The organism is Streptomyces sp. NPDC111744 (genome assembly GCF_055634995.1).
On record NZ_JBVKCG010000011.1, the window covers coordinates 113596 to 169378 of the forward strand.

Here is a 55783-nt window from a genome sequence, read left to right on the forward strand (position 1 = left end):
CCGGCCGCCATGTCCGCGTACCTTTCCGGGGCCGTCGGCTCAAGCGCTGGAAGCGACGGCACAACAGCACCCACGCCAAAATCCGATGCCTCGGCGAACAGGCCATGGCCGTCCTGAAGGGCTGGCGCCTGCTACGCAAGCTCCGCCGCAGCACCAACCGGATCACCAATAGAAAGTCGACTTCTGGTCCGCGGCTGGACCGGGACGAAGTCACCTGGAGGTCATACGGTGGCGCAAGGCGTTGAATTGGTTGCTGAGCGTGTTTGTCGTATTGGGTTGCCTGGAGGGCAATAGTGCCTCCAGGCAACCCATTTGAGCTCTAGAAGAAGCCAAGTTTCTGAGGGCTGTAAGAACAAAGAATGTTCTTGGTCTGCTGGTAGTGCTCCAGCATCATCTTGTGGTTCTCGCGGCCGATCCCGGACTGCTTGTAGCCGCCGAAAGCAGCGTGCGCCGGGTACGCGTGGTAGCAGTTCGTCCACACCCGGCCCGCTTGGATCGCGCGGCCCGCGCGGTACGCGGTGTTGGTGTCTCGGGTCCAGACGCCCGCGCCGAGGCCGTACAGCGTGTCGTTGGCGAGCTTGATCGCGTCGTCGAAGTCGTCGAACGACGTCACCGACACCACCGGGCCGAAGATCTCCTCCTGGAAGATCCTCATACGGTTGTCACCCTCGAAGACGGTCGGCTGGACGTAGTAGCCGCCCTTCAACTCGCCGTCGTACTCGACGCGTTCGCCGCCCGTGAGAACCTTCGCGCCCTCCTGCCGGCCGATGTCCAGATAGGAGAGGATCTTCTCCAGTTGGTCGTTGGAGGCCTGTGCGCCGATCATCGTGTCGGTGTCGAGAGGGTGGCCTGGTTTGATCTGCTGGGTGCGGGCGACCGCCGCCGCCATGAAATCGGCGTAGTGGCCGCGCTGGACGAGGGCCCGGGACGGGCAGGTGCAGACCTCGCCCTGGTTGAGCGCGAACATCGTGAAGCCTTCGAGGGCCTTGTCGCGGAAGTCGTCGTCGTGGGCCCAGACGTCGTCGAAGAAGATGTTCGGGGACTTGCCGCCCAGTTCCAGGGTGACCGGCTTGATGTTCTCCGAGGCGTACTGCATGATCAGCCGCCCGGTGGTGGTCTCCCCGGTGAACGCCACCTTTGCCACCCGCGGGCTGGACGCCAGCGGCTTGCCAGCCTCCACACCGAAGCCGTTGACGATGTTCACCACGCCCGGCGGCAGCAGGTCCGCGATCAGACTCATCCAGTAGTGGATTGAGGCGGGGGTCTGTTCGGCCGGCTTGATGACGACGGCGTTGCCGGCGGCCAGGGCGGGCGCGAGTTTCCACGTTGCCATGAGGATCGGGAAGTTCCACGGGATGATCTGGGCCACGACCCCGAGCGGCTCATGGAAGTGGTACGCCACTGTGTCGTCGTCGATCTCGCCCAGCGAACCCTCCTGCGCGCGGATCGCCCCCGCGAAGTAGCGGAAGTGGTCGATGGCGAGCGGGATGTCCGCGGCCAGCGTCTCCCGCACCGGCTTGCCGTTCTCCCAGCTCTCGGCGACCGCGAGCGGTTCGAGGTAGGCCTCCATCCGGTCGGCGATCTTGAGAAGGATGTCGGAACGCTCCGTCACCGACGTACGGCCCCACCCCGGCGCTGCCGCGTGCGCCGCGTCCAGTGCCCGCTCCACGTCCTCGGCGGTGCCCCGCGCGACCTCGGTGAAGGGCTGTCCGTTCACCGGCGACGGATTCTCGAAGTACTGCCCCCGGGCCGGTGGCACGTACTCGCCGCCGATGAAGTGGTCGTAGCGCGCCTGATAGGAGACGATCGCACCCTCGGTGCCGGGTGCCGCGTAACGGGTCATGTGGCCTGCCTCCTCGCAGATGCGCTGCCCGCCGTTGGGCAGCTCCGGCGCGCAGGCTAGAGAAGCGGACGTTGCCCCCACGTTGCACCGCAGGTCAGCGCGCGGGCACGGCCAACTCGGACTCCAGCGCGGTCAACCGGCTCCGCACGACCGCCGTCGGCCGCACCGCCGCGAGGGCCCGCCACACCTCGATGTCGTCCTCGCCCCACGGAGCGTGCGCCCAGTCCGCGAGCAGATCGGGGTCACGGTGTGCGATCAGCGCGGCCCGCAGACCGTCCGTCAGCCGCTGCCTGAGCAGTACGACCGCGGGCGCCTGCGAAGCGGGCAGCAACGGACCCGGGTACGCGGTCATGGCCGCCGCCACCGCCCCCGCCTCCAACCGCCGCTCGACGACGGTCGCGTCGGACTCGACCGGAGCGGTCAGCCGGTACGGCCGGGAGGCGAACAGCCCCGGGCCCAGCAGCCGCCGCAGCCGGGTCAGTTCGGCCCGCAGTGTCACCGGTGTCACCGACTCGTTCTCGTAGAGCGCGCACAGCAGCTCGTCGCCGGTGAGCCCCTCCGGGTGGCGCGACAGCAGCACCAGCAGCTCGCTGTGCCGGCGGCCGAGCCTGATCCGGCGGCCGCCCAGGCGGAGTTCGGCCTCGTCACGGCCGAGCGCCGTCAGCGCGGGCGCCGCGTCGGCGGGCGTCGGCGGATCCAGCAGCGCCAGCTGCGACTCGGCGGCCCGCGCCACCGCCTGGACGAAGCCCAGGCTGTGCGGATGCGCCAGCCGGTCGCCACCGGTGATGTCGACGGCGCCCAGCACCCGTCCGGTGCGTGGATCGTGCACCGGCGCAGCCGCGCACGTCCACGGCTGCACCCGGCGGATGAAGTGCTCCGCCGCGAACACCTGCACGGGCCGGTCCACGGCCACCGCCGTACCCGGCGCGTTGGTGCCGACCGCGGTCTCCGACCAGCGCGCGCCCGGCACGAAGTTCATCCGGTCCGCCCGGCGCCGGGTCGCCGGATCCCCCTCCACCCACAGCAGTCTGCCGTCCGCGTCGCACACCGCCAGCAGATGCTCGCCGTCCGCCGCGAACGTGCCCATCAGCTCACGTACCAGCGGCATCACGCTGGCCAGCGGATGCTCCGCCCGATAGGCCCCGAGATCGCCGTCCGTCAGCTCCACCCGCGCCGCACCGTCCGGTCCCACCCCGGCCCGTGACGAACGCCGCCACGACTCGGCCACCACCGACCGCACCGGGCGCGGCACGGTACCCACCGTGGTGAACGTCTCATGCGCCCGGCGCAGCACCCGGACGCGCTCGGCAGGGTCGGCCCCCGGCTCCAGGGCCACCCACGGATCGGTCAACTCGGCCTCCCCGGACGGCGATGCGGCTGGGGACATCGTCACTCGGGGTGTCCGCGCCGACAACCGTTTCGACCGCTCTCACTTGCCCTCACTCCGAGGACAGGCCGACCAGTCTCATGTAGCGGACCCAGTCCCAGTGCGTGCCCGGATCGGTGTGGTCGGTCCCCGGCACCTCGACATGGCCGATGATGTGGGCGCGGTCCTTCGGGATGCCGTATCTGTCGCAGATCGACGCCGTCAGCCGCGCCGACTCCGCATACAGGGCGTCGGTGAAGTACTCCGGCTTGTCCACCCAACCCTCGTGCTCGATGCCGATGCTGCGTGTGTTGTAGTCCCAGTTCCCCGCGTGCCAGGCGACATCCGACTCCCGGACGCACTGCGCCACATGGCCGTCGGCCGAACGCACCAGATAGTGCGCGGAAACCCGCTTCTTCGGGTTCTGGAAGATGGACAGCGTGCCGGTGTAAGACTGCTGTGTGACATGGATGATCACCCGGTCGATGTCGTACTCGTCGGGACGCTGGGCCGACGTGCGGTTCTCACCGCTCGCCGCCTGCCACTCGGCCTTCGGATAGTCGACGACTCCGGTCTGCGCGCCGGCGCGGCTCTCGGGGAGCAGCGCGTACGGGAGGGCGGCGAGGGCCGCACCCTTCAGGAGCAGTCGCCTGCTGGGGAGCGGTCGTGCCCGGTCCATGGATGAGGTGCCTTTCGGAAGCGTGCCTGAAGCATGGGGGAGGCGTGGTCAGCGGCGCAGGGCCGAGGCCGACTCGCGCAGCCGCGCGTGCAGTCCGCGGTAAGTCTCGCGCGCGGGCAACCACTCCTTGCGGAGCTTGGCCACACACGTGTAGTTGGTGTCGCACACGTTGGCCAACGGCGATTCCACCGTCTGAGTGGCGTACTGGTAGGCGTCCATTTCGGCGAACCCATAGTCGCGCACCAGCCACTGCACCAGGTCGAGCTGCGATATCCGGAAGGCGTCCTCCAGGGGGCGCGCCGACCCCGTCGAGACGATGTGCGTGTCCGACTCCAGCCGGGGCCACGGCGTCGCGAGCCCCTTCAGGAGTTCGACGATCACCACGGTGTTCATCGCGCACTCGACGGCCACGCCGCAGGTCTCGCCCTCGCCCTGCCGGGCGTGCCCGTCGCCGAGACTGAGCAGCGCGCCCTCGACGTTCACCCCGAGATAACAGGTGACGCCTGCCCGCATCTCGGGCGTGTCCATGTTCCCGCCGTGTGCGTCCGGCACCAGGGCCGAGCGGACTTCCAGGTTGGCGGGGGCCACGCCGACCGTTCCGTGCATCGGGTCCAGCGGCAGCTCCAGCTCGATGTCGCCCTCGTGGGCCCGGAACAGGGCCGTGCGCCGGAGCCGGTCCAGCTGCCAGATCCAGACCTTCTCCGGGAGCGGCGGCTGCAGGGCGGCCGTGGAGTGCGTCGAGGTGAGCGCGCCGAACAGGGGGACCGTCGTCGACGCCGCCCAGTCCCGCGCCGGTTCGATCGACACGAAGTGCACGGCGACGGTGTCCCCCGGCTCCGCGCCCTCGATGTGGAAGGGCCCGGTCTGCGGGTTGAGGAAAGGGAATTCGCACACCTCGGACACCAGGTCCTTCTCGGACCGCACACGCCCGGCGAAGCAGTCCTCCGTGTAAAGGTCGAGCACCGTGCCGGGCGCGATCCGCGCCACCGGCGGCGCTCCGCCGAAGGTCCACGCGTACTCGCCCGGTTCGGGCCGGACGGTCAGGACGAGGGGGTCGGTCATCGCAGGAGGTCTCCGTTCCGCCGGTCGACGGCGCCGGCTCGGCCGTCGCCCTCTTCGAGATGGACACGCGCTGTCTCGGCCATGCGCTCGGGATGACGGCGTATCAACACCAGGAGCACCACCACTCCGGCCGTCATCCAGACGCCGACCACCGAACCGGCGTACGACACCGGGGCGATCAGCTTCGTCACGAAGTAGCCCTCCGCCGTGTGCGAGGTACCGAACACGGAAAGGGTGTTGTGGGAACCGGCCTTGCCGATCAGCCACCCGGCGAAGACAAGGAAGACCGCGATCTCGAAGACCCCGAGGACCGTCCCGAAACACGCCGAGGCTCGCACCCCCAGATTCCCGGTGACGGCTATGACGGCGGCACCGGCGAGCGACCACGGCCACCACAGATCCGCCGGCCACGAGGCCCACTCGTCATGCAGGGTGCCCGCCGCGGTGAATCCGAGCTGGAGCAGCAGCAACGGCGGTACCAGCGCCTCCACGAACACATAGCCCCAGCCGACCAGGAACCCAACGGCCGGGTGCAGTCCCCGTGCCGCATACGTGGCCACGGAGCCCGCCACCGGTAGTTCCCGAGCCAGCTCGGCCACACACGACGCGGTGAACAGGCAGGCCACCAGAGCGATCACCACCGCCAGCGGCAGACTGCCCCCGGCGAAGGCCGCCCCTGACGGAATGGACGCGGCGACAGCGGCGGCAGGCGCCATCGCCGTGATGCTCTGGAACAGAACCTCCCGCAACCCGACCGCGTCCCGTCGCAGCTCCGCGGTCACCTCTCCGGCCATACACACCCCCCGACGTGCGTGAACTCATCGGTCCCACGGACCGCCTCGCGTGAATCACGGTACGGCGCTTGCGGGTTGGGCAGAAGGGCGCCGAGTGATCCGTGGACGGGGCGGCGGTTGTGGAAAACCTTGCCACCCGAACGGGCGAGGCAAGAAGCGCGGGCTCCCGGCCGATCGCGGACAGCCGCTGGTCGGACGGGCCTGGGACCGGTGGGGAAGCCAGCCCTCGGACCGGTTGGTCAGTCGGCCGTCAGACCCGTTCCGCCACCGTCGCCGGATCGTCCAGTACGGCACGGACCACCGAGTGGGCGGCGCCCAGCAGGGGGCCCTGAGGGCCGAGCCGGGAGACGGTGACCGGGCAGGCCGGGCCGGTGGTGCGGTCCGCCAGTTCGGTCATCAGGGACGGGAGGAGCCACGGGGCGAGGCCGGCCAGGGCGCCGCCGAGGACCACCGACTCGGGGTCGAGGAGGTTGACGGCGCCGGTCAGCGCGATGCCCAGGGCCGTACCGGCGTCGTGCAGGGCGCGCCGTACCCCCTTGTGGTCCTCGCCCGCCTGCTGCGCGAGCAGGCCCACCGCGTCCTCGCGGGGTTCGAGACCGGCCGCGCGCAGCACCGCCTCCTCACCGGCGTACTGCTCCAGGCACCCGCGTCCGCCGCAGGCGCAGCGCGGCCCGTCGGGGTGGACCGGCACATGGCCGAGCTCGCCCGCGAAACCCCGCTTCCCGCGCAGCAGCTGGCCGTCCACGACGACCGCGGCGCCGATACCGATCTCCGCGGAGACATGCAGGAAATCCGGTGGGGTGGCGTCACCGAGCCACAGCTCCGCCAGGGCACCGAAGTTGGCCTCGTTGTCGACCGTCAGCGGGAGGTCCGCGGGCAGCAGCGCGCCGAGGTCGGTGTCGTGCCAGTCGAGGTTCGGAGCGTGGACGACCGTGTGCCCGTCACGGGCCACCAAACCGGGGACGGCGACCGCGAGACCGGCAGGCCACAGACCGTCCTGTTCCGCCTCGGCCACCACCCGCCGGACCAGCGCGGTCAGGTCCTCGAGCACCGGCCGTGGATCCCGGCCCCGGTTCGTGCCGTGCCGTACGGCGCGTGTGCGTATCTCGCCGCGCAGGTCCACCGCGCACACGGCGAGATGGTCGACACCGACCTCCGCGCCGATACCGGCCGGCCCGCGCCCGCTCACCGCGAGCGCGGAACCCGGCCGTCCGACGCGGCTGGGCCGCTCGGGACCCAGCTCCTCCAGGAGCCCCCAGCGGATCAGCTCGTCCACCAGGGTCGACACCGCCGCCCTGGTCAGACCGATGCGCGAGGCGACCGCGGCCCGCGACAGCGAACCCTCGTCACTGACCGCGTGCATCACGCGCGCGAGGTTGCGCCGGCGCATGCCCTGCTGGGTGTCCGGCAGGGCGCGGCCCGTCGCCGTAGGGCGGGCCTCGTGCAGCGGTGCGGTCATGCCTCCATCAATCCTCAGTCCCCTGGACAGTTCCCCGGGCGGTCGTGCGACCGGCGTCCCGCCGTGGTCAGCGGTCCTCCGGTGCCCGCTCCAGCAGCGGGGCCGCGTCGGAGAGTACCCCGGAGATCCTGTCCACCGTCGCCGCGTCCCGCTCCACCGCGTCCAGCACCGGCCCCGCGGCCGTGTTCCAGCGCCGTGCCACCGCCGCCGGGTCCTCGCCGGTCAGCAGCCCGGCCGCCTGCGCGGCGGCGCCGAGGGCGACCAGCTCCTTCGCCTCGGGCACCCGCACCGGGCGCCCCGACAGCCGCCGTACCGTCTCCTGCCAGGCCCGGCCCCGGGCGCCGCCGCCGATCAGCAGCAGCGGCGTGGTCCGGTCGGCGTCCTCGTCGAGCACCAGCTCCAGGGCGCCGAGCAGGGCGTGCACGGCGCCGTCGTAGGCGGCCTGCAGGAGCTGACCGCCGGTGGTGTCATGGCGCAGGCCGTGCAGCAGACCGGAGGCGTTCGGCAGGTTCGGGGTGCGCTCGCCGTCCAGGTACGGCAGCAGGGTGACCGAGGCGCCGGGCTCGACGGCCTCGCGGTCCAGGCCGAGCAGCGCCGCGACCCGGTCGACCGCCAGGGTGCAGTTCAGCGTGCAGGCGAGCGGCAGCCAGTCGCCGTGCGCGTCGGCGAAGCCCGCCACGGTACCGGTGGGGTCGGCGGGACGGTATTTCGAGACCGCGTACACCGTGCCCGACGTGCCGAGGCTCAGCACCGGGGTGCCCGGACGCAGCCCGAGCCCCAGCGCCGCCGCCGCGTTGTCGCCCGTACCTGGCGCGACCAGGGTGCCCTTGGAGAACGGCAGCTCGTGGCTGTCCCGCACGGTGCCGGCGACCTCGCCGGGGCGGACCACCCGGGGCAGGAACGCCGGGTCCAGGCCCACGTGCGCAAGGGTCTCCTCGTCGTACGCCTCGGTCACCGACGCCCACCAGCCGGTGCCGGAGGCGTCACCGCGGTCGGTCGTGCCCTGCCCGGTGAGGCGCTCGGTGAGGTAGTCGTGGGGGAGTCGTACGGCCCTGGTCGCGCGGACCGCCTCCGGCTCGTGCTCCGCCAGCCAGGCCCACTTGGTGACCGTGAACGAGGCGCCCGGAACACTGCCGGTGCGCTCCGCCCAGGCCTTCGGGCCGCCCAGCTCCTCGATCAGCCGCCGCGCCTGGGGCGCCGAACGGACGTCGTTCCACAGCATGGCCGGTCGCACCGGCTCGCCCCGCTCGTCCAGTGTGACCAGACCGTGCTGCTGCCCGCCGATCGACACGGCAGCCGCCTCGTGCGCCGCGTCCCCGCACTGGCGCAGCGCCTCGCACAGCGCGTCCCACCACTGACGCGGATCGCTCTCCCGGCCTGCGCCGGAGGACACGGTGTGCGGCGCCTGACCGCTCGCCACCACCTGGCCGGTGGACGCGTCGACCACCAGCGCCTTGGTGGACTGGGTGGACGTGTCCACGCCGACGACGAGCGGACCCTCGGCTGCTGACATCGGGCTCTCCCTTTTTCCGCGGCTCGCGGTTGACCTGACCTGCAGTTTTCCCGGTTCGTCGGGGTGTCGCGACCCGGATTTCGTCCCTCGGGGCCATGGTGACCCTTCCCAGGGATGCGTCGGCATACTAATTTGTAAACGGCCATGACGAAATAGTCGGCAGACAGCCAGCAGCACAATCACCAAGCAAGGAGCCGCGGCATGAGCTTCCAGCCCACCCCCGAGGACAGGTTCACCTTCGGCCTGTGGACCGTCGGCTGGCAGGGAAGGGACCCGTTCGGCGACGCCACCCGCCGCGCCCTCGACCCGGTCGAGACGGTGCAGCGCCTGTCCGAACTGGGCGCGTACGGTGTGACGTTCCATGACGACGACCTGATTCCCTTCGGGTCCTCCGACACCGAGCGCGAATCGCACATCAAGCGCTTCCGCCAGGCCCTCGACGCGACCGGCATGACCGTGCCGATGGCCACCACCAACCTCTTCACCCACCCGGTCTTCAAGGACGGCGCGTTCACCGCGAACGACCGTGACGTCCGCCGTTACGCCCTGCGCAAGACCATCCGCAACATCGACCTGGCCGCCGAGCTGGGCGCGAAGACGTACGTCGCCTGGGGCGGCCGCGAGGGCGCCGAGTCCGGCGCAGCCAAGGACGTGCGCGTCGCTCTCGACCGCATGAAGGAGGCCTTCGACCTCCTCGGTGAGTACGTCACCTCCCAGGGCTACGACCTGCGCTTCGCCATCGAGCCCAAGCCGAACGAGCCCCGCGGCGACATCCTGCTCCCCACCGTCGGCCACGCGCTCGCGTTCATCGAGCGCCTGGAGCGCCCCGAGCTGTACGGCGTCAACCCCGAGGTGGGCCACGAGCAGATGGCCGGCCTGAACTTCCCGCACGGCATCGCCCAGGCGCTGTGGGCGGGCAAGCTCTTCCACATCGACCTCAACGGCCAGTCCGGCATCAAGTACGACCAGGACCTGCGCTTCGGCGCCGGCGACCTGCGCGCCGCATTCTGGCTCGTCGACCTCCTGGAGAGCGCCGGCTACGAGGGGCCCAAGCACTTCGACTTCAAGCCGCCGCGGACCGAGGACCTCGACGGTGTGTGGGCCTCCGCCACCGGCTGCATGCGCAACTACCTGATCCTCAAGGAGCGCGCGGCCGCCTTCCGCGCGGACCCGGAGGTCCAGGAGGCCCTGCGCGCCTCCCGCCTGGACCAGTTGGCCCAGCCGACGGCCGGGGACGGCCTCCAGGCCCTCCTCGCCGACCGCACGGCCTTCGAGGAGTTCGACGCGGACTCGGTTGCCGCGCGCGGTATGGCCTTCGAGCAGCTCGACCAGCTGGCGATGGACCACCTGCTGGGCGCCCGGGGCTGAACGCCTACGCGCGCGTGGGGGCCGCTCTCGGAGCGAACGCCCGCACGCGCGCGTGTCGTTGCCGATACCCGCACGACCGGTTCGCGCGGGAAATGCTCCGGAATCGTGCGGTCCGTTGCATGAGTCCGTATCAACTCCCACGTGGGGCTCGCAGGGTGACCGGTGCGCCGTGACTCTTGGCGGTATGGCCATGCCACCCGTAACGCCCCGCCCGCCCGGCCCGCCGAACGGCACCCCGCCTCCGGACGGGGGCTACGACCCGCCTCCGGACGGGGGCTACGACCCGCCTCCGTACGGAGGTTTCGGACCACCGTCGGGAGAGGGCTTCGGAAAGCCTTCGGACGACGTACACGACCGGCGTCCGCATGGCGGCTCCGGGCCGCCCGCACACGACGGATACGACCCGTCCACGGAGGGTGGCTTCGGCGCTCCGCCCGGGGACTACGACCCGCCCACCGCCGTGGGCTGGACGCCTGCGCAGCCCCCGGAGCCGCCCCGCCGGCGCAGGGGCCCGCTGTTCGCCGTACTGGCCGTGCCGGTGGCCGCCGCGGCCGTCGTTGCCATCGTCCTGATGGCGTCCGGCGGCGACGGCTCACCCGGCGACAAGTCCACCACGAGCAGCCCGAGCGCCTCCGCCTCGTCGCGGCCCTCCTTCAGCCTTCCGACGGAGCTGTCCAGCAGTCTGCCCTCGCGACTGCCGAGCGAACTCCCCTCGGACTGGCCGTCCCAACTCCCGGGCGAGCTACCAAGTGGTCTGGACTCGTTGCTGCCCTCACTGCCGGGGTGAGCTCAGCCGACTGCAACTGACTACAGCCCCTTGGGCAGCCGGACGTACACGAGGGTCGTCTCGATGCCGCTGTCGACCAGGCGGCCCTGCGCGTCGAACGCGTCCGCCCCGTCGGTCATCCCGAAGTCGTTGTCGTTGATCAGGGCGAGCGTGTCGTGGTCCATGCGCGCGATGCCCTCGATCTTCAACGGCACGCCCGTCACCGTGTTCAGGTCGACGACCAGACGCTTGGCCAGTACCGGGACACCGACCGCGGTGGGGTCGTCCAGCTGCTCCAGCGACGGAGACGTGGTGTCGTCGTCGTACTTGCCGTCGAGGATGTTCGACTTGCGGTCCAGCTTGACCATTTCGAGCCGAGCGGCCTTGTCGGTGCGCTCCTCGACGAGCAGCCGGTCACCGCCCACGGCGACCACCGAGGAGATCTTCAGCTCGGAGGGGTCGTCCTCGCTGGGGTCCACCACGTTCACCGGGTCGAACCGGTAGGCGTACTCGGCCGTGACGGCCTTCTTGCGCGGCGAGAAACGCAGCAGACGGGTGTTGAGCGAAGCGTCCCCGGCGTCCCCGTCGGGCAGGGAGAGCGGGCTCTGCAGAGCCAACACCAGGTCGCCGTCGGGCAGCAGGGCCAGACCCTCGAAGCCACGGTTGACCTTCCGGTGCAGCAGCACGGACGGCAGCGCCTCCACCACCGGGTAGTCGGTGCCGGTGAGGTTCAGCCCCTTGGGCACATAGCGGGTGAGCACCTTCCCGCGCGCGGAGACGTGCACGAGCGACGGGCCGTACTCGTCGACGAGCCAGAAGCTGCCGTCGTGGGCGCGCACGATGCCCTCGGTGTCCAGGCCGTTCGGGTTGTACGACAGCGCGGTCTTGGCGTCGTAGGAGTACGGCGCCTCGTCCCGGCTCGCCTGGTTGGACAGCCCGGTGACGGCCTCGCCGGAGGACGTGGTGATCGGGATCGCGTCGATCACCTTGACGGTGTCGCCGGAGACGCGGATCTTCACGATCGCCGGGTCGAAGCCGGGCACCGGGAAGGTCCGGCGCTTCTTGCCGTCCACCTTGATCTGGCCGTTGGGGCCGCGGTCGGTGACCGTCCAGTACTCGCCGTTGCGGCCGGCCGGGTACATGTCGCTGCCGATGCCGCCGAGGTCGACACCCCGGTCGTTGTCGACGCTGCCGTGCAGCAGCGCGTTGCTGAAGGCGCCGAGCGGGATGTCGCCGAGGACGGCGGTGCGGGTGACGTGCGCCTGACGGGACGACGAGGCGTCTGCCGTGCCCGCCGCCACGAGGGCGGCGGCCAGGGCCAGGGGCAGACCCGTCGCGACGGAGCGGTGGACGCGGCGTCTGCCGGTGGCGTGCGGGGACATCGGGCCTCCTGGTGACAAGTTCGTTGGCAGCGGCCAGAGTTGGGCCCCGCACCGAACGCCCCTCGACCAGTTGGTGAACGGCGGGCGACAGCCACTCGGCGGGTCGTCTGCTTTCGGCCGTAGGGCGGCAGGCTGTCAGATTCCGGTGCGTCACCTGTCCGCCGGGCGCTCCACCGGTACGGAGAATCAAGCAGGTCCCGTTCAGTCCAGAGACCGGAACCACCGCACCACGGCGGCGGTTCCCGCCCGCTGGGAGCCCAGATGGCGGGAGCCGCCGTAGGCCGGCGCGCCGAGGTCGACCACCGGGGCGTCGACGCCGTGGGCGCGCAGGGCGGCGTGGCAGCGGGCCGTGTTCGCGTTGACGGCCTGCTCGTCCCCGTCGGCGTAGTAGAGCCGGATCGGTGCCCTCGGCGTCCAGTCGGTGCAGACGCTGTCGGTGATCCGCAGGGCCGCGGCCAGCCCTCCGGCGGGGTGGGCCAGCATCTCCCGGCCCCGGCGGGTGAGGAGCCCGTCGAGGGAGTCCGGGGTGCCGGCCACGACCTCCTGACCGGTGTGCGTACCGTCGAGCAGGTCTTCGATCGTGCGGTCGTACGGCGCCCTGAACACCTGGGCCGGCGTGTCGTACAGATGGTGCAGGCGGTTGAAGGCGACCAGGGTCAGCGCCGTGTAGATGACGCTCGCCTTGGGCTCCGTCCGCCCTGCGAGCAGCGCGGGAAGTTCCGCGGCCCGGAAGGCGTATGCGCCGCTGACGGGAGCCACCGCGCGCAGCCGGAACCATCCGTCGGCCCCCTCCTGCAGCGACCTGGCCAGTCCCAGTGCCGCCGAAGCGCCCTGGGAGAACCCGGTGACCAGTACGTCGCGCCGAAGTTCACGTCCGCGTGCGGTCACGGCGGTGCGGGACGCGCGCAGCATGTCCAGGGCGGCCGTCGTCTCCGAGGGCACGTCCATCCAGGGGTGGGGGCCGGGCCCCAGGCCCAGACCGAGGTAGTCGGGGAGCACCGCGGCGAAGCCGGCCGCAGCGTAGGTCAGGGCGGCGGCCTGGCCCCAGACATCCGCCGAGACGGAGGCGACATCGCCCTTGAACAGTTCGGTGCCGTGGGTGAACGACACGCTGCGCACACGCCGTTCACCGTTGCGCGGCAACGCCAGCAGCCCGCTCGCGATCGTGGCCCGGCCGTCGGGATCGTTCGTGCGGTACACGATCCGGAAGGCGTCCAGGCCGTAGCGGACGGCGCCGGTGTCCCAGGCCCCTTCCTCGTCCCCCGACAGTTCGGCGGCGACCTGCCGGGCGGTCAGCGTCCGCAGGTGCTCGACGGACACGAGCGCGCCTCGCGACACGTCCGCCCCGGCCCTCGTCGGCGCGACGACGGCGGCCCGCGGTGCCCCCGATCCCTGTGCGACCACGGCTGTCGCGCTGCTCGCAGTCAGCGCCACCGACACCGCGGAAATCACCAGTATCCTGCTCATTCGCTTCATACCGTGACCGTACGAATCCCCGGTGCCACCGGCCATCCGGCCAACCGGCCTGTGCGAGTGGGGTTTTCCGCAGGACCGGCATTCGTCGTCCGCAGGGCCGGCAACCGGGGAACAGCCCATCCCGGCAATCGTCCGGGAGTGACTACGCTGAGAGCGGGACGGCTTCACAACCTGTTCGACTCGGTCTCAGGGACCAGTAGGGGTCGCTCGTCAGGGATGTCTCAGGGTCGCGGTCCGGAACCGCGGGAGGCGCCGACCCGTTTTCAGATCAGAGAGCGGCAGTGGCCGCGAAGGAGGCGTCGCTGATGTCGAAGAACGCGAAGATCGCCGCAGGAGGTGTGGCGGTCGGGCTCATCCTGCTGATATGGCTGCCCTGGTGGGTGACGTTCCTGATCGTGGTCGGCGTCCCGGTGGCCGCCTACCTCACCCTCGACCCCTCGCAGCGGCGCAGGCTGCGCCGGGTGACACGCAAGGAGATCGGCCGCTGAGCCGCCCGCCCGAGGCCGCGCCCCCCTGGCGGGGTGCGGCCCGGGAGGGCTCACAGGGGCCGTACGGCCATCTTGTCGAGGGCCTCGAGGAGGCCGGGGAGCTCGGGACCCCGGCCGACGGGCAGGACCTCGCCGGGCTCGTCGTCGAGGAGCACGAAGGCGATGTCGTCGGTGCGGGCCACCATCGACCAGCCGGGCCCGTCGGCGCGCAGCGTACGGGCGTCGCCCGGGGCGAACGACGAGCGGACCCGGCCCAGCGGCGGAGGCGTGTCCACATAGGCCCGCGCCTCGGCCAGGACGCGCCGGATCCCGCGGTGGCCCTTCGGGGCCGCCTCGGCGTCCTCGGGGGCCTTCTCGGCGGCTTGCGGGGCCTCGTGCGCCGGTGCCGGGAAGTGGTCGTCGCCGATCTGCTCCCGCCAGACCGCCCACTGAAGGGCGATCTCGTCCGCACCCAGCCGTCGCTGCGCCGGGCCCCAGGAGCTGGTGTCCGGCGGGGTCAGCGGGACACGGTCCGCCATCTCGGGGCCGGGGTCGTGCGGTGCGGGCACGTTCGGGGCCGCCACGGCGACCGCGAGCGGCCAGCCGGGCAGGGCGGCGACCACCGTGCGCTCGTCCGGTGAGAGGTCGTGCTCCATGCCGCAGTCCCAGGACGCGATAGCGACGGCGACCAGCGAGACGTCGTCGACGACGACCGTCCAGCGTGCCCCGCCACCGTCCTGGCCGAGCACCAGGCCGTAGCCGTCGGCGCGCGGCGCCAGCTCCAGTGCCGCGCAGGCCTCCGGGTAGTCGTCGCCCAGCACGCTCGGAAACTGCGCCGGCGTCAGCAGCACCGCTGTGAGCACGTACAGCGCCTCGTCCGCGGCGGCGAGGGCCTCCTCGTCCGTCCCGGCCATGCCTGCCTCCCAGTCGTTCGTCCAACGGCGCGCACCCTAGTGCGACCGGAAGGCCGTTGTCACGACTGTCGCGACCGGCCACCACACGCGGAGCTGCAGTTTTCCACCGGGAAAGGGACGAAACGACCTCGGCGGGAGCGAAGCTTCAGGCGACCGGCAGCCCGAGGAGATCGCGTGCCACCGCCTGCGGTGACTCGTCGCGCTCCCGCGCCAGCGCGACGACGGCACGGCAGGCCAGTTCGCTCACCCCGAACGACAGCGCCTCCGGTGACACCCAGCCTGCCGCCTCCTCGATTCGGTCCTGGTCGTCCGCCGCGCGCGCCGCGACATAGGCGGCCGCGGCCTCGAACAAGTTGTGCGCACGCCTCTCACGTCGCTCCGGCACCGCCGCGCCCCCGGTGCCACGAAGCCTGTCTGCGTACTTACGCATACGGTCGAACATGCCGGCCACCTTCCCCCTGTCGGCTGTCCCTTGCGAACATTCGTCTTCCTCTACCGAACGTAGGGTTGAAGTCCCGGCGACAGAAGAGGGCACCGACGCAACGCCTCAGCCGGCCTCGGCCTCAAGTGACGCGAGGGTGGTGCGCAGCCAGGCGAGTTCGGCGCGGCTGGTGGGCGCGATGGTCCCGTCTGGGCCGCGACCATGCGGCTCGCCGACCCGCGCGCCCTGCACCGCAGCTCCGCGTCTACTTCCAGGCGAGCTCAGCGGTGAACTCGCCGGGCGGGACCGGCTGGAGGCGTGCGGAGTGCGGGTGGTGACGGTGCCCGGCGCCGGGCACACCATCATGTGCGACCGTCCCGACGCCTGTGCCGCGGCGGTCGCCGGCTAGCCTCCGCGGACCGCCAGCGCGAGGAATCGGGTGTCGTCGTCCGTGTACGAGGCCATGCGCCAGCCCGAACCGGCCAGCAGTGGGCCGAGGTTGCCCTGGGCACGCAGGTCGTCGGCTGTGATCCGCCGTCCCTGGCGCGCCGCCAGAGCGGCCCGGCCGATGGGATGGAACAGGGCGAGCGTGCCGCCGGGGCGGACCACGCGCGCCAACTCCCGGAGATTCTGCGCGGGCCGGGGCAGGTGAGCGATCAGACCCGCGGCGAACACGGCGTCGAGGGACTCCGAGCGCACCGGCAGCACCGCGACGTCGGCGAGCAGCAACCGCCCGTCACGGTGCCGGCAGGCCCGCACGGCGGCCTGGAGCATCGCCGGGGTCAGATCCATCCCGAGGACCGCGCCCGAGGGCCCCACGGCCGCACGCAGCGGCGGCAGCGCGCGCCCCGTGCCGCAGCCCGCGTCGAGCACCCGGTCACCCGTGCGCAGCCCCAACTCGGTCACGGCCGCCGCGTACGCGGGACCGTCGTCGGGGAACTTGGTGTCCCAGTCGGCCGCTCGCGCGGTGAAGAACTCCTGGACGTGTGTGTGGTCATCGCTCATGTTCCGCATGTTCCCTCACCGTCACGGAGGACGACCCTGCGCGCACGTTCGAGCCGGACGCGATCGTTCCGGCACATCTCCGGGTCATATTGCAACACCTTTCGAAATGCGCCCCCTTTGTGCTTCCGTGCCCCCTAGCGTCCCTTGGCCATGGGACACCTGGACCACGCCACCTTCGGCTGGCTGACCCCCGTGCTGTCGTACGTCATGGCCTGCATAGGCGCCGCACTGGGGCTGCGCTGCACCGTCCGCGCGCTCGGCAGCACCGGCCGCTCGCGCCGCAACTGGCTCCTCACCGCCGCCTCCGCGATCGGCACCGGCATCTGGACCATGCACTTCGTGGCCATGCTCGGCTTCGGTGTCAGCGGCACCGACATCCGCTACGACGTGCCGCTGACCCTCCTCAGCCTGCTCGTCGCTGTGATCGTGGTCACCGCCGGCGTCTTCGCCGTCGGCTACAGCCGCGACCACAACCGAGCACTTCTGCTGGGCGGGCTCACCACCGGTGTGGGCGTCGCCAGCATGCACTACCTCGGCATGGCGGCGGTCCGGCTGCACGGCGACGTGCACTACGACCCGATGCTCGTCGGGCTCTCCGTGCTCATCGCCGTGGTCGCCGCGACCGCGGCCCTGTGGGCGGCGCTGAACATCAAGTCACCGGTCGCCGTCACCATCGCCTCCCTGGTCATGGGGGCGGCCGTCAGCAGCATGCACTACACCGGAATGTTCGCGGTCAGCGTGCACGTCACGCCCTCCGGCACCCCGCTGCCCGGGGCCACTGCGATGCAGTTCATCTTCCCCCTCGCCGTGGGCCTCGGGTCCTATCTCTTTCTCACCTCGGCCTTTGTCGCACTCTCGCCCACGGCCGGGGAGCGCGAGGCGTCCGCCTCGGCCCAGCGGCCCGTCATGAGCGCCGCACGCTGAACCGGCCCGGCCCCGCGGCGCCCCGACCCACTCCCGAGCGAGGAGTCCATGCGTACACCCCGTAGGACCCCCACAGCAGGCCCGCAGACACCGTCCCCGCGGCCCGCACGCGGCCGCCGCGCGCACGCCGGACCACCCGCCGACGAACCGGTCGACGACGTCCTCGGGACCGCGGCGGCGGACAACGCGCCCATGCCCCCCCGAGGCTGGCGGCTCCGTCCCCGCACCGTGCGGGCCAAGGTCGTCTGCCTGCTCATGGTGCCGGTCATGTCCCTGCTCGCCCTGTGGGCGTACGCCACGGTCACTACCGCCCAGGACGTCTCCCGGCTGCGCCAGTCCCAGCGCGTCGACGCCGCATTGCGAACCCCGGTCGCCGACGCCGTGGCCGCGCTCCAGGCCGAGCGTACCGCCGCGGTCCGATACGCGACCGAGCCCACTGCCGAACAGGCCGGCGACCTCAAGGCCCTTGGCGCCGATACCGACCAGGCCGTGGCCGAGCTGCGGTTCGGCAAGGACAGAACCGTCGCCGACAGCGAGGAGCTGCCCGCCGGTGTCGCCCAGCGCCTCCAGACCTTCGTCAACGGTGCCGATCGGTTGCGCACGCTGCGGACGGCGGTGCGCAGCCGCGGCGCCGGCTGGGAGGAGACCTACGGGCGGTACACGCAGACCATCGCCATGGCCTTCGCCGTGGACGGCGCCCTCACCGGCGTACAGGCCGACGACATGGGCGCCGACGCGCGCGTGCTGCTGGAATTCTCCCGCGCGGGCGAGGCGTTGGCACAGGAGGACGCAGTCCTCGCCGGAGCCCGGCTGGCCGGCGGCCTCGACGGCGAGCGACTGCGGCTGTTCACCGGTGCCGTCGACACCCGCCGTGTCCTCACCGACGCGGCCGCCGCCGACCTGCCCGGCGCACAGCGCACCGCCTGGCGCCGGCTCGCAGGCGGCGACGACTACACCGCGCTGGGCGACGCCGAGGACAAGATTCTCGCAAGCGCACCCGGCGCCAAGGCGGTCGACGCGGCCCCGGAAGCGACCTGGAGCACCGCTCACGCGCGCGTGCAGGACGGAATGCGAGCTGTCCAGACCGGTACGGCACACGCGGTCGCGGGCCGGGCGGATCCGTTCGCACGCGGTCTGCTCACCCCGGCCGGAGCCGCCGTCCTCCTCGGCCTCCTCGCCGTGGCCGCCTCGCTCGTCATCTCCGTACGCATCGGACGCGGCCTCGTGGTCGAGCTGGTGAGCCTGCGCAACAGCGCCCTGGAGATCGCCCGCCGCAAGCTCCCCGAGGCCATGCGCAGACTCCGGGCCGGCGAGGAGATCGACATCCGCGCGGAGGCACCCTCGGGGCCGCCCGCGGAGGACGAGACCGGACAGGTGGCGGAGGCCCTCGGCACCGTGCACCGTGCCGCCCTGCGTGCCGCCGTGGAGCGCGCCGAACTCGCAAGCGGCATCTCGGGTGTGTTCGTCAACCTCGCCCGCCGCAGCCAGGTCCTGGTCCACCGCCAGCTGAGCCTGCTGGACAGCATGGAACGCCGCTCTGACGACCCCAACGAACTGAGCGACCTCTTCCGCCTCGATCACCTCACCACCCGCATGCGCCGCCACGCGGAGAGCCTGATCATCCTCTCCGGGGCGGCCCCCGGCCGGGCCTGGCGCCTTCCGGTCTCCCTGACCAACGTCGTCCGGGCCGCCGTATCCGAAGTCGAGGACTACGCGCGCGTGGAGGTACGCCAGTTCCCCGAGGCAGCCGTCGTCGGCGCCGCTGTCGCCGACCTCACCCATCTGCTCGCCGAGGTCGTGGAGAACGCCGCCCAGTTCTCACCGCCGCACACGCGCGTGCGCATCACCGGGGAACCCGTTGGCAACGGCTACGCCCTGGAGGTCGAGGACCGCGGACTCGGCATGGGTCAGGAGACCCTCGCCGAGGCCAACCGGCGCATCGAGCAGTCCGAGGCCCTCGATCTGTTCGACAGCGACCGGCTCGGCCTCTTCGTCGTCAGCAGGCTCGCGGCCCGCCACGACATCAAGGTGCATCTGCGCACCTCCCCCTACGGCGGTACCACCGCGGTGGTCCTGCTGCCGAAAGCCCTGCTGCACGGTGGCGCGGCGGAACGATCCGGCCGTCCGGCGGCCGGCACCGAACAGGCACCGGAACGCGAGTACGCGCGCGTGCCCGGCGCCGCCCTTCCCCAGGCCGCCCCCGCCACCCGGCCTGCTCTCGCCACCACCGCCCACACCTCCCCGCACCAGGCGCCCGAGCCACCACCCCCCGGAGTCACGACCTTGAGGCCGCACCGCCCGCCGCACGACTCCGAGCCCCGCGACGACGACCTGCCCCGCCGGGTACGCCAGGCGAGCCTCGCCCCCCAACTGCGCGATCCACGCACCGAGGAACCCGCGCCCGCCCGGCGACGGGACGAGCGCACCCCCGAACTCGTCCGCGACCGCATGGCAGCCTACCGCGACGGCTGGGCGCGCGGCGGCGGCAGGCAACCCGGCCGCGGAGCCACCCCGGAACCCGAAGAGGGCACCGACAGCACCGAAGGAGACCGCGCATGATCCAGGACCCGAGCATGACGCCAGGCCGGCGCTCCGGCGAACTCGACTGGCTGCTGGACGACCTGGTGCTGCGCGTCGACGAAGTACGGCATGCCGTGGTGCTCTCCAACGACGGCCTCGCGGTCGGCGCCTCGACCGGCCTCAGACGCGAGGACGCGGAGCACCTCGCCGCCGTCGCCTCCGGCTTCAACAGCCTCGCCAAGGGCACGGGACGGCACTTCGGGGCGGGCGGGGTGCGCCAGACCATGGTCGAGATGGACGACGCCTTCCTCTTCGTGGCCGCCGCCGGCGACGGCTCCTGCCTCGCCGTACTCACCGCCGTCACCGCCGACATCGGCCTGGTCGCCTACGAGATGGCACGCCTGGTCAAGCGCGTCGGCGAGCATCTCTACACCGCGCCCCGGGTCGCCGCCCGGCCGCCCGCCGCCGGATGAGCCGGAAGCGTCACCGATGACCGAGTACACGACCGACGCCTCGCGCGATCCGGGCAGCCAGTGGTACGACGGCGAGGCCGGGCCCCTCGTCCGCCCCTACGCCATGACCGGCGGCCGCACCAAACCCGGCCCCACCGGAGTGCGGTTCGACCTGATCGCCCTGGTCACACTCGACCCGGGCGCGCCCGGCGCCGACGGCGACACCGCGCTCGGCCCCGAACACCGGGCGCTGATCGACCTGTGCCGGGTGGAGACACAGTCCGTCGCCGAGCTCGCCGCCGGCGCCGACGTCCCCGTGGGCGTGGTCCGGGTGCTCCTGGGCGACCTGCTGGAACTGGGCTGGGTCACCGTGAGCCGGCCGGTGCCCCCGGCCCAGCTTCCCGACGAGCGGATTCTGCGCGAGGTCATCGCGGGATTGCGGGCACTGTAGATGAGCATCCGGAACCAACCGGACGCGCACCGGTCAGATCAGACGCGTTCTGGTCCTACCGCCCGCGACGGGACCGCAGTTGTCATGATGCTGGCTTCGCGTCCCGAGTGCACGGGGCACACAGGGCGCACCGGGTGGCGTCCCGTGCATTCCGGGCCACGGGCCGCCGAACATCCCGGACCTCCAGAGCATGCCGACCGCAGCCGGCCCTCCCGAGAGAAGTGATCATGGTCTCCGAGTACTCCGAGCCCGCCGCCGACGACACGTCGGCCATGGCGCTCAAGATATTGGTCGCCGGCGGCTTCGGCGTCGGAAAGACGACCCTGGTCGGCGCCGTCAGCGAGATCCGGCCGCTGCGCACCGAGGAAATGCTCAGCGAAGCGGGCCAGCTGGTGGACGACACGGACGGCGTGGACCAGAAGGTCACCACCACCGTCGCCATGGACTTCGGCCGCATCACCATCCGCTCCGGACTCTCCCTGTATCTCTTCGGCACCCCGGGCCAGGACCGCTTCTGGTTCCTCTGGGACGAGCTGTCGCATGGAGCACTCGGCGCCGTCGTCCTCGCTGACACCCGCCGACTGGAGGACTGCTTTCCGGCGGTCGACTACTTCGAGCACCGGCACATCCCGTTCGTCGTCGCTGTCAACTGCTTCGTCGGCGCCCGTAGCTACGGCGCGCACGATGTCTCCCGTGCCCTGGACCTGGACCAGGGCACGCCCGTGGTGCTGTGCGACGCCCGTGACCGGGACTCCGGCAAGGAGGTGCTGATCCGGCTCGTCGAGTACGCCGGACGCGTGCACACCGCCCGGCTCCTTGACTCGGTGGGCTGAGTCTCAGCCCGTGAGGTCCTTGAGCGCCACCACCTTCTCCACGGTGACACGGACCAGCAGCTCGCCCGGGACGCCGTTGCGGGCGCCGAACTCCTCCGCGCGCTCCTCTCCCATGTAACGGGCCGCGATCCTGGTGGCCGCATCACGCAACTCACCCGGCTCCTCGGACAGCCGGGCGTGCCCGTTCAGCACCACGAAATGGAAGGGGGGCCGGTCGTCGTCCACGCAGAAGGCGACACGCCCGTCGCGGGCGAGATTGCGCCCCTTCACGGTTTCCTTGCCGGTGTTGAAGACCAGGCCGTCCCCGTCCAGCAGGAACCAGACGGGGGCCACATGCGGGCTGCCGTCGGCGTTGACGGTGGACAGCTTGCCGGTGCGGGTGCCGTGCGAGACGAACGCCCGCCATTCCTCGTCGGTCATCTTCTGTGCCATGTCCCCATCCTCCTTGCCCGGACGCCGGTGGTGGGGAAGGCTGGCGGGAAGATCCTCCAGCCAGGGGGAGACGGCACACGGGGAGACGTTACGACATGGCGCAGAACCAGGGACTCGGCTGGCTGCTCGACGACCTGACCGAGCGGGTGGAGCACGTACGGCACGCACTGGTCCTGTCGAACGACGGGCTGGTCACGGGAGCGAGCACGGGCCTTCGCCGGGAGGACGCGGAGCATCTGGCTGCCGTCGCCTCCGGGCTGCACAGTCTTGCCAAGGGCTCAGGACGCCACTTCGGCGCGGGCCAGGTACGCCAGACGATGATCGAGTACGACGACGCGGTCCTGTTCGTCACCGCCGCCGGAACCGGCAGCTGTCTGTGCGTGCTCAGCGGCTCGGAGGCGGACATCGGCCAGATCGCCTACGAGATGACACTGCTAGTCAACCGCGTCGGCGAACACCTCGGCGTGGATGCCCGGCAACCGGAGCGTTCCTCAGTAGTCGACCTCTGACCTGCGGGTTCACCCTCTGCTGCGGAGTTATCCACAGGGCCGCCACGAGATCCGCGGGAGCGGCTACGGTCTTTTCCACGGCGAGCGCACAGGGCGCGAGCCACCCGCTCCACGGGGGAGAACGACCATGTCCACCAACACCATCGCCCGACCCCGCCCGCTCACCTGCACGTTCAGCCGCGCCGCCCGTGAACTGGGCCTCAGGCGAGGCGAGTTCGACCTCGCGGTGCATCTTGGCCGGATCCGCACAGTGCCCGACGAAGGCGGCGGAGGCCGTCGCGTGCCCCGGGCCGAGATCGTGCGGGTCCAGGCCCAGGCCGAAGCCCTCCGCGAGAGCGTGCGAGTTGTCGGTACGACCCAGGGCGCGGCCCTGATGGAGATCCCGGCGGGCAAGTTCACCCGCTTCGCGAAACTCGGCCTGGTGACTCCTGTGACCTGGTACCCGAACCGCTATCGGGCCGTGGTCTGGCTCTATCTAGCCGAGGAGCTACGGCAGTTCGCGGCTGACGAGAAGAACGCACGGCTGCTCACCGGCCGTACGCCCGAGGAGTTGCGTGACCGTCTGAGGGCGGGAGCGGACCAGCGGGCTCGCAACTGGCGCGGACGCCACTGCGGTTTCCTGCTGCGGGGGGCGTACGGCCCGTGGGAGCGGGCCGGAGTGGTGGCCGGCTTTCTGGACCCCGGTGAGGTCGACGACGCGCTGACGAACGCCCACGAGCGAGCCTACGTAAAGGGCTTCCGGGCGGCTCCGCCCGCCCACGGCGCACCTGGCTCGCCTGCCGCGCTGCTCGCCGAGGAGCTGATGACCGCGGACGAGCCGGACGAGATCGAGTGGTTCCGGAACGACCTGGCACGGGCCGTGGCGGAGGCCCGCACGTTTCACCCCGCGCCTCGCCCTGCCGTGCAAGCGCACCCCCCTGCCATGCCATCGCAGCACCCAGCACCGGAGCGACCGGGGCATCCGCGCGGCCTGCGCGGCTGGCTGCGTCTGTACTACAAGGCCCGGAACAGCCCCTCCTGGACGACCGACACCAGCAGCCGCCCCTCCAGGTCGTAGACCTGCCCGCGGGCCAGGCCCAGGCCACCCGTGGCGACCGGGGACTCCTGCTCGTACAGGAACCACTCGTCGGCGCGGAACGGGCGGTGGAACCACATGGCGTGGTCCAGCGAGGCCATGTCGAAGTTCCGTGGCCCCCACAGGGGCTCGACGGGGACCCGCACCGCGTCCAGGAGGGTCATGTCGCTGGCGTAGGTCAGCGCGCAGGTGTGCACCAGCGGATCGTCACCCAGCGGACCGACGGCGCGCATCCACACGGCGCTGCGCGGCTCGGCGCCCGCTATCTCCTCGGGATTCCAGCGCAGCCGGTCGACATAACGGATGTCGAAGGCCTGGCGGCGCGCCATCCGCTCCAACTGCTCGGGCAGCTCGCCCAGATGCTTGCGGATCTCCTCGGCGAGCGGCGGCAGCGACTCCGGGTGCGGCACCTCGCGGGCCGGCGGCAGCTGATGCTCGAAAGCTCCCACCTCAGGCTTGTGGAAGGAGGCGGTCAGATTGAAGATCGTACGGCCGTGCTGCACGGCGGTGACCCGGCGCGTCGTGAACGACCGCCCGTCCCGCACCCGTTCGACCTGGTACACGATCGGCACGCCCGGCCGGCCCGGGCGCAGGAAGTACGCGTGCAGCGAGTGCACCGGGCGGTCGCCCTCCGTGGTGCGGCCGGCGGCGACCAGCGCCTGGCCCGCCACCTGGCCGCCGAAGACCCGTTGGATGGACTCCTGGGGGCTGCGGCCACGGAAGATGTTGACCTCGATCTGCTCCAGGTCGAGCAGGTCGACCAGTCTCTCGGCCGGGTTCGTCATGGGTGGTGTTCTCCTGGGGTCAGAGCGGGCCGGGTCAGAGCTGGCCGACATCGGTGACACGGACGACCGCGCGGCCCTCGGCGTCGGAGGCCGTCAGGTCGACCTCCGCGCTGATGCCCCAGTCGTGGTCGTCGTTGGGGTCGTCGAAGATCTGCCGGACGCGCCACAGCCCGTTCTGCGGCTCCTCCTGGATCACGAGCAGCTTGGGACCACGGGCGTCGGGGCCGGTGCCCAGGTCCTCGTACTCGTCCCAGTACTTGTCCATCGCCTCACCCCAGGCTTCGGCGTCCCAGCCGGACTCCGCGTCCATCTCGCCCAGCTCGTCGACCTGGTCGAGGGCGGCAAGTTCCACGCGGCGGAACATGGCGTTACGGACCAGGACCCGGAAGGCGCGCGCGTTGGCGGTGACCGGCTTGACCTCGTCGGCCTTCTCCTGGGCCTCCTCGGCCGTCATCTCCTCCGGGTTGGCGAGCTGCTCCCACTCGTCCAGCAGACTGGAGTCGACCTGGCGGACCATCTCGCCCAGCCACTCGATCAGGTCCTGGAGATCCTCGGACTTGAGGTCGTCCGGGATGTTGTGGTCCAGCGTCTTGTACGCGCTCGCCAGGTAGCGCAGCACGATGCCCTCAGTGCGGGCCAGCTCGTAGAAGGACACCAACTCCGTGAAGGACATCGCCCGTTCGTACATGTCCCGGATCACCGACTTCGGCGACAGCGGATGGTCGCCGACCCAGGGGTGGCTCTTGCGGTAGGTGTTGTACGCGTGGAAGAGCAGCTCTTCCAGGGGCTTCGGGTAGGTGACGTCCTGGAGGCGCTCCATGCGCTCCTCGTACTCGACGCCGTCCGCCTTCATCGCGGCCACCGCCTCGCCCTTCGCCTTGTTCAGCTGGGCGACCAGGATCTGCCGCGGGTCATCCAGCGTGGACTCGACGACGGACACCATGTCGAGGGCGTACGAGGGCGATTCGGGGTCGAGGAGTTCGAACGCGGCGAGGGCGAACGTGGACAGCGGCTGGTTGAGCGCGAAGTCCTGCTGGAGGTCGACCGTGAGGCGGACGATGCGACCGGTCGGGTCCGGCTCGTCGAGCTTCTCCACGATGCCGCCGTCCAGGAGCGAGCGGTAGATGGCGATGGCCCGGCGGATGTGCCGCAGCTGCTGCTTGCGCGGCTCGTGGTTGTCCTCCAGCAGATGGCGCATCGCCTCGAAGGCGTTGCCCGGGCGGGCGATGACCGACAGCAGCATCGTGTGCGTCACCCGGAAACGCGACGTCAGCGGCTCCGGCTCGGACGCGATCAGTTTCTCGAACGTGGTCTCCGTCCAGCCGACAAAGCCCTCCGGCGCCTTCTTGCGCACCACCTTGCGCCGCTTCTTCGGGTCGTCGCCCGCCTTCGCGAGCGCCTTCTCGTTCTCGATGACGTGCTCGGGCGCCTGCGCGACCACCAGTCCGGCCGTGTCGAAGCCGGCCCGGCCCGCCCGGCCGGCGATCTGGTGGAACTCACGGGCGCGCAGGGTGCGCACCCGGTTGCCGTCGTACTTGGTGAGTGCGGTGAACAGGACCGTGCGGATAGGCACGTTGACGCCCACGCCCAGGGTGTCGGTGCCGCAGATGACCTTCAGCAGACCGGCCTGCGCGAGCTTCTCGACCAGGCGCCGGTACTTGGGGAGCATGCCGGCGTGGTGGACGCCGATGCCGTGCCGGACGTACCGGGAGAGGTTGCGGCCGAACTTGGTGGTGAAGCGGAAGTTGCCGATCAGTTCGGCGATCTGCTCCTTCTCCTCCTTCGAGCACATGTTGATGCTCATCAGCGCCTGCGCCCGCTCCACCGCCTGCGCCTGCGTGAAGTGCACGATGTACACCGGCGCCTGCTTGCTCTCCAGCAGTTCGGTGAGCGTCTCGGTGAGCGGGGTGAACTTGTACTCGTAGGAGAGCGGCACCGGACGGGTCGCCGAGCGGACCACCGAGGTGGGGCGGCCGGTGCGGCGGGTGAGGTCCTTCTCGAAGAAGGAGACGTCGCCGAGGGTGGCGGACATCAGGATGAACTGCGCCTGCGGAAGTTCGAGAAGCGGGATCTGCCAGGCCCAGCCGCGGTCGCCCTCGGCGTAGAAGTGGAACTCGTCCATGACGACCTGGCCGACGTCCGCCTGCTTGCCGTCGCGCAGGGCGATGGAGGCCAGCACCTCGGCGGTGCAGCAGATGACGGGCGCGTCGGAGTTCACGGAGGCGTCGCCGGTGAGCATGCCGACGTTCTCGGTGCCGAAGATCTTGCACAGCTCGAAGAACTTCTCCGACACCAGCGCCTTGATCGGCGCCGTGTAGAAGGTGACCTCGTCCCGGGCCAGCGCGGCGAAGTGCGCGCCCGCGGCGATCATGCTCTTGCCGGAGCCGGTCGGTGTCGACACGATCACGTTCGCCCCGGAGACCGCCTCGATCAGCGCCTCCTCCTGGTGGGGGTAGAGCGTGAGACCGCGCTCCTGCGCCCAGGACTCGAAGGCTTCGTACAGGGCGTCGGGGTCGGCGGTCGGCGGCAGTCGATCGATGAGGGTCACGCACCCATCTTGCCTGGCCCACCCCCCGAGGGGGGAATCGGCTGCGAGCCCGAAGATCAAGACCCCTATGCTGTGTCGCCGACGGAGCGTCATCGCACCCGGTCAACTGGACAGCGGCATACGAGGAATGGGGCAGACAGCGGCCATGATGGGACCAGCACACTCACTGTCGGGAGCCGCTGCCTGGCTCGGCGTCGGAGCCGCGGCCGCCGCGGCCGGGCATGGGATGCCCTGGCCGGTGCTCCTGGTCGGGGCACTGATCTCCGCCGGCGCCGCACTCGCCCCGGACCTCGACCACAAGGCCGCCACCATCTCGCGCGCCTTCGGACCGCTGTCGCGCTGGCTCTGCGAGATCGTGGACAAGCTGTCGTACGCCGTCTACAAGGCGACCCGGAAGCCGGGCGACCCGCGCCGCTCCGGCGGCCACCGGACGCTGACCCACACCTGGGTGTGGGCGGCGCTGATCGGCGCGGGCTGCTCGGCCGCCGCGATCCTCGGCGGCCGCTGGGCGGTGCTGGCGATTCTCTTCGCGCACATGGTGCTGGCCATCGAAGGCCTGCTGTGGCGGGCGGCCCGCGGCTCCAGCAGCGACGTGCTGGTGTGGCTGCTGGCGGCGACCAGTGCCTGGATCCTGGCGGGCACTCTGGACAAGCCGGGCAACGGCTCGGACTGGCTGTTCACCCAGCCCGGCCAGGAGTACCTGTGGCTGGGGCTGCCGGTGGTGCTGGGAGCGCTGGTGCACGACATCGGGGACGCGCTGACCGTCTCCGGCTGCCCGATCCTGTGGCCCATCCCGATCGGCCGCAAGCGCTGGTATCCGCTGGGCCCGCCGAAGGTGATGCGGTTCCGCGCGGGCAGCTGGGTCGAGCTCAAGGTGCTGATGCCCGTGTTCATGCTGCTGGGCGGCATAGGCTGCGCCGCCGCCCTGAACGTGATCTGACCGCAGGGGCCGCCGGATCAGCCGGTCTTCCCCGAGCCACCGCCGTAGCGTCGCTCGAACGCGGCGACGCGACCCTCGGTGTCCACCGTGCGGGCCTTTCCGGTGTAGAAGGGGTGGCTCTCGGAGGAGATCTCCACGTCGACCACCGGGTAGGTCTGACCGTCGTCCCAGTCGATGGTCTGGTCGCTGGTCGCGGTGGACCGGGTCAGGAAGGCGTACCCGGCTGCGCGGTCGCGGAAGACCACGGGGTGGTAGTCGGGGTGCTTGTCCTGCTGCATGGCGGCTCCTCGGACAGGGCGGACAGGGCGGACAGGGCGGTCGTGCAAGGGGGGCCGGCGTCAGCCGTAGGCGGTGTCCTCGTCGACGATGTGCATCGCGGCCTCCTCGGCGGAGGCACCAGCGCCGTCGATGCCGACGTCGGTGGCGACGAGACCGTTCTCGTCGTCCTCGTGGGCCCCCTCGTCGGGTGCCACGAGGCGGCCGGAGCGCAGATCGCCGACCTCGTTGTCCAGGAGTTCTCCGTCGCTGCCCTGGCAGTCGCCGATGCCGTCGCCGTCGGGGGCGGCCGGATCGGGCAGTTCCTCGGCGAGCCGCTGGTCCAGGGTCTCGCCCCGGTGGCCCTCCGCCGCCGTCACCCCGGTGTGCTCCACGGCCCACGGCCGCTCGGGCGGGGACCAGCCCCGGTCCAGGGGATCGCTGACGCCGTCGGACTCCAGCGTGTCCTCCACGTCGAGCAGTCCGGTGTCCTCGCGGATCTCGGATCCGTCGGGCTGGTAGACGTCGTCCCCCCATCCGTCGGCGGTGGTCACGGCTACCTCCAGGGAGTGAGGCGGCGGTCCGAGGGGCGGGCCGCCGGCACGCGCGGCACGGGTCTCACGCGCCGCGAACCCTGCGGTTCCCGGCCCGTCCCCGAACCGGTGCCGCTATCCAGCCTTCCACCCCTGCTCGTACCCGCGCAACGGCACGGGGCGCGACCTGCGGCGCTCACCCCGTGCCGAGGGCCGTCACCCGTGCCACGACCGCCACAGCGCCGCGTAGGCGCCGTCGGCCGTCACCAGCTCGTCGTGGCTGCCGAGCTCGCTGATCCGGCCGTTCTCGACCACGGCGATGACGTCCGCGTCATGGGCGGTGTGCAGCCGGTGGGCGATGGCGACCACGGTGCGGCCGTCGAGGACCCGGGCCAGGGACCGTTCCAGATGGCGGGCCGCGCGCGGGTCGAGGAGCGAGGTCGCCTCGTCCAGGACGAGGGTGTGCGGGTCGGCCAGCACCAGCCGGGCCAGTGCGATCTGCTGGGCCTGCGCCGGGGTCAGCGTGAGGCCGCCGGAGCCCACCTCGGTGTCCAGGCCCTGCTCCAGGGCCCGTGCCCAGCCGTCCGCGTCGACGGCACCCAGGGCCGCCCACAGCTCGGCGTCCTCGGCGCCGGTCCGGGCGAGCAGCAAATTGTCACGCAAGGAGCCCACGAAGACGTGGTGCTCCTGGTTGACGAGGGCGACATGGGAGCGGACCCGTTCGGCGGTCATCCGGGACAGCTCGGCGCCACCGAGGGTGATCCGGCCGTCGCGGGGCGCGTAGATGCCGGCGAGCAGCCGGCCCAGCGTGGACTTGCCCGCGCCCGACGGGCCGACCAGGGCCAGCCGGGTGCCGGGCGCGACCTCCAGGGAGACAGCGCGCAGCACGTCGACGCCCTGCAGGTAGCCGAAGCGGACCTCGTCCGCGTGCACCTCCCGGCCCTCGGGGGCCAGCGAGGCGTCACCTGCGTCGGGTTCGATGTCCCGGACGCCGACCAGGCGGGCCAGCGACACCTGGGCGACCTGGACCTCGTCGTACCAGCGCAGGATCAGGTTCACCGGTTCGACGAGCATCTGGGCGATGAGCGCACCCGTCGTCAGCTGGCCGACGTCGAGCCGGCCGTCGAGGACGAAGACACCGCCGATCATCAGCACCGAGCCCAGCACGACGGTGTGGGTGGCGTTGACGGCCGGGAACAGCACCGACCGCAGCCACAGCGTGTAGCGCTCCCATGCCGTCCACTCCTTGACCCGGCGTTCGGACAGGGCGATACGCCGGGCGCCGAGCCGGTGCGCCTCGACGGTGTGCCCGGCGTCCACGGACTCCGCGAGGGCGGCGGCCACCGCGGCGTACCCGGCGGCCTCGGAGCGGTAGCCGGAGGGCGCCCGCCTGAAGTACCAGCGGCAGACGACCACCAGGATCGGCAGGGCGAGCAGCACGGTGGCGGCCAGCGGCGGCGCCGTGACCACGAGCCCGCCGAGCAGCAGCACGACCCACACGATGCCGATCGACAGCTGCGGTACGGCCTCCCGCATGGCGTTGGCGAGTCGGTCGATGTCGGTGGTGATCCGGGACAGCAGATCGCCCGTGCCCGCCCGTTCCAGGACGCCCGGCGGCAGTCCGACGGACCGGACGAGGAAGTCCTCGCGCAGGTCGGCCAGCATCCGCTCGCCGAGCACGGCACCCCGCAGCCGGACCTCGCGCACGAAGACCGCCTGGACGGCGAGCGCGAGTACGAACAGGCCGATGGTCAGGCCCAGATGGAGTTCACGGGCACCGTCGGAGACCCGCTCGACGAGCCCGCCGAGCAGGTACGGGCCGGCCATGGAGGCGACCACGGCCACCGTGTTGACCATGACGAGGGCGGAGAAGGCCCGGCGATGCCGACGGAACAGTTCGGCCACGTAGGCGCGCACCGTCGAGGTGGCGCCGATGGGCAGGGTGGTGGCCGTCGTCGGGGCCGCCGGGTCGTACGCCGGTGGTGCGACGCCGATCATGCGCTTTCCTCGATCTCTTCCAGCGCGCCGCCTCGCAGCGCGGCCTCTTGCTCCTCGACCGCGCCGCCTCGCAGCGCGACGTCTTCGTTCCTCGGTTTCCGTAGGGCGGCCTCGTCGTCCGTCTCCCGGGTCACCACCGCCCGGTACCGGGGTTCGGTGCGGACCAGTTCGCGGTGCAGGCCGACCGCCCCGACCTCGCCCTCGTGGACGAGGACGACCCGGTCGGCCCGGTCGAGCAGCAGCGGTGAGGAGGTGAACACCACGGTCGTCCGGCCGGACCGCACCTCGCGGATTCCCTCCGCGATCCGCGCCTCGGTGTGCGAGTCGACGGCGGAGGTCGGCTCGTCCAGGACGAGGACCTCGGGGTCGGTGATCAGCGACCGGGCCAGCGCGAGCCGCTGGCGCTGGCCGCCCGACAGGGAGCGGCCCCGCTCGGTGATCCGGGCGTCCATCGGGTCGGTGACGTCCAACGAGCCCTGGATCAGGGCCTCCAGGACGTCGGCGCACTGGGCGGCGGACAGCGCGTCCTCGGCCCGCACGGCCCCGGAGGCCGGCACGTCGAGCAACTCGCGCAGCGAACCGGAGAGCAGCACCGGGTCCTTGTCCTGGACGAGCACCGCGGTGCGGGCGGTCTCCAGAGGCAGTTCGTCGAGCGGTACGCCGCCGAGCAGCACGGAGGCGGCGGCCTCGGCGGGGTGGCCGCCCAGCCGTTCGGCGAGGTGGCCGGCCGCGTCGGGGTCGCCGCAGACCACGGCGGTCAGCCGGCCCGCGGGTGCCAGCAGACCGGTGTCCGGGTCGTACAGGTCGCCGTCCGGCACCGCGCCCGCGCGCGAGCCGCCGGTGTCGGTGGCCCGTTCCAGGGAGAGCACCCGGGCGGCCCGTTTCGCCGAGGGGCGCGAGAAGGAGTACGCCATGGCGATCTCGGTGAAGTGCTGCAACGGGTAGTTGAGGATCATGACCGAGCTGTAGACGGTGACCAGTTCACCGACGGTGACGCGGCCCTGCCGGGCGAGGTGGACGCCGTACCAGACGACCGCGATCAGCAGCAGCCCGGGCACCAGCACCTGGATGGCGGCGATCAGGGACCACATCCGGGCGCTGCGCACGGCGGCCCGCCGCACCTCCTGGGAGGCACGGCGGTAGCGGTCGAGGAAGAGGTCCTCGCCGCCGATGCCACGCAGCACGCGCAGCCCCGCCACGGTGTCCGAGGCCAGCTCGGTGGCCCGGCCGGCCTTCGTGCGCTGGATGTCGGCGCGCCGGGTCGCCCGGGGAAGCAGCGGCAGCACGGCCAGCGCGACCAGGGGCAGCCCGGCGGCGACCACCCAGCCGAGCGCGGGCTGGTAGAGGAGCAGCCCGACGCCGACCACGACGACCGTCAGCGCGGCCGCGGTGAACCGGGAGACGGCCTCGACGAACCAGCCGATCTTCTCGACGTCGCCGGTGGAGACGGCGACGACCTCGCCGGCCGCCACCCGCCGGGTCAGCGCCGAGCCCAGCTGGGCGGTCTTGCGGGCGAGCAGTTGCTGGACGCGGGCGGCCGCGGTGATCCAGTTGGTGACGGCGGCGCGGTGCAGGAAGGTGTCGCCGACGGCGATCGCCGCGCCGCACAGGACGAGCAGACCACCCGTCAGCGCCAGCCGGGTGCCGGAGCGGTCGACGACGGCCTGGACGGCGAGCCCCACACAGAAGGGGAGCGCGGAGACGGCCACGAAGTGCAGCACGCCCCAGGCCAGCGCCTTGAGCTGGCCCCCGAGCTGATGTCGCCCGAGCCACCACAGGAATCGGGGACCCGAGCGTGCGTCGGGCACGCCCGGATCGGAATACGGAAGATCTTGAATCTGCATGACGTCCCAGCGGCTCGTGTCGGGGGGAAGGTGGCGACAAGCCGTGAAAGGTTCGCGTCGGAGCGTGGTCGAAATCAAACGGTTTTCCCGGCGGTCAGCGAAATCCGCTGTCTTCAGGCCAGGGGCTCGCCGCCCACACGCCCTGGATGTCAGGAAACCAAATCAATGAGCCGGTATGTGATGTCAGGATGGCCCGGTGCGGATCAAGTGCGTTCGGCGTGCGACCGTTGCGACGGCGGTGGTGCTCGGAACCCTCCTGGCGACCCTGAGCGCGTGCGGGGGACCGGACAGCGGGCGGCGGTGCGAAGGGTGGGCGCCCAGGGGCCGCCCGGCACAGCCGCCCGGGCGAGCGGGGCGGCGCAGCCGAGGCCGGCCGTCCCCGTCGGCGAGCCGACCGCGCTGCCAGGCGTCGGCGAGCGGCTGCACGCGGAGATCCCTGCCGACTCCGGTCAGGTCCTGGCCGTGTGCGGCGAGGGCGAGGACTCGGCGGACTCCGCGGTCGTGCTGTACGGGCTGCAGGACGACGGATGGCGCCCGGTGGGCAGTCGGCCCGCGCACAACGGGCGGAACGGCTGGACCACCGATCACTACGCGGGACGACGGACGCAGCCCGGTCGGCGTGTTCACCCTCACCGGCGCGGGCGGTGTGCTCCCCGAACCGGGCACCCGGCTCTCCTACACCCAGGACGAGGACGTCTACGCGCCCCCGTACTACTGGGACCCGGCGCACCAGCACGACGTCGACTACGTCGTCGCCATCGACTACAACCGGCTGCGGGGCGCACCGCCGCACGACATCACCCGTCCCTGGGGCGACGAACGGGGCGGTGGCATCTGGCTGCACCTCGACCACGGCAGCGGCACCTCGGCCTGCATCGGCCTCTCCGAGGAGGCCATGAGGTTCCTGCTCCGCACGCTCGACCCGGACCGCGATCCCGTGGTGGTGATGGGGGACAGGATGGACCTGCCGGCCTAGCGAGGCCCCGGGTGCCCTGGGGTCACCGGCCGGCCGGGCCGGGCTGCTGCTCGGGCGCACCCGCCGAGCCGGCGCTCGCGTGCACCAGGTCCACGTCGTTCGCCCGGACGTAGGCGAGCCGGTGGCCGAACTGGATCTCGTAGTACCTCTCCTGGCCCAGGACAACAGGCTGAGGCAGGTCGGAGAAGGACGACCTGTCGACGTAGGAACTGCCGACGCCGGACTGGGTCACATACCGCTGGCCCGCCCGGAGGCTGTACGGGAGCGGCGAGTCGGCCTCCTCCTCCATTCCCTCCGGGTAGGCCTCCTCCTCCGGCAGGGCACGCCCGTACACCGGGATCTCGTCCAGGCCCTCCTTGGGCGTCACCATGCGTCCGCTCGCGCCGACGGCCGTCGGGTGCTCCTTGGGGTTCTTGAACCAGGCCTTGTGGCCCTGGAACCAGATCGCCGTCCACTCGCCGCTGCGGTCGGCGACGGCGAAGGTCTGTCCGGTGGAGACACGCGAACCGAGGTCGCTGACGTCCTCCGTGGACTCCTCGCCGTCCGGCCTGCGGCCCGGGTCCTGGATCAGCGGGGCGTCCTCGGCCGGTGCGGTGTGGAGACGGACAGCGCTGGAGCCGTGCGGCCGGCACCGCTTTCCGGCACCCTCGCACCCGGTGTACCGCGGCTTGTGGGTGGCGTAGTCAGGCAGGATCATCACCACGTCGCTGTCCGGTCCGGCCGTGGCCTTCAGCGGCGCGCCGAGCAGGTCGAAGTAGTGCCGCCAGTCCCAGAAGGGGCCGGGGTCCTCGTGCATCTCGGGGATGCTGTCACCGGTCGGAGCCGGCACGTTGTCATGGCCGAAGATGTGCTGCCGGTCGAGCGGGACGCCGTACTTCTTCGCCAGAAAGCGCACCAGACGGGCCGAGGACCGGTACATCTGCTCCGTGTACCAGGTGCCCGGGTGGGTGAGGAACCCTTCGTGTTCGATGCCGATCGAGCGGGCGTTGACGAACTTGCTGCCGGAGTGCCAGGCCTCGTCCTTCGTCCTGACGTGCTGGGTGACATGGCCGTCGCTGGAGCGGACCGAGTAGTGCCAGGACGCCTCGGTCGGGTCCTGGACGGTCTTGAACATGTTCGGCAGCGTCGACTCGGTGTCGTGGATGACGATGTAATCGATCTTCTGGTCCCGGGGCCGGTCGGCAAGGTCGTGGTTGCCGTAGTCGCCGTCCTCGTCGATCTCCTCGTACGGCGCGGCCAGCCAGTCACAGGCCAGCTCGGGAGGGCACTCGACCTCCTTGGGCCGTGGTGGGACCTGTGGGCCGGGGTGCGGGCTGACGCCGGGCATGGCGGGGAGCGTGACCTCCTGCCCCTCGGCGGTGGTCCGGTGTGCTCCCCGGCGGATCAGGGTGAAGACGTCGTTGGCGTACGTGGTCGCCGAGGTGACGTCAGGTGTGCCGGGGAAACGTTCCACCGCCTGCCACCAGGCCTTCGGGTCGTTGCTGAGCGGCTTGCCGAGATGCCGTTGGGCGGCGGCCAGCAGGGCCGCGCCGCCGCGTACGTTGGCGGTGGCGTCCGTCCGCAGCTCCGCGGCCGGGACCTTGATCAACCGTGCGGCGCGGTCCAGGTCCGCCGGCTGTACGGCGTGGCCGCCCGAGGCGAACACCGTCCCCGTGAGCTGGCTGTTCTCGCGGCCGTTCGGCGCCGGCGGGGCCGCCGCCGGCGCCGGGGCGTGGCCGCGGGCGGGCTCCACCAGGTGCATCGGCCCGTAGCCGCCCGCGACGCTGGGGGTGCCCGGGTGGGAGTCCCATCGCGACTGCATGTAGGACACGCTCATGAGCACACTGCGCGGCACATGGAACTCGCGCGCGGCATCGGTGAAGGCGTTCTGCAGGCGCTGGTCATCCGCCTCGTCGGCGCCCGACGCCGGGAGAATCAGCAGCGGTGGCAGCAGCGCGGCAGTGGCGAGCAGACAGGCTGTCAGGCGGCACGTCCGCAGGCCGCCGGGCACACGTGGGGCGACAGTTCTTCTCATACCGGAGGGTCTCCAACCGCTTGCTGAGGGTCTCCAACCACGCTCGTCGCAACCAGGGCAAAGGAATTGCCCTTAACGTCACCCCTCGTACGTTTCCGTGTCCTGCGCGGCACGGCGCGCCGAACGTCAACCGGGTGGACCAGCGGTCCGGCAGAGGCCACCCGGTCGGCGGCAGCGGATCGGCATCCGGGGGGCGGCAGCGGATCGGCATCCGGGGGGCGGCATCGCGGGCGAGCCGCACACCGTCCGGACTCAGTCCTCGACCGGGTCCACCTGCCAGTCGGGATGGCCGGGCATGGGTGGGGTCTCCGGCCCGTACAGCCAGGGCGTCAGAAACGGCGTCAGATCCTCGCCCGCGACCTCGGAGGCGAGCGCGACGAACTCCTTGGTGCCGGCCGCACGGCCCCGGTACCTGCTCACCCAGGTGTGCTCGATCTGGTCGAACGTTGCGTCACCGACCTTCTCCCGCAGGGCATACAGCACCAGCGCCGAGCCGTCGTACCGCATCACCTTGAAGAGTGTCGGCTCCGTCGGCTCGGCGGGGGCTCCGTCGTCGTGGCGCCACTGGTCGTGCTGCTCGTACGCCGCCCGCATGGCGTCCTCCATGCCGACGCCGCCGTGCTCGGCGGAGTACAGCCGCTCGTAGAAACGGGCATGACCCTCACTCAGCCACAGGTCGGACCAGCGCCGGATGGCGACGCTGTCCCCCGTCCAGTGGTGGGTCAGCTCGTGGACCAGATTGCGTTCGGCGTCGACCTGGTCGCCCAGCAGGTCGTCCTTCGGTACGACGGAGAGCGACTGCGTCTCCAGCGCCACCGGCAGATCGGTGTCCCCGACCAGCACGCCGTAGCGGCGGAACGGGTACGGGCCGAGCCGCCGTTCCAGCCAGGCGAGGTGCTCCGGGGTGCGCGAGCGGTCGGCCTCGGTCTCCGCGACCAGGCTGTCAGGTACCACGTCCCGGACGGGCAGTCCGCGCGGGCCCGTGCTGTCGACGAACGCGAATCTCCCGATCGCCACCTGGACCAGCTGTGCCGCGATGGGCTCCTCGGAGTCGTACGTCCAGCGAACGCGTCCGCCGGGCCGCTGGACGCGGTCGACGAGCCGGCCGTTGGCCACCGCGCGCAGCCCCGCAGGGGTGGTGATGCGGAATGTGACCGGCGCCCGCAGGCTGGGGTGGTCGTCCACCGGGAAGACCAGCTTGGCGCCGTCGGGCTGCAGACAGAGCAGGCTGCCGTCGGCGGTGGGCACCCAGCCGTACTCCCGGATCGCGTCGCCGCGCTGCCGGCGCTGGGTGGGGTCGGCGGTGTAGGTGACGCGGACGGCGAAGGTGCTGCCGCGCGGGATCGGCCGGGCGGGTGTGACCACGAGTTCGTCGCCGTCCCGGACGGCGGCGGCCGGTGCGCCGTCGACGGTGACCTTGTGGAGGGTGTTGCCCGCGAAGTCCAGGTCGAAGCGGGACAGGGCCTGGGTGGCGGTGGCGCTGATGGTGGCGCCGGCCTCGAACGGCGTCTCGGGCGCCCGCCAGTCGAAGTCGAGCGTGTAATGGCGCACGGCGTAGCCGCCGTTGCCGTCCAGCGGCATCAGGGGGTCGCCGATGCCCGGTGCGCCGGGGGCCGGGGCCGAGGCAGGGCCGGAGGAGGCGGCCGAGGGGCCGGGGGCGGGGGAGTCGTGGTTCCGGTGCGGGAGGCCGGCGAGCACGGCGTCGCAGGTGAGGGCGACGGCACCGCCGAGGGCAAGGGCGAGGGCCGTGCGACGGACGTGAGCGGTCGTGATCTCCATGGGAGCACTGTGGCAGCAAGATCTGCTTATAGCACCATATGTGCCACCAGTGTGCGTCCGCACGGGTCAGGGAGTGGTCGGCCGGTCTCCCCGTTGCGGCCGGCGGTCAACTCCCCGTAGAACACCGGCCATGAGAAGACGGATCGTCATGTCCATGCTTGCCGGGGCGACCCTCCTGGCGAGCGCGCTCCTCGGTACGGGTGCCCAAGCCGCCCTGGCCGCCGACGTCCCGGCGGAGTTCGGCACCGACTGGCACGACCCGGTGACCGCCGCCCCGCCGGTGTCCGTGCCCAAGGGTGCCAAGTCCTGCCAAGTCACCCTGGCCGAGGCCCAGTTCCGTGACTTCACGCCGTACAGCGGCACCTATACGCCACCCCAGGGCTGTGGCGACCGGTGGAGCAAGGTGGTGCTGCGGCTCGACGGCAAGGTGAAGGGCCGTCAGTACGACCGGCTCGGCTATCTGCACGTCGGAGGCGTCGAGGTGCTGCGCACCTCCACCCCCGAGCCCTCGCCGGACGGCATCGAGTGGCACGTGGAGAAGGACGTCACCCGCTACAGCGACACCTTCCGCGGCGCGCAGGACGTCGAGATGCTCATCGGCAACGTCGTCGACGACACGTACACCGGCGTCATCGACGTCAAGGCCACGCTCACCTTCTACGAAGGACGCCCCCGGGCCACCGTCCCCGACAAGGTGCTCACACTGGACGGCGGTACCACCCTCACCGCCCCGCGCAACAGCGAGCGCATCGTCGCCGAGGTGTACGCCACCGGATCCGGCGGCGGCTGCGAGGAGTTCTGGTATCTGACGGTGGCCGACCCGGCCTCGTACTCCTGCAAGGCGGACAAGGGACCCTACCGGGAGGTGCAGATCAAGGTCGACGGCCAACTGGCCGGAATCGCCTCGCCGTTCCCGAACGTATGGACAGGCGGCTGGTCCAACCCCTTCCTCTGGTACGTCGTTCCGGGCCCCCGCGCCTTCGACGTCAAGCCGATCGAATACGACCTGACGCCGTTCGCCGGGCTGCTCGACGACGGTCGCCCGCACCAGGTCGAGGTCTCCGTCGCCGGGGTGCCCGAGGGGCAGGCCGGCTGGAGCGCTCCCGTGAACGTGCTGGTCTGGCAGGACGCGCACCGCGCCCACGTCACCGGGAAGCTCACCGAGGCCAAGGCCTCCGAGCCCGTCAACTCCTCCGTTTACACACCGGGTTCGGGGGAGTGCCGGGTTGACACCGACGCCGGGCACCGGCTCACCGTCTCCGGATACGTCGACACCTCGCACGGCCGGGTGACCACCACCGTCAGCCGGACACTGGTCAACACCTCCGCGCACCGCTGGAACGACGGCGAGACGACCGACGCGCTCGACGCCACCTGGACGGACGACCAGAACGTCACTGCGAAGGCGGGCGGAGCGCCCCGGACGACGCGCACCCATCGGACGTACACGATGAGCGGCGCCATCACCATCAGCACCGACAACCGGCTGCGTACCCGACTCACCCTCGGCGACCGGGCTGCGGTCACCGGGCCCGCGGGCGGCTGGTCGCGACTGGACGACACCTACCGCGGTGACGCGACCTACACCCTCGACGTGCCGCGCGACCAGCGGCACGCGGTCGGCACGTCGAGCGAGCGCTACCGGCTGTACGGGCCCGGCGGGTGCTACGACCGTTCGCTGGCCACCGAACAGGGGGTGCTGACGGAGGATCGCAGCGGCTGCTGAGCCGCGTTGTGTGCGACGCGTCACCAGGCACGTGATTTACACGGCTGATACACGGTGGTTTCGGAAAGGATCAAGAAGTCCTCCAGAGTGATCGACACGGAAACCGCTTTCCGTATCGCAGAAGTCCCGCTCGGCTTCGGCGAGTCGACACCCCCCAGGAGTGCCCGTGCCGCAGTCCGTACCGTCCCTGCCGCGACGCGTCGCACGCATACTGCGTACCTCTCTCTTCGCGCAGGTCGCCTGCGCGCTCGTGCTCGGAATCGTCGTCGGGAAGCTGTGGCCCGGCTTCGCCTCGGACCTTCAGCCGCTCGGCGACGGTTTCACCCGGCTCATCAAGACGATCATCTCGCCGCTGGTGTTCTGCGTGGTCGTCGTCGGCATCGCCAAGGCCGGTGACCTGAGGGCCTTCGGGCGGATCGGGCTCAAGGCCCTGGTCTGGTTCGAGGTGGCGAGCACGCTCGCGCTGGTCATCGGGCTGGTCGCCGCCAACGTCGTCCGGCCCGGCTCGGGGATGCATGTCGACCCGGCCGCGCTGAGCGTCAAGGCGGTCGACGCGAAGACGGGCGGCGGCTCGCTGCCCTCGACGACCGGGTTCATCCTCGACGCGCTGCCCACCAGTTTCATAGGGGCCTTCGCCGAGAACTCCCTGCTCCAGGTGCTCGTCCTGGCCTGCCTGGTGGGTGCGGCCCTGCTCCACCTCGGCCACACCAAGGTGCCGCAGGTGCTGCCGGCCATCGAGCAGGCCCAGGAGATCATCTTCGCGATCGTCGGCTTCGTGATGCGCCTCGCCCCGATCGCCGTCTTCGGCGCGATGGCCGTCCTGATCGGCCAGTACGGCCTCGGTGTCATCGAGACCTACGCCAAGCTGATCGTCCTGTGCTACGCGGCCGCCGCCCTCTTCGTCGCGCTTCTCGCCGTCGCCCTTCGGGCGGTCACCGGGCTGAGCCTCTGGAAATTCCTGCGCTACATCCGTGAGGAGATGCTGCTCGCGCTCGGGACCGCCTCCACGGAGTCCGTGCTGCCGCGAGTGATGCAGAAACTGCGGAGCGCCGGCGCCCGCGACGACGCCGTGGGCCTGGTGCTGCCCACCGGGTACTCCTTCAACCTCGACGGCGCCTCGCTCTACCTCTCCATCGGCACGCTGTTCATCGCCCAGGCCGTGGGTGTCGACCTGAGCCTGAGTCAGCAGATCACCGTGGTCCTGGTGCTGATGCTCACCAGCAAGGGCATGGCCGGCATCCCCGGCTCGGCCTTCCTCGCGCTGTCCGCGACCGCCTCCTCGCTCGGGGCGATCCCGGCCGGTGCCGTCGCCCTGCTGCTCGGGGTCGACCGCATCATGGACTCGATGCGTGTCGTCACCAACCTGCTCGGCAACTGCGTCGCAGTCTTCGCCGTCTCCCGCTGGGATGGCGCGCTGGACGTCGAGCGGGCGAAGAAGGTGCTGGACGGTGAGGTCGTGGTCACCGTGGCCGAGATGCCCGCGCAGGCGCCGGCCAAGGAGCCCGTGTCCGAAGGCTGACGTACAGAAGCAAAGCGGCTCCCCTCCGGAATCCCGGAGGGGAGCCGCTTCGTCATGTCTCAGCAGCGCTTCGTGGCCGCCGCCCCGTCGACCAGTGTGTCGAGCAAGCCGCCCAGCACCTCCCGCTGCTCCTGCGACAGCGGAGCCAGGATCTCCTCGGCGGCGGACCTCCGCGCCGCCCGCAGTTCGCGCAGGGTCTCGCGCCCCTCGTCCGTGATCTCGATCCGGGTCACCCGGCGGTTCGTCGGATCCGGCACCCGGCACACCTTGCCGCTCGCTTCCAGGCCGTCGACCAGCGTCGTCACCGCGCGCGGCACCACCTCAAGTCGTGAGGCGAGGTCGGCCATGCGCGGGGGAGTCTCGTAGTGCGCGAGGGTGCGTAGCAGTCGAGACTGGGCCGGGGTGACGCCCAGATCGCGCGCCTGCAGATGGTGCTTCTGGATCCGCCACACCCGGCGTGTGAGGCGTAGCAACTGCTCGGCGAGCGGGCCGTCGGGGTCGGGGGTGCTCATACGGGAACAATATCAGGACTATGTTCATTGTGAGTATAGGTAACAGTGAGCTATGCTCCGTGAGTCCGTACACACCACACCCATCCGTAGGAGCCATGCCCCGAGACGAGATCAACTGGACCCCCGACGGCACTTCGGCCGGGCAGCCCCGCCAGGTGCGCCGCATCCTCGCCCTCTTCCGCCCCTACCGCGGCCGGCTCGCGATCGTCGGCCTGCTGGTCGGCGCCGCCTCGCTGGTCTCGGTCGCCACGCCCTTCCTTCTGAAGGCGATCCTCGACACCGCGATCCCGCAGGGCCGCACCGGACTGCTCAGCCTGCTCGCGCTGGGCATGATCCTCAGCGCCGTTCTCACCAGTGTCTTCGGTGTACTGCAGACGCTGATATCGACCACCGTCGGCCAGCGCGTCATGCACGACCTGCGCACCGCCGTCTACGGCCGCCTCCAGCGCATGTCGCTCGCGTTCTTCACCCGCACCCGCACGGGCGAGGTCCAGTCCCGCATAGCCAACGACATCGGCGGGATGCAGGCCACCGTCACCTCGACGGCCACCTCCCTGGTCTCCAACCTGACCAGCGTGGTCGCCACGATCGTCGCGATGACAGCTCTCGACTGGCGGCTCACCATCGTCTCGATGGTCCTGCTCCCGGCCTTCGTGTGGATCAGCCGCCGGGTCGGCAACGAGCGCAAGAAGATCACCACCCAGCGCCAGAAGCAGATGGCCGCGATGGCCGCCACGGTCACCGAGTCGCTCTCCGTCAGCGGCATCCTGCTCGGCCGGACCATGGGCCGCGCCGACTCGCTCACCGCCTCCTTCGCCGACGAGTCCGAGCAGCTCGTCGACCTGGAAGTGCGCTCGAACATGGCCGGCCGCTGGCGCATGGCCGTGATCACGATAGTGATGGCCGCGATGCCCGCCGTCATCTACTGGACCGCCGGCATGGCCCTCCAGCTGGGCGGCCCGCAGATCTCGCTGGGCACCATCGTCGCCTTCGTCTCCCTTCAGCAGGGCCTGTTCCGCCCGGCCGTGAGCCTGCTGCAGACCGGCGTCCAGATCCAGACCTCGCTCGCCCTCTTCCAGCGCATCTTCGAGTACCTCGACCTGCCCATCGACATCACCGAGCGGGACGAGCCGGTCCACCTGGACCGGGTGAAGGGCGAGGTGCGCTTCGAGAAGGTCGAGTTCCGCTACGACGACAAGAGCGGGCCCGTCCTCGACGGCATCGACCTCACCGTCCCGGCCGGCGGCAGCCTGGCGGTCGTCGGCCCGACCGGCGCCGGCAAGTCCACGTTCGGCTACCTGGTTCCCCGGCTCTACGACGTCACCGGCGGCCGGGTCACCCTGGACGGCGTCGACGTCCGTGACCTGGACTTCGACACCCTCGCCCGCGCGGTCGGCGTCGTGTCCCAGGAGACGTACCTCTTCCACGCCTCGGTCGCTGACAACCTCCGCTTCGCCAAGCCGGACGCCACCGACGAGGAACTCCACGCTGCCGCTCGCGCGGCCCAGATCCACGACCACATCGCCGCACTGCCCGACGGCTACGACACCGTCGTCGGTGAACGCGGTCACCGCTTCTCGGGTGGCGAGAAGCAGCGGCTGGCCATCGCACGCACCATCCTGCGCGACCCGCCGGTCCTCATCCTCGACGAGGCGACCAGCGCCCTGGACACCCGCACCGAACACGCCGTACAGGACGCCATCGACGCCCTGTCGGCCAACCGGACGACCGTCACCATCGCCCACCGGCTGTCCACGATCCGCGGCGCCGACCAGATCGTCGTCCTCGACTCCGGGCAGGTGGCCGAACGGGGCACCCACGAGGAACTGCTGGAACTCGACGGACGGTACGCGGCGCTGGTGCGCCGGGACGCCCGAGTGGAGACGGCGGGGGAGCCGCCGGCCGGAACCGGAGAGGTGACCCAGTGGGAGTCGGTGAGACGGCCGGGGCGCCGACGGGGCGACCGGGAGCGTCAGCGGGTGACTCCACCGGCGAGCTGAAGTCGGCGAGCTGAAGTCGGCGAGCTGAAGTCGGCAAAGTGGAGTCGGCAACGTGGAGCGGACAAACTGAAGATATGCCGGGTTTGTGGCGGTATGCGGGCTAACGTGCCTGCATGCAGACGAACACTCCGCCACGGAAACCGATCCGGCGGAACGCGATCCGACCGAGGTCGATTCGACGGAAGACGATCCGGCTGACGCGCCGTGGCAGGCTCCTCCTCGTTGCCGCCGGCGCCGTCGTGGCGGGCGCCGCCGTGACGGTGCCGCTGCTGTCCCTGGTCCACGGCGCGGCCGCCGGGCCCGCCACCCTGGTCATCCGGGAGGGCTGGCGGGCGTCCCAGGTCTACGACGCCGTCGACAAGGCGCTCGACCTCCCCGTCGGCAGCACCAAGAGGTCCGTCGGCACCGCGGGCCTGCACCTGCCCGGCGACGCCGGGGGCAACCCGGAGGGTTATCTCTTCCCGGCCACCTATCCCCTGGAGAAGGGTGCGACCCCGCAGTCCGTGTTGCGGTTCATGGTGGACACCGCGCACCAGAGGTTCGACGGGGCGCCCGTCGCGGCCGGTGCGCAGCGCAACGCGCTGAATGTCTACCAGGCGGTGACCATCGCCAGCATCGTCCAGGCCGAGGCGGCGGACAAGGCCGACATGGGGAAGGTGGCCCGGGTCGTCTTCAACCGGCTGCAGAGCGGCATGCCGCTGCAGATGGACTCCACCCTCAACTACGCCCTCAACCGCACCACCCTCAACACCACGTTGAACGACACCCGTATCGAGAACCCGTACAACTCCTACCAGCGCATGGGTCTGCCGCCCACCCCGATCGACAACCCGGGCGAGGACGCCATGCGTGCCGCGATGAACCCGACGCCGGGCAACTGGCTGTACTTTGTCACGGTCAAGCCGGGGGACACGCGGTTCACCGCCGACTACGCGGAACACCAGCGCAATGTCGCCGAGTTCAACGCGGTGCGCAACAGCAAGGGCCCGCAGTCGCAACCGGTCTCGCAGCCACCTCGCTGATCCGAGGGGACGTCACGCGGCGACCGGCTCCCCTGCGAGCAGCCGCCTGATGTCCCGGACGGCTTCGCGGCCCGCGCGGTTGGCGCCGACAGTGCTGGCCGAGGGTCCGTACCCCACGAGGTGCACCCGCGGATCCGCGATCGAACGGGTCCCTTCGACACGGATCCCACCGCCCGGCTCGCGCAGCCGCAGCGGCGCCAGATGGTCGAGAGCGGCGCGAAAACCGGTCGCCCAGAGGATGACGTCGGCGTCGGCATGCCGGCCGTCGTTCCACTCCACCCCGTCCGGAGCGATGCGGTCGAACATCGGCTGCCGGTCCAGGACACCGTCCCTCAGGCCCTGCCGGATGGCATCGTTGAGAGGCAGCCCGGTCACCGAGACCACGCTCCTCGGCGGTAGTCCCTGCCGTACCCGCTCCTCCACCAGCGCCACCGCGGCCCGGCCCGCGCCCTCGTCGAAGGGCCCCTCGCGGAAGACCGGCGGCCGCCGGGTGACCCAGATGGTGGCGGCCGCGTACGGGGCGAGCTCCAGCAGATGCTGGGTGCCGGAGGCCCCGCCGCCGACGACCACCACCCGCTTCCCGGCGAACTCCGCGGGCCCGGTGTACTGCGCGGTGTGCAACTGCCGCCCACGGAACGTCTCCTGGCCCGGATAGCGCGGCAGGAACGGCCGGTCCCAGGTGCCGGTGGCGTTGATCAGCGCCCGTGTCGACCAGTCCCCGGCGTCCGTCTCCACGAGCAGCCGTCCGCCGTCGCCCTCGCGCACCGCGCGGACGTTCACGGGCCGCCGTACCCGCAGGTCGAAGGTGCGCTCGTAGGCCGCGAAGTACTCACCGATGACCTCGGCGGACGGCCGCGCAGGGTCGGCCCCGGTCAGCTCCATGCCCGGCAGTGCGTGCATCCCGTGGACCTTGCCGTACGTCAGCGAAGGCCACCGGAACTGCCAGGCGCCGCCCGGGGCGGGGGAGTGGTCCAGGACCACGAAGTCGCGGTCCGGCTCGAAGCCGGTGCGCCGCAGGTGATAGGCGCTGGACAGACCGGCCTGACCAGCGCCTATGACGACTACCTCGACCTCGCGCACGTTGTTCACGCTTCTACCAACAGGGAGCCGGGCGGGGATCTTCCCGGCCCGGTCGCCCGCACCCGCGGCCCGGTGGCCCGGCGGATGGGCGAGGATGGGGGCATGTCGGATGCCTTCACCACACGAGTGCTCCAAGTCGCCACCGGGACCCGCGAGCGGGTCGTCGACCTGACCGCCGACTGCGAGGCCTTCCTGCGCGAGGCCGCGGCCGGCCGTGACGGCCTGCTGAACATCTTCACGCCGCACGCGACGGCCGGGATCGCCGTCATCGAGACCGGCGCCGGCAGCGACGACGACCTGCTGGCCACCCTGCACACCCTGCTCCCCGCCGACGACCGCTGGCAGCACCGGCACGGCAGCCCAGGCCACGGCCGCGACCACGTCCTCCCGGCGCTGGTGCCCCCGCACGCCACCCTTCCGGTGATCGACGGCCACCTGGGCCTGGGCACCTGGCAGTCGGTGTGCATGGTCGACACGAACAAGGACAATCCAGAACGAAAGGTGCGCCTCTCCTTCCTTGCGGGCGCCTGACCCCGGCCGTCCGGAATGGGCAGGCCAGGGCCGGATCAGGACGGCGTCTCACTCGACCCGTACAAGGGGAACCCGGCTCTCGTCGGCCTGTCGTGAAGGCGCGCACACTGAGCCCTTCCAGCCCCGAGTCACCGTGTGACGGGCTGTCCGCGCCTGGGCCTCCGGGTCCGGAGGCGAGATCCGTGCCGCCGACCTCGATCAGCCAGAACAGCGAACCGCTGCCGAACGGCCATCCGGCGGTGGGCACTTGCACCGGGCCGCCACCCGGCTCCGCGGTCAGTCGTCACCGGTCCCTTCCGCTGTCGGGTCGAGAGCCGGGATCCGCTACGCCGGCCTGCGCCAGACGGAGATGTGTTTCGTCGAGTCCTGCGCGAACGGGGAACCGTCCCAGTCAGCGATCCTCCGCTCCAGTTCGAGCCCCGCGATCCTGGCCATCAGATCCAGCTCGGCAGGCCACGCGTACCGGTGCCGGGAGTCGCCGCGGCGGTAGCGGCCGTCCTCGCCGTCGCGGGTGAGGTGGTGCGAGACGAGGATCTGCCCGACCAGGTCGAAGGTGTCGAAACCGATGTGCCCCGCGGAGATGTCGAACGGCACCGCGACCTGGCCGGGCGGCAGCAGCCGCAGCGGTGGCAGGCCCAGCTCGATCACGAACCGGCCGCCGGGCGCCAGATGCCGGGACGCGTTGCGGAAGCACTCGACCTGCTCGTCCTGCGTGAGCAGGTTCGAGATCGTGTTGTAGACGAGATAGACAAGGGAGAACTCACCGGGCACGGTGGTCGCCGCCATGTCCCCGATCACCACCGGCAGCGTCCCGGCGTCGACCTTGCGGCGCAGAACGGCCGCCATGTGCTCGGAGAGCTCGATGCCCACCACGGGCACCCCGCGCTCCCGGAGCGGGACACCGACCCGGCCGGTTCCGATGGCGAACTCCAACGCCCTGCCGTCTCCGGCGAGTTCGGCGAGGAAGTCGACGGTCGGCCCGAGCACGGCGGCCGAGGTCATCTCGGTCTCCTCGGCGTCGTAGCGGTCGGCCTCGGCGCGGCTCCACAGTTCACTGCTCGTCATGGTCGGCCACTCTGCCGGGCGGCCGGCGCCGTCGTCCACGCAATTTCCCGGCCCCCGGAGCCCCTCGAACCGCGTGTTGTCAGTGGCGGTCGGTACGGTTTTTCCACAGCGGTCGCACGGACGGATCACGGCGGATGGGTGGGGAACATGACCACGGTGGACATCTCCTACGCGGAGGGCTGGGACGCCGAGACCCGCCACCCGTACCGGCCGCTGCTCTCGGACTACCGGCCTTTGTGATCCTCCGGCCACCGGCCGTCGTGATCCTCCGGTGGCGGCCTGCTGCCCTGTAGCTGCACGCGGCCCGGCGAACGTCCATGGCCGGGCGGACGCCTTCTGCCCGCCGACCGGTCGGGTGCGGGTACCAGGCCCAGGCGCTGGGCGTGCAGGACCGTGCTGAGACGGTCGCGGGTGCCGAGTTTGCGGTAGATGTTCTCGACGTGTTTGTGCACCGTGCGGGCCGAGATGCCCAGACGCCGGCCGATCGCGTCCGCCGTCAGGGCGTCGGTGAGCAGGAGCAGGACGGTGAGTTCACGGGGCGTCAGCGCGCAGTCCGCCGCGAGTTCCTCCGGCTCACCGGCGGTCGCGGCCAACCTGCGCCACTGTTCCAGCAGTTGGCGCTGCTGTTCCACGGCGGCCAGCAGCGGCTGGGCGCGCTCGGCGGTCCGTAGGTGGTCTTCGGTGAAGTCCGCGCCGGAGCGGTAGACCAGACAGCCCGTGATCGGCGCGACCGTCCCGGGCAGCGGGAGCGCCAGGACCTGGTCCAGGTCCAGGGAATGGCCGAGGACCTGCGCGGTCTTGCTCGCCTTCCAGACCTCCCCCGCGAGCTGACGGGCCGTGACGGGGGCACGGTCGAGGCCGGTCGCGTAGTGGTGGGCGAACGGGTAGCCCGAGCGCAGCACGCTCAGCGCCTCGTCGCCGAGCCGGCCCAACTCGGCGGCGGCAGTGGCCGACATACCGAGTGTGCCCTCGCCCTCGTTCCAGTCGTCCAGCTTGTAGATCAGCGTCTCCCCGCCGCACAGGTCGGCCAGCGCGTCGGCGAGCAGTGGCCACAGCCGTTCGGGCTCGCGCTCGTGCAACGCGGCCACGGCCAGCCCGGTGAGGCGTTCGTAGGCCCTGTCCAGCCGGTGTGACACGTGTTCCTCTCTGCCCCTGCCCGTACGCAGTTATACGCATACCCACACGACAGCCCGCTGTCGCATGCTTCAACCGGGCACCGAGATCGGGTCCGACGACTCCGGTGATGAGGGCCGCCGGCACGGGGGAGTGGCGGCCCGCATCCGGTCGTCGGCCCGGTCACCCGTCCCGGGCCGCGGCGCACAGCGCACGGTCCACCTCGTCCGCGTAGCGCGCCGCGGTCAGCCAGGCCCCGGCGAACCGGCCCGTGTCCGCCGGAAGCAACCGGCCGAAGGTGTCGCGTGAGCGTTCCGCCGCGGCGAGCAACTCGTCAAGGATATCGGCCGCAGGGAGACCACTGACAACGCCCTTCGCGGTCCTCAACGACGGGCGAAAAGCGCAGTTCACCGGGGTAGCTGGAGTGACTGAGAGGCGTACGGCGAGGTACGGGAACGGCCCCGGTCCGCGGGCGGATGCGCCTGGACCGGGGCCGTGGGAAAGTCACACGGGCGAGGACCTCAGCCCTGCCCCGCCTCCTTCTCCCGCTGCAGGTTCTTCAGGCGCGCGCCCTCCTTGCGGACCTCGGCCTGCGTGGCGCGCTCCTTCTCCAGCCACTCGGGCCGCTCGCGCTTGAGTTCCTCGATCTGCTCGGTGGTGAGCGGCTCCGTCACCCCGCCGCGCGCCAGCCCCGCGATGGACACGCCCAGCTTCTCCGCGACCACCGGACGCGGGTGCGGCCCGTTGGCCCGCAGCTCCCGCAGCCACTCGGGCGGGTCGGCCTGGAGCTCGGTCAGCTCGGCGCGTGAGACGACACCCTCCTGGAAGGCGGCGGGCGTGGCGGGCAGGTACACACCCAGCTTCTTGGCCGCGGTCGCGGGCTTCATCGTCTGGGTGGTCTGGTGCGAACTCATGAGGTCAAGGGTATCGGCCGGGTACGAAAGCGCCGACCACGGCCGATGCGGGGCCGCCGCCCCGGGCCGGTTAACCTGGCCTGGTGACAGGCTCGGAGGAAACACCGTCGTTCCGGCTCGCGTACGTCCCCGGCGTGACGCCCGCCAAATGGGTACGGATCTGGAACGAGCGCCTGCCCGACATCCCGCTCAGCCTCCACCAGGTCACGGCCGCCGAGGCGTCCGACATGCTGCGCGCGGGTGACGCGGACGCCGGTTTCGTGCGGCTCCCGGTGGACCGTACGTTCTTCAGCGCGATCCCCCTCTACACCGAGGCCACGGTGGTCGTCGTACCCAAGGACCACGTGATCACGGCGGCCGAGGAGATCACCGTCGCCGACCTCGCCGACGAGGTCGTCTTCCACCCTCTGGACGACGTCTTCGGCTGGGAAGCACCGCCCGGCGAGCCCGCCTTCGAGCGCCCGGCCACCACCGAGGACGCCGTCGAACTGGTCGCCGCCGGCGTCGGCCTCCTGGTCGTCCCGCAGTCGCTGGCCCGTCTCCACCACCGCCGGGACCTCACCTACCGGCCGCTCACCGACGCCCCTCAGTCGACCGTGGCCCTGTCCTGGCCCGAGGAAGCCACCACGGACCTGGTCGAGGACTTCATCGGCATCGTCCGCGGCCGCACGGTCAACAGCACACGCGGCCGCCAGCCCGAACAGACGCCCCAGGAGTCGCGGGCCTCGCAGTCGCAGCCCAAACGGCCGCAGAAGGCGACCGCGGCAGGCCGTGGCGCACAGGGCCGGGCCGGCGGAGCCAAGCGCACCCAGTCCGCCAAGCCCGCGAAACGCGGAAAGCCCCGCCGCCGGTCGTAAGCCACGAGTCGTAAGCGACGTGCTGTAACCCGGAAGCCGCAAGGCCGCAAGGCACACGCCGAGGCCGGGCCCCATGCCCGCCCGCTCCCGGTCCGCTTCCGCGCGCCCCGATCGCCTCCCCGGATCCTGCACGACTGGTTCCCGGCCCACCAGGGCCGCCATCAGCAGCTGGTCGAGCGCCTTGGCCTGATGGGGTGCGTTGCCCGGCGGAACCACCGCGTCCACGGCTGGGTTCCGCCCGCCCGGCGCCACGCACCGAGCCGGAGTCCGCCGTGATGTTCGAGTCCGCGGGTCTGAAGCTGTCGACGGTCGTGCCGACGTCGACCGTGCTGTCGGAGATGGAAGCGGTGGCCGCCCAGCAGATCCCGGGCCAGGCCTGGCAGGCCCTGAGCCGGGTCCGGGGGGCAGCCGGGGCTCAGACGTCCTCCGGCTCCTTCGACCGCTCGCGCAGATCGGCGACCGCAAGACACAGCGCCACCAGGATGAGCCCGACGGACGTGAGCAGGCCCAGCTGGAGCGCCTCGGTGGCCGGGCCGCGGTTCGCGAGGTGGGCGAAGTACACCGAGCCCACCACGGCGATCCCGGCCGCCGAGCCGACGCGCTGGCCGGTCTGAAGCACCCCGCCGGCCGCGCCGGCCCGCTTCACCGGGACGCGGGTGAGCGTGAGTGTCGTGTTGGGGGAGACCGTGAGACCGGAGCCGATCCCGCCGACGATCATCGGCACCGCCGCGGCCCACCCCACGCTCTCCAAGGGCACCAGCCGCACCACCGCGGCGATCCCGAGCAGCCCCAGCGCCACCCCACTGAGGCCGATGACGATCAGCTTGCGCCCGTGGCGCACCACCAGCCGGCCCCCGAGGGCGGCACCGACCGCCGAGGCGGCCGCGAACGGCAGCACCGTGAGACCGGAGGCCAGCGCGCTGTATCCGGCCGCGTTCTGCAGGAACAGGGCGAGGACGAAGAAGACCGTGGTGAAGCCCGCGAAGTAGGTCAGGCTGATCAGCGCGCCGAGGGTGAAGGACCGCAGCGAGAACAGGTTCAGGTCGACCAGGGGCGCCCGTCCGAGCCGCCCCTGCCGCCGCTCCCATGTCCAGAACAGGCCCAGCAGCACTCCGCCGACCGGCAGCAGCGCCCACTTCAGCCGCCCTGTCCACTGCTGCTCCTGCACCAGCGGCAGCATCAGTGCGAGCACACCGGCTCCGAGGAGCATCACCCCGACGGGGTCGAACTCCTCCCGCCGGCCCGGCGATCCGGGGAACCGGGGCAGCAGCCGCAGCCCCGCGAAGAACGCGGCAACGCCGATGGGCAGGTTGACGAAGAACACCCAGCGCCAGCCGTCGCCGGTGCCGACCGCGTCGATGATCAGACCGCCCGCGAGCGGGCCCACCGCCGTCGAGACCCCGATGACACTGCCGAGCAGACCGAAGGCCTTGGCCCGCTCGGCGCCCTGGAACATCTGCTGGATCAGTCCCGAGGTCTGCGGGGCCACCATGCCCGCCGCCGTGCCCTGGATCAGCCGGCACACCACCAGCCAGTCGGGGCTTGCGGCGAGCCCGCAGGCCGCCGACGCCACCGTGAACACGGCCAGGCCGAACAGGAAGGCCTGGCGCCGCCCGCGCATGTCGCCGAGCCGGCCGGCCGGGACAAGCACCAGCCCGAAGGTCAGGGCATAGCCGGAGACCACCCACGACTGGGCGGCCTCCGTCGCGCCCAGCCCGTGCTCGATCGAGGGCAGTGCCACGTTCACGATCGAGGTGTCGAGCAGCGAGATGAAGCCGGCCGCCAGACACACCCCGAGCGCCCGCCACCGCCGGTCCTCGGTGGCCGGTCGCTGTGGCTTTGCCCAGGTCGTGGTCATGCGGCCACGCTATGCAGCCATCACGGACATCGCACGACCGGCGGAGCGAACGGCTGGCCGCCCTGACCCTTCCGGGTGACAGCGTGGATACCAGCGACCGTACGAACCCGTCCACGCGATGTCAGCGCGCGTACGACCACCTTCGTCCAGAAAGCAGAGAAGGGTCGCGGGAGCGTCAACGGCACTGACGGGTAAGGGGGTTCAGCCCGTGGTGAGCCAGTCGTACGCCGCGCGTGCCGTGAACTCCGCCTGGCCGCCGCGCAGCAGCAGGCCGGCCGTGGTGAACTCGGGGGCGTGGGCCTGCGCGGCCACGTACGGGATCGCGATGCAGCGCATCCCGGCGGCGTGCGCCGCGGCCGCGCCCGGGGCCGCGTCCTCCAGGACGACACAGTCGGCGGGGGCGGCCCCGAGCCGACGGGCCGCTTCCAGGAAGACGTCCGGTGCCGGCTTGCCGTGCGGCACCTCGTCGGCCGAGACGACCGTGCGCAGCCTCACGTCCAGGCCGGTGCCGGCCAGGATCGCCTCGATCGCCTCGGGGGAGGAGCCGGAGGCCACCGCCAGGGGGACGTCCTCGGCCGCCAGCAGCTCGACGAACTTCCGCATCTCCGGGTAGGCGCGCGTGCGGGTCCGGGCCAGTTCCAGATAGCGCCGGTTCGTCTCCGCGAGCAACTCCGCCACCGGAGGCCGCAGTCCGTGCCGGTCCCGCAGCAGGGTCACTGTCTCCAGTGTGCTGATGCCGACGAAACTCTCGTGCTGCGCCCAGGTGAAGTCCGCAACGCCGTGCGCGGTCAGGGTCTGCCGGGTCGCCTCGTAGTAGTTCGGCTCGCTGTCCACGAGGGTTCCGTCGAGATCGAAGATGACCGAGAGGCCGCTGAGATCGCTCATGGGACCAGGATGCCGTTACGCGCGTGCCGCCCGGCCGATGGATTCCACCAGCGGCAGCAGCCGGTGCGGAACGCGCTCGCGCAGGGCCACCTCCGTGCGGGTGCGGACCACGCCTGGCAGGCTGATCAGCTTCTGGATCACGTCCTCCAGGTGGGCGTTGTCCCGCGCCACCACCCGGGTCAGCAGATCACCACCGCCCGTGATCGAGAACGCCTCCACGATCTCCGGCACGGCGGCCAGCGCCTCCCCCACGTCGTCCAGATGGCCCTGGGTGACCTCGATGTGCACAAAGGCCAGCACCGGGTGGCCGAGTGCGGCGGGGGAGAGGGAGGGGCCGCCGCCGATGATCACGCCGTCCCGCTCCAGCCGGTCCAGGCGGGCCTGCAGGGTGCCCCGGGCGATACCGAGGATCCGGGCGTACTCGCGCACGCTGGTGCGCGGCTGCTCAAGGAGCAGCCGCAGAATGCGGGTGTCGAGCTCGTCCACGGTCATGGCGTACGACTGTACCAACGGCTCATGGCCATTCACATGCCGAGCAGGGCCATTGGCGTTCCAAGCGGGGTGAGGTCTGGGCCGAGAGTAGCCCAATGGCCCAGTGAAATCGGAAACACTTGAGCCAGTCGCGCCGGCGATGCTCTTATGTGTGGTGTCGATGGCGCTGCGGACCCCGCGGCGCCATTTCTGTGCCGTCCGTGAGAGGGGAAGCAGTGCTGAAGAGGGCGTTCACGGCTCCGGACCCGGGGCGGGTGCGGCTGCGCTTCGCCGCACGGGCCGTGCTGGGCATCGGCCTCGCCGTCGTGCTCTGCGGGCTGGCCGGACACTCCGTCACGGGCGCCGTCGCCGGGGGGCTCGCCGCGCTGCTCGCCCTGTTCACGGTCGCCGACGCCACCGTGCGCGGGCAGGCCGTCACCACCGCGCTGCTGCCCGCCGTGGGCCTGCCGGTGCTGGCCGCCGCGGCCGGGCTGCACGATGCGCCCGTCGCACGGGACCTGGTCTTCCTCGCCGTGGTCGGCGCGGGCGTGTACGCGCGCCGCTGGGGGCCGCGCGGTCACAGCCTCGGCGTGTTCGCGTTCATGACCTACTTCGTGGCCCAGTTCCTGCACGCCACGCCCCGACAGCTGCCCGAGCTGTACGCCGCCGTGCTGCTGTCCGTGCTCAGCGCGGCCACCGTGCGCTTCGGCCTGTGGTGCTACGAGCGTCACCTCCCCCCGGCGCCGGTACCCGCCCCGCCCGCCGGCACCGGCCTGGCCCGGGTGACCACCCGGCAGGCGGTCCAGGCGACCGCGGGCGCGGGTTTCGCGCTGGTCGTCGGTCAGGCGGTGTCGGGTCAGCGCTGGTACTGGGCGGTCGGCGCCACCTGGTGGATCTTCGTCAACACCGCCTCGCGCGGCGAGACCCTGGTGAGGGGCTTCCGGAGGGTCCTCGGCACGGTCATCGGCATCGCGCTCGGCCTGCTCGTCGCCGTTCCCGTGCACGGCGCCCCCGTCCCCACCGCCGTCCTGGTGTCGGCGGCCGTCTTCGGCATCTTCTACTCGGCCGCCGTCTCCTACACCTGGATGATGCTCTGGGTGACCCTCCTGGCGGAACTCCTCTACGGCCTCCTCGGCGTCCTCACCCCCGGCCTCCTGGCGCTGCGGCTCACCGAGACCGGAGTGGGCGCCCTCGGCGCCGGACTCGCCGTGCTGTTCGTACTGCCGGTCACCACCCACCTCACCACCGACGCCTGGATCCAGCGCGCCCTGCGCTGTGTCCACGCCTGCACGGCCGAGGCCGCCGCCCGGCTCGCCGGGTCCGCCACCGCCGACCCGGCACCCCGGGTGGCCGAACTGGAGCAGCTGCTCGGCCGGGTACGGCTCTCGGTCGCACCCCTCGTCCATCCGCTCACCCCGATGCGCGGCCGGAAGCGCCGCGCCCGACGGGTCCTCGCCCTGCTCGACGACTGCGCGCGGGAGGTCCGCGGCCTGGTCGCCGTCGCCGCCGACCCCGAGGCCTCTCACGACGCCCGGCTGGCCGCCGCCTGCTGGCGCGTGGAGGCGGCCGTGGAGGCGCTCACCCGGGGCTCCGCACGCATCACCGGCCCCACCGAACCGCCCACCGAGGCCGCCCTGGCCCATCTGCACGGCCTGGAGCGCGCCCTGGCCGAACTCGCCGAGCCCCTGCGCGCACCCTCGGGCTCACCCCTGGTCGGCGCCTGAGAGCTTTTCGGTACGGAAGTCGGCGAACGCGGCCCGGAAGCCGGGGCGGCGGCGGAGGATCGTGATCCGGGAGAGGCCCGACCGGAAGGCCTCCCGGCTGAGGCATTCGTCGCAGGCGGCCTCAGCGACCGACGCCCGCCAGGTGTCCACGCTGATGACGATGTCGGGTGCGAAGCTCCGTCGTGTGGCTCAGCCGGCCAGCCAGAGCCGGAGGACCGGCCGTGACCGGCGGAGCGGTCCTGGCCGGGCCGGACGGCAAGCTGCGCCGCCCCTGGGCCCTGTCGCTGAATCATCGCGCCTGCTGCGCGCGGGCGGCCTGACGCGCCGCCCCGGACGTCTTGGTCTAGACCGCAAACTGCTACCGTCGGCCCCGGACCGGCTCGTACTGACTCGTACCGGCTCGTATCGAGAGGGGACACCGGTGACAGACGGCGGCAGGCGGCGGAGGGCGTTCATCGGGTCGTTCACGGCGGCGGGCGGGCCCGGCGTCGTCACGGCGGCGGTCCATCCGCACAGCGGCGCCCTGGCCCTCCTGGAGAGCGTCGACGGCGTCCCCGACCCGTCGTATCTCGCGCTCGCGCGCGGCGGGAACACCCTGTACGCGGTCAGCGAGACCGCCGACGGTGCCGTGGCCGCGTACCACGTCCACGACGACAAGCCACGGCTCGCCGGACCGCCGGTCCCGGTAGACGCCAGCGGCCCCACCCACCTCAGCGTCTTCGACGGTCACGTCCTGACCGCCAACTACGGCTCCGGCAGCGTCAGCGCCGTCCCCGTCCGCCCCGACGGCACCCTCGCCGGCGCCGCCTCCGGGGTGCTCCGGCACAGCGGTTCGGGCCCGCACGAGCGCCGCCAGCGCGGCCCGCACGCCCACCAGGTACAGCCGGACCCCAGCGGCCGCTGGGCGGTCAGCGTCGACCTCGGCACCGACTCGGTCCGGGTCTGCACCCTGAAAGACGGCACCCCCGCCGTCCACCGCGAGTTCGCCCTGCGTCCCGGCTCCGGCCCACGCCACCTGGCCTTCCACCCCGGCGGCCGGTACGCCTACGTGGTCAACGAACTCACCCCCACCGTCACCGTCTGCCGCTGGGACGCCGGCACCGGCGCCCTGAAGCCACTGGCC

50 protein-coding genes and 3 pseudogenes (2 of these 53 running past the window's edge) are annotated in these 55783 nt (G+C 71.6%); 22 read left to right on the forward strand and 31 right to left on the reverse strand.

All coding sequences use genetic code 11. The annotated features are described in order from the left end of the window. Window positions 1–245: pseudogene (locus ACZ7OO_RS24410) on the forward strand (transposase family protein) (its annotated part extends 235 nt beyond the left edge of the window); the annotation flags it as partial. Window positions 246–319: 74 nt separating this feature from the next. Here the strand turns inward: ACZ7OO_RS24410 and exaC are convergent. The 7 genes from exaC to xylB all read right to left on the reverse strand — a co-directional run bounded on the left by exaC (window position 320) and on the right by xylB (window position 8716). Further along, window positions 320–1843 carry an acetaldehyde dehydrogenase ExaC gene (gene exaC, locus ACZ7OO_RS24415; protein ID WP_471507589.1) on the reverse strand — a complete coding sequence of 508 codons (1524 nt, stop codon included), beginning with the start codon at window positions 1841–1843 and terminating at the stop codon, window positions 320–322. A 94-nt stretch (window positions 1844–1937) separates the two neighbouring features. Next, entirely contained in the window at window positions 1938–3230 is a 1293-nt protein-coding gene (locus tag ACZ7OO_RS24420) for a GAF domain-containing protein (RefSeq protein ID WP_471507591.1), read from the reverse strand. Between the two features lie 52 nt (window positions 3231–3282). After that, entirely contained in the window at window positions 3283–3888 is a 606-nt protein-coding gene (locus tag ACZ7OO_RS24425; protein ID WP_471507593.1) for an N-acetylmuramoyl-L-alanine amidase, read from the reverse strand. Window positions 3889–3936: 48 nt separating this feature from the next. After that, on the reverse strand, window positions 3937–4950 hold the full coding sequence (locus ACZ7OO_RS24430; RefSeq protein ID WP_471507595.1) for an acetamidase/formamidase family protein: 1014 nt from the start codon (window positions 4948–4950) through the stop codon (window positions 3937–3939). Continuing rightward, a complete protein-coding gene (locus ACZ7OO_RS24435) occupies window positions 4947–5744 on the reverse strand; it encodes an amino acid permease (protein WP_471507597.1) in 798 nt (265 codons plus the stop codon). Before ACZ7OO_RS24435 ends, ACZ7OO_RS24430 begins: the two co-directional genes overlap by 4 nt. Before the next feature lie 250 nt (window positions 5745–5994). Next, window positions 5995–7203: an ROK family protein gene (locus tag ACZ7OO_RS24440; protein WP_471507599.1), complete on the reverse strand. Its 1209-nt coding sequence runs from the start codon at window positions 7201–7203 to the stop codon at window positions 5995–5997. 67 nt (window positions 7204–7270) lie between these two features. Continuing rightward, complete coding sequence (gene xylB / locus ACZ7OO_RS24445; protein WP_471507601.1) at window positions 7271–8716, reverse strand: xylulokinase; 1446 nt, start codon at window positions 8714–8716, stop codon at window positions 7271–7273. 201 nt (window positions 8717–8917) lie between these two features. Here xylB and xylA point away from each other — a divergent pair, with 201 nt between their 5' ends. Both xylA and ACZ7OO_RS24455 read left to right on the forward strand, forming a co-directional pair. Continuing rightward, on the forward strand, window positions 8918–10084 hold the full coding sequence (gene xylA / locus ACZ7OO_RS24450; protein WP_471507603.1) for a xylose isomerase: 1167 nt from the start codon (window positions 8918–8920) through the stop codon (window positions 10082–10084). A gap of 184 nt (window positions 10085–10268) precedes the next feature. Further along, on the forward strand, window positions 10269–10871 hold the full coding sequence (locus ACZ7OO_RS24455) for a hypothetical protein (RefSeq protein ID WP_471507605.1): 603 nt from the start codon (window positions 10269–10271) through the stop codon (window positions 10869–10871). A 20-nt stretch (window positions 10872–10891) separates the two neighbouring features. Here ACZ7OO_RS24455 and ACZ7OO_RS24460 read toward each other — a convergent pair whose 3' ends face one another. Beyond that, the gene (locus ACZ7OO_RS24460) at window positions 10892–12232 is read right to left on the reverse strand and encodes an esterase-like activity of phytase family protein (protein ID WP_471507606.1); all 1341 of its coding nucleotides are present in this window, start codon (window positions 12230–12232) and stop codon (window positions 10892–10894) included. 201 nt (window positions 12233–12433) lie between these two features. Next, window positions 12434–13699: a lipase gene (locus ACZ7OO_RS24465; RefSeq protein WP_471507607.1), complete on the reverse strand. Its 1266-nt coding sequence runs from the start codon at window positions 13697–13699 to the stop codon at window positions 12434–12436. A gap of 314 nt (window positions 13700–14013) precedes the next feature. Here ACZ7OO_RS24465 and ACZ7OO_RS24470 point away from each other — a divergent pair, with 314 nt between their 5' ends. Beyond that, the gene (locus ACZ7OO_RS24470; protein WP_181809683.1) at window positions 14014–14196 is read left to right on the forward strand and encodes a hypothetical protein; all 183 of its coding nucleotides are present in this window, start codon (window positions 14014–14016) and stop codon (window positions 14194–14196) included. 50 nt (window positions 14197–14246) lie between these two features. Here the strand turns inward: ACZ7OO_RS24470 and ACZ7OO_RS24475 are convergent, their stop codons facing one another. Both ACZ7OO_RS24475 and ACZ7OO_RS24480 read right to left on the reverse strand, forming a co-directional pair. Further along, window positions 14247–15089: a hypothetical protein gene (locus tag ACZ7OO_RS24475; protein ID WP_471507609.1), complete on the reverse strand. Its 843-nt coding sequence runs from the start codon at window positions 15087–15089 to the stop codon at window positions 14247–14249. Between the two features lie 145 nt (window positions 15090–15234). Next, window positions 15235–15531 carry a hypothetical protein gene (locus ACZ7OO_RS24480; protein WP_471507611.1) on the reverse strand — a complete coding sequence of 99 codons (297 nt, stop codon included), beginning with the start codon at window positions 15529–15531 and terminating at the stop codon, window positions 15235–15237. Between the two features lie 180 nt (window positions 15532–15711). Between ACZ7OO_RS24480 and ACZ7OO_RS24485 the strand changes: the two are divergent. Continuing rightward, window positions 15712–15919, forward strand: a pseudogene (locus ACZ7OO_RS24485) (alpha/beta fold hydrolase); the annotation flags it as partial. Here the strand turns inward: ACZ7OO_RS24485 and ACZ7OO_RS24490 are convergent. Next, window positions 15916–16515 carry a class I SAM-dependent methyltransferase gene (locus tag ACZ7OO_RS24490; RefSeq protein ID WP_471507613.1) on the reverse strand — a complete coding sequence of 200 codons (600 nt, stop codon included), beginning with the start codon at window positions 16513–16515 and terminating at the stop codon, window positions 15916–15918. The pseudogene ACZ7OO_RS24485 and the gene ACZ7OO_RS24490 sit on opposite strands and share 4 nt — an antisense overlap. A 150-nt stretch (window positions 16516–16665) precedes the next feature. Here ACZ7OO_RS24490 and ACZ7OO_RS24495 point away from each other — a divergent pair, with 150 nt between their 5' ends. The 5 genes from ACZ7OO_RS24495 to ACZ7OO_RS24515 all read left to right on the forward strand — a co-directional run bounded on the left by ACZ7OO_RS24495 (window position 16666) and on the right by ACZ7OO_RS24515 (window position 21695). Further along, window positions 16666–17439, forward strand: coding sequence for an MHYT domain-containing protein (locus tag ACZ7OO_RS24495; protein WP_471507615.1), 774 nt, complete (start codon window positions 16666–16668; stop codon window positions 17437–17439). Window positions 17440–17487: 48 nt separating this feature from the next. Beyond that, complete coding sequence (locus ACZ7OO_RS24500; RefSeq protein WP_471507617.1) at window positions 17488–19998, forward strand: sensor histidine kinase; 2511 nt, start codon at window positions 17488–17490, stop codon at window positions 19996–19998. Continuing rightward, window positions 19995–20432 (forward strand): roadblock/LC7 domain-containing protein, encoded by a 438-nt coding sequence (locus ACZ7OO_RS24505; protein ID WP_471507619.1) that lies wholly within the window; start codon window positions 19995–19997, stop codon window positions 20430–20432. The genes ACZ7OO_RS24500 and ACZ7OO_RS24505 overlap by 4 nt, the downstream gene beginning before the upstream one ends. A 16-nt stretch (window positions 20433–20448) precedes the next feature. After that, on the forward strand, window positions 20449–20862 hold the full coding sequence (locus ACZ7OO_RS24510; RefSeq protein ID WP_471507621.1) for a DUF742 domain-containing protein: 414 nt from the start codon (window positions 20449–20451) through the stop codon (window positions 20860–20862). Between the two features lie 227 nt (window positions 20863–21089). Continuing rightward, a complete protein-coding gene (locus ACZ7OO_RS24515; RefSeq protein WP_471507623.1) occupies window positions 21090–21695 on the forward strand; it encodes a GTP-binding protein in 606 nt (201 codons plus the stop codon). Window positions 21696–21698: 3 nt separating this feature from the next. Here ACZ7OO_RS24515 and ACZ7OO_RS24520 read toward each other — a convergent pair whose 3' ends face one another. Then, window positions 21699–22127 (reverse strand): PPOX class F420-dependent oxidoreductase, encoded by a 429-nt coding sequence (locus tag ACZ7OO_RS24520; RefSeq protein ID WP_471507625.1) that lies wholly within the window; start codon window positions 22125–22127, stop codon window positions 21699–21701. Between the two features lie 95 nt (window positions 22128–22222). Here ACZ7OO_RS24520 and ACZ7OO_RS24525 point away from each other — a divergent pair, with 95 nt between their 5' ends. Together ACZ7OO_RS24525 and ACZ7OO_RS24530 are read left to right on the forward strand one after the other, a co-directional pair. Beyond that, window positions 22223–22636, forward strand: coding sequence for a roadblock/LC7 domain-containing protein (locus tag ACZ7OO_RS24525; RefSeq protein WP_471507627.1), 414 nt, complete (start codon window positions 22223–22225; stop codon window positions 22634–22636). 127 nt (window positions 22637–22763) lie between these two features. After that, on the forward strand, window positions 22764–23693 hold the full coding sequence (locus ACZ7OO_RS24530) for a DUF6397 family protein (protein WP_471507629.1): 930 nt from the start codon (window positions 22764–22766) through the stop codon (window positions 23691–23693). On the opposite strand, the gene ACZ7OO_RS24535 is transcribed toward ACZ7OO_RS24530, so the two are convergent. Further along, a complete protein-coding gene (locus tag ACZ7OO_RS24535) occupies window positions 23630–24496 on the reverse strand; it encodes an acyl-CoA thioesterase (protein WP_471507631.1) in 867 nt (288 codons plus the stop codon). The genes ACZ7OO_RS24530 and ACZ7OO_RS24535 overlap by 64 nt on opposite strands. A gap of 34 nt (window positions 24497–24530) precedes the next feature. Beyond that, window positions 24531–27044, reverse strand: a complete 2514-nt coding sequence (locus tag ACZ7OO_RS24540) for a DEAD/DEAH box helicase (protein WP_471507633.1) — start codon at window positions 27042–27044, stop codon at window positions 24531–24533. Between the two features lie 145 nt (window positions 27045–27189). Here ACZ7OO_RS24540 and ACZ7OO_RS24545 point away from each other — a divergent pair, with 145 nt between their 5' ends. Next, window positions 27190–27984 carry a metal-dependent hydrolase gene (locus tag ACZ7OO_RS24545; RefSeq protein ID WP_471507635.1) on the forward strand — a complete coding sequence of 265 codons (795 nt, stop codon included), beginning with the start codon at window positions 27190–27192 and terminating at the stop codon, window positions 27982–27984. A gap of 17 nt (window positions 27985–28001) precedes the next feature. On the opposite strand, the gene ACZ7OO_RS24550 is transcribed toward ACZ7OO_RS24545, so the two are convergent. The 4 genes from ACZ7OO_RS24550 to ACZ7OO_RS24565 form a co-directional block, all read right to left on the reverse strand. After that, window positions 28002–28262: a type B 50S ribosomal protein L31 gene (locus tag ACZ7OO_RS24550; protein WP_471507637.1), complete on the reverse strand. Its 261-nt coding sequence runs from the start codon at window positions 28260–28262 to the stop codon at window positions 28002–28004. A gap of 60 nt (window positions 28263–28322) precedes the next feature. After that, window positions 28323–28793, reverse strand: a complete 471-nt coding sequence (locus ACZ7OO_RS24555; protein WP_360494381.1) for a DUF5709 domain-containing protein — start codon at window positions 28791–28793, stop codon at window positions 28323–28325. Window positions 28794–28988: 195 nt separating this feature from the next. Further along, entirely contained in the window at window positions 28989–30770 is a 1782-nt protein-coding gene (locus ACZ7OO_RS24560) for an ABC transporter ATP-binding protein (RefSeq protein WP_471507639.1), read from the reverse strand. Continuing rightward, window positions 30767–32614, reverse strand: a complete 1848-nt coding sequence (locus ACZ7OO_RS24565; RefSeq protein WP_471507641.1) for an ABC transporter transmembrane domain-containing protein — start codon at window positions 32612–32614, stop codon at window positions 30767–30769. The genes ACZ7OO_RS24560 and ACZ7OO_RS24565 overlap by 4 nt, the downstream gene beginning before the upstream one ends. A gap of 619 nt (window positions 32615–33233) precedes the next feature. Here ACZ7OO_RS24565 and ACZ7OO_RS24570 point away from each other — a divergent pair. Next, window positions 33234–33590 carry a L,D-transpeptidase family protein gene (locus tag ACZ7OO_RS24570; RefSeq protein ID WP_471507643.1) on the forward strand — a complete coding sequence of 119 codons (357 nt, stop codon included), beginning with the start codon at window positions 33234–33236 and terminating at the stop codon, window positions 33588–33590. A 22-nt stretch (window positions 33591–33612) separates the two neighbouring features. On the opposite strand, the gene ACZ7OO_RS24575 is transcribed toward ACZ7OO_RS24570, so the two are convergent. Together ACZ7OO_RS24575 and ACZ7OO_RS24580 are read right to left on the reverse strand one after the other, a co-directional pair. Next, the gene (locus ACZ7OO_RS24575; protein ID WP_471507645.1) at window positions 33613–35604 is read right to left on the reverse strand and encodes an N-acetylmuramoyl-L-alanine amidase; all 1992 of its coding nucleotides are present in this window, start codon (window positions 35602–35604) and stop codon (window positions 33613–33615) included. Window positions 35605–35856: 252 nt separating this feature from the next. Then, the gene (locus ACZ7OO_RS24580; protein WP_471507647.1) at window positions 35857–37383 is read right to left on the reverse strand and encodes a M1 family metallopeptidase; all 1527 of its coding nucleotides are present in this window, start codon (window positions 37381–37383) and stop codon (window positions 35857–35859) included. A 130-nt stretch (window positions 37384–37513) separates the two neighbouring features. Here ACZ7OO_RS24580 and ACZ7OO_RS24585 point away from each other — a divergent pair, with 130 nt between their 5' ends. Both ACZ7OO_RS24585 and ACZ7OO_RS24590 read left to right on the forward strand, forming a co-directional pair. Then, on the forward strand, window positions 37514–39109 hold the full coding sequence (locus tag ACZ7OO_RS24585; RefSeq protein ID WP_471507649.1) for a peptide-N4-asparagine amidase: 1596 nt from the start codon (window positions 37514–37516) through the stop codon (window positions 39107–39109). Between the two features lie 166 nt (window positions 39110–39275). Beyond that, entirely contained in the window at window positions 39276–40628 is a 1353-nt protein-coding gene (locus ACZ7OO_RS24590; RefSeq protein WP_471507651.1) for a cation:dicarboxylate symporter family transporter, read from the forward strand. Between the two features lie 59 nt (window positions 40629–40687). On the opposite strand, the gene ACZ7OO_RS24595 is transcribed toward ACZ7OO_RS24590, so the two are convergent. Beyond that, window positions 40688–41140, reverse strand: a complete 453-nt coding sequence (locus ACZ7OO_RS24595; RefSeq protein ID WP_471507653.1) for a MarR family winged helix-turn-helix transcriptional regulator — start codon at window positions 41138–41140, stop codon at window positions 40688–40690. Between the two features lie 95 nt (window positions 41141–41235). Here ACZ7OO_RS24595 and ACZ7OO_RS24600 point away from each other — a divergent pair, with 95 nt between their 5' ends. Both ACZ7OO_RS24600 and mltG read left to right on the forward strand, forming a co-directional pair. After that, a complete protein-coding gene (locus tag ACZ7OO_RS24600) occupies window positions 41236–43140 on the forward strand; it encodes an ABC transporter ATP-binding protein (RefSeq protein WP_471507655.1) in 1905 nt (634 codons plus the stop codon). Between the two features lie 113 nt (window positions 43141–43253). Continuing rightward, window positions 43254–44162 carry an endolytic transglycosylase MltG gene (gene mltG, locus ACZ7OO_RS24605; RefSeq protein WP_471507657.1) on the forward strand — a complete coding sequence of 303 codons (909 nt, stop codon included), beginning with the start codon at window positions 43254–43256 and terminating at the stop codon, window positions 44160–44162. Between the two features lie 12 nt (window positions 44163–44174). Here mltG and ACZ7OO_RS24610 read toward each other — a convergent pair whose 3' ends face one another. Next, entirely contained in the window at window positions 44175–45251 is a 1077-nt protein-coding gene (locus ACZ7OO_RS24610) for an NAD(P)-binding domain-containing protein (protein WP_471507659.1), read from the reverse strand. A gap of 93 nt (window positions 45252–45344) precedes the next feature. Between ACZ7OO_RS24610 and ACZ7OO_RS24615 the strand changes: the two genes are divergently transcribed. Further along, window positions 45345–45773: a secondary thiamine-phosphate synthase enzyme YjbQ gene (locus ACZ7OO_RS24615; RefSeq protein WP_471507661.1), complete on the forward strand. Its 429-nt coding sequence runs from the start codon at window positions 45345–45347 to the stop codon at window positions 45771–45773. A 324-nt stretch (window positions 45774–46097) separates the two neighbouring features. Here ACZ7OO_RS24615 and ACZ7OO_RS24620 read toward each other — a convergent pair whose 3' ends face one another. The 4 genes from ACZ7OO_RS24620 to ACZ7OO_RS24635 form a co-directional block, all read right to left on the reverse strand. Continuing rightward, window positions 46098–46838, reverse strand: a complete 741-nt coding sequence (locus ACZ7OO_RS24620) for a class I SAM-dependent DNA methyltransferase (protein ID WP_471507663.1) — start codon at window positions 46836–46838, stop codon at window positions 46098–46100. 224 nt (window positions 46839–47062) lie between these two features. Next, window positions 47063–47974: a helix-turn-helix transcriptional regulator gene (locus ACZ7OO_RS24625; RefSeq protein WP_471507665.1), complete on the reverse strand. Its 912-nt coding sequence runs from the start codon at window positions 47972–47974 to the stop codon at window positions 47063–47065. A 160-nt stretch (window positions 47975–48134) separates the two neighbouring features. Beyond that, window positions 48135–48281, reverse strand: a complete 147-nt coding sequence (locus tag ACZ7OO_RS24630) for a hypothetical protein (protein ID WP_471507667.1) — start codon at window positions 48279–48281, stop codon at window positions 48135–48137. A gap of 191 nt (window positions 48282–48472) precedes the next feature. After that, window positions 48473–48865 (reverse strand): DUF5997 family protein, encoded by a 393-nt coding sequence (locus tag ACZ7OO_RS24635; RefSeq protein WP_471507669.1) that lies wholly within the window; start codon window positions 48863–48865, stop codon window positions 48473–48475. 83 nt (window positions 48866–48948) lie between these two features. Between ACZ7OO_RS24635 and ACZ7OO_RS24640 the strand changes: the two genes are divergently transcribed. Next, window positions 48949–49722: a LysR family substrate-binding domain-containing protein gene (locus tag ACZ7OO_RS24640; protein WP_471507671.1), complete on the forward strand. Its 774-nt coding sequence runs from the start codon at window positions 48949–48951 to the stop codon at window positions 49720–49722. A 415-nt stretch (window positions 49723–50137) separates the two neighbouring features. Here the strand turns inward: ACZ7OO_RS24640 and ACZ7OO_RS24645 are convergent, their stop codons facing one another. From ACZ7OO_RS24645 to ACZ7OO_RS24655, 3 genes are all read right to left on the reverse strand, one after another. Further along, window positions 50138–51580: an MFS transporter gene (locus tag ACZ7OO_RS24645; protein WP_471507673.1), complete on the reverse strand. Its 1443-nt coding sequence runs from the start codon at window positions 51578–51580 to the stop codon at window positions 50138–50140. 201 nt (window positions 51581–51781) lie between these two features. Next, window positions 51782–52465 carry an HAD family hydrolase gene (locus ACZ7OO_RS24650; protein ID WP_471507675.1) on the reverse strand — a complete coding sequence of 228 codons (684 nt, stop codon included), beginning with the start codon at window positions 52463–52465 and terminating at the stop codon, window positions 51782–51784. A gap of 15 nt (window positions 52466–52480) precedes the next feature. Next, complete coding sequence (locus tag ACZ7OO_RS24655; protein ID WP_471507677.1) at window positions 52481–52957, reverse strand: Lrp/AsnC family transcriptional regulator; 477 nt, start codon at window positions 52955–52957, stop codon at window positions 52481–52483. A 215-nt stretch (window positions 52958–53172) separates the two neighbouring features. Here ACZ7OO_RS24655 and ACZ7OO_RS24660 point away from each other — a divergent pair, with 215 nt between their 5' ends. Next, window positions 53173–54660 (forward strand): FUSC family protein, encoded by a 1488-nt coding sequence (locus ACZ7OO_RS24660; RefSeq protein WP_471507874.1) that lies wholly within the window; start codon window positions 53173–53175, stop codon window positions 54658–54660. On the opposite strand, the pseudogene ACZ7OO_RS24665 reads toward ACZ7OO_RS24660, so the two are convergent. After that, a pseudogene (locus tag ACZ7OO_RS24665) lies at window positions 54658–54822 on the reverse strand (DNA-3-methyladenine glycosylase I); the annotation flags it as partial. The gene ACZ7OO_RS24660 and the pseudogene ACZ7OO_RS24665 overlap by 3 nt on opposite strands. Before the next feature lie 259 nt (window positions 54823–55081). Here ACZ7OO_RS24665 and ACZ7OO_RS24670 point away from each other — a divergent pair. Beyond that, window positions 55082–55783 carry the 5' portion of a lactonase family protein gene (locus ACZ7OO_RS24670; protein ID WP_471507679.1) on the forward strand. 330 nt of this gene lie beyond the right edge of the window, so only the first 702 of its 1032 coding nucleotides appear in the window; the start codon lies at window positions 55082–55084; its stop codon lies off the right edge, out of view.

Bases quoted from the DNA above. Each gene is read 5' to 3' on its own strand.
- exaC (WP_471507589.1), bottom strand. From the start codon at position 1,843: ATGACCCGTTACGCGGCACCCGGCACCGAGGGTGCGATCGTCTCCTAT.
- ACZ7OO_RS24420 (WP_471507591.1), bottom strand. From the start codon at position 3,230: ATGTCCCCAGCCGCATCGCCGTCCGGGGAGGCCGAGTTGACCGATCCG.
- ACZ7OO_RS24425 (WP_471507593.1), bottom strand. From the start codon at position 3,888: ATGGACCGGGCACGACCGCTCCCCAGCAGGCGACTGCTCCTGAAGGGT.
- ACZ7OO_RS24430 (WP_471507595.1), bottom strand. From the start codon at position 4,950: ATGACCGACCCCCTCGTCCTGACCGTCCGGCCCGAACCGGGCGAGTAC.
- ACZ7OO_RS24435 (WP_471507597.1), bottom strand. From the start codon at position 5,744: ATGGCCGGAGAGGTGACCGCGGAGCTGCGACGGGACGCGGTCGGGTTG.
- ACZ7OO_RS24440 (WP_471507599.1), bottom strand. From the start codon at position 7,203: ATGACCGCACCGCTGCACGAGGCCCGCCCTACGGCGACGGGCCGCGCC.
- xylB (WP_471507601.1), bottom strand. From the start codon at position 8,716: ATGTCAGCAGCCGAGGGTCCGCTCGTCGTCGGCGTGGACACGTCCACC.
- xylA (WP_471507603.1), top strand. From the start codon at position 8,918: ATGAGCTTCCAGCCCACCCCCGAGGACAGGTTCACCTTCGGCCTGTGG.
- ACZ7OO_RS24455 (WP_471507605.1), top strand. From the start codon at position 10,269: ATGGCCATGCCACCCGTAACGCCCCGCCCGCCCGGCCCGCCGAACGGC.
- ACZ7OO_RS24460 (WP_471507606.1), bottom strand. From the start codon at position 12,232: ATGTCCCCGCACGCCACCGGCAGACGCCGCGTCCACCGCTCCGTCGCG.
- ACZ7OO_RS24465 (WP_471507607.1), bottom strand. From the start codon at position 13,699: ATGAGCAGGATACTGGTGATTTCCGCGGTGTCGGTGGCGCTGACTGCG.
- ACZ7OO_RS24470 (WP_181809683.1), top strand. From the start codon at position 14,014: ATGTCGAAGAACGCGAAGATCGCCGCAGGAGGTGTGGCGGTCGGGCTC.
- ACZ7OO_RS24475 (WP_471507609.1), bottom strand. From the start codon at position 15,089: ATGGCCGGGACGGACGAGGAGGCCCTCGCCGCCGCGGACGAGGCGCTG.
- ACZ7OO_RS24480 (WP_471507611.1), bottom strand. From the start codon at position 15,531: ATGTTCGACCGTATGCGTAAGTACGCAGACAGGCTTCGTGGCACCGGG.
- ACZ7OO_RS24490 (WP_471507613.1), bottom strand. From the start codon at position 16,515: ATGAGCGATGACCACACACACGTCCAGGAGTTCTTCACCGCGCGAGCG.
- ACZ7OO_RS24495 (WP_471507615.1), top strand. From the start codon at position 16,666: ATGGGACACCTGGACCACGCCACCTTCGGCTGGCTGACCCCCGTGCTG.
- ACZ7OO_RS24500 (WP_471507617.1), top strand. From the start codon at position 17,488: ATGCGTACACCCCGTAGGACCCCCACAGCAGGCCCGCAGACACCGTCC.
- ACZ7OO_RS24505 (WP_471507619.1), top strand. From the start codon at position 19,995: ATGATCCAGGACCCGAGCATGACGCCAGGCCGGCGCTCCGGCGAACTC.
- ACZ7OO_RS24510 (WP_471507621.1), top strand. From the start codon at position 20,449: ATGACCGAGTACACGACCGACGCCTCGCGCGATCCGGGCAGCCAGTGG.
- ACZ7OO_RS24515 (WP_471507623.1), top strand. From the start codon at position 21,090: ATGGTCTCCGAGTACTCCGAGCCCGCCGCCGACGACACGTCGGCCATG.
- ACZ7OO_RS24520 (WP_471507625.1), bottom strand. From the start codon at position 22,127: ATGGCACAGAAGATGACCGACGAGGAATGGCGGGCGTTCGTCTCGCAC.
- ACZ7OO_RS24525 (WP_471507627.1), top strand. From the start codon at position 22,223: ATGGCGCAGAACCAGGGACTCGGCTGGCTGCTCGACGACCTGACCGAG.
- ACZ7OO_RS24530 (WP_471507629.1), top strand. From the start codon at position 22,764: ATGTCCACCAACACCATCGCCCGACCCCGCCCGCTCACCTGCACGTTC.
- ACZ7OO_RS24535 (WP_471507631.1), bottom strand. From the start codon at position 24,496: ATGACGAACCCGGCCGAGAGACTGGTCGACCTGCTCGACCTGGAGCAG.
- ACZ7OO_RS24545 (WP_471507635.1), top strand. From the start codon at position 27,190: ATGATGGGACCAGCACACTCACTGTCGGGAGCCGCTGCCTGGCTCGGC.
- ACZ7OO_RS24550 (WP_471507637.1), bottom strand. From the start codon at position 28,262: ATGCAGCAGGACAAGCACCCCGACTACCACCCCGTGGTCTTCCGCGAC.
- ACZ7OO_RS24560 (WP_471507639.1), bottom strand. From the start codon at position 30,770: ATGATCGGCGTCGCACCACCGGCGTACGACCCGGCGGCCCCGACGACG.
- ACZ7OO_RS24565 (WP_471507641.1), bottom strand. From the start codon at position 32,614: ATGCAGATTCAAGATCTTCCGTATTCCGATCCGGGCGTGCCCGACGCA.
- ACZ7OO_RS24575 (WP_471507645.1), bottom strand. From the start codon at position 35,604: ATGAGAAGAACTGTCGCCCCACGTGTGCCCGGCGGCCTGCGGACGTGC.
- ACZ7OO_RS24580 (WP_471507647.1), bottom strand. From the start codon at position 37,383: ATGGAGATCACGACCGCTCACGTCCGTCGCACGGCCCTCGCCCTTGCC.
- ACZ7OO_RS24585 (WP_471507649.1), top strand. From the start codon at position 37,514: ATGAGAAGACGGATCGTCATGTCCATGCTTGCCGGGGCGACCCTCCTG.
- ACZ7OO_RS24595 (WP_471507653.1), bottom strand. From the start codon at position 41,140: ATGAGCACCCCCGACCCCGACGGCCCGCTCGCCGAGCAGTTGCTACGC.
- ACZ7OO_RS24600 (WP_471507655.1), top strand. From the start codon at position 41,236: ATGCCCCGAGACGAGATCAACTGGACCCCCGACGGCACTTCGGCCGGG.
- mltG (WP_471507657.1), top strand. From the start codon at position 43,254: ATGCAGACGAACACTCCGCCACGGAAACCGATCCGGCGGAACGCGATC.
- ACZ7OO_RS24615 (WP_471507661.1), top strand. From the start codon at position 45,345: ATGTCGGATGCCTTCACCACACGAGTGCTCCAAGTCGCCACCGGGACC.
- ACZ7OO_RS24620 (WP_471507663.1), bottom strand. From the start codon at position 46,838: ATGACGAGCAGTGAACTGTGGAGCCGCGCCGAGGCCGACCGCTACGAC.
- ACZ7OO_RS24635 (WP_471507669.1), bottom strand. From the start codon at position 48,865: ATGAGTTCGCACCAGACCACCCAGACGATGAAGCCCGCGACCGCGGCC.
- ACZ7OO_RS24645 (WP_471507673.1), bottom strand. From the start codon at position 51,580: ATGACCACGACCTGGGCAAAGCCACAGCGACCGGCCACCGAGGACCGG.
- ACZ7OO_RS24650 (WP_471507675.1), bottom strand. From the start codon at position 52,465: ATGAGCGATCTCAGCGGCCTCTCGGTCATCTTCGATCTCGACGGAACC.
- ACZ7OO_RS24655 (WP_471507677.1), bottom strand. From the start codon at position 52,957: ATGACCGTGGACGAGCTCGACACCCGCATTCTGCGGCTGCTCCTTGAG.